We start from the raw sequence: 57,671 nt of genomic DNA, 5'->3' as shown, positions 1-57,671 counted from the left end.
CGCGCCCGCGCGGGGGCATCGGCATAGCCCGAAGTCGTCTGCCCAGCCTTATTTCTTGTATCATTTTTCGGCCCGGATAACCGGGCCGAAAGCTTCCGCCCCCAAACTTCCCTATGCCGAGGACCATCTCGCGTGGTGCTTCCACGCAAATTCCCCTATTCACCGGGCTTCTATCCCGGCCCATAAGAGTGTGATGGCGATCATCCTTGCCTGTCTTCTTATGCATTACTTTTATTTCGGTTCGCAAAACCCGCCCTAAGGGTCCTGGCGGATGGGGCAGCGTCCCATGACCAGGCCATTCGTCCCGCGGAGAGAGACATAGGAAGTACGTATGCCCTGCACCTTATCGCATCGCCGTTCGGAAAATCCGGCGCAAACCGCTTCTACAACGGGATTCCGGCCCAGGCTGGGTGGTTTTCTGGTTTCCCTGGCCCTCATCGCGGCCGCCGGCGCCCAGGCCTCCGCATCGAAGGGATCATCGGGAAGCAAGCATGATGCGGCCAAGCCCAGGCAAACCGCCCGCGCCACGGCGCCCGCGCCCCAGAGCGAATCGAAGGGTCCCCGCCTGGATTCCGCCCGCGTGCATACGCTCTACGTGGAAGGCGAGTTCGACCAGGCCATCAACGTCCTGGAGGCCAATCTCAGGGATACGCGGCAATACAACCATAACGATAGCGTCTTCATCTACAAGCATCTCGGCGTAATGTACGCTGCCAGCGACGCGACGCGCGAGAAGGGCCGTTACTATATGCACCGGCTCCTTTTGGTCGAGCCGACCGCCAAGATCATGGATATGTACGCGAGCGACATGATCTACATGATCTTCAAGAACATCCAGGAGGAATACGCGGAAACGCATGAGCATTCGGCCCAGCCCGACTCGGGCGACGCCATGCTCCGCGTTTCCGGACGGCCGCACGAACCCGAAAGCCACGAGCCGGCTGCCGCCCGGGAAGAGCCGAAGAAAAGCGGCTCCGGATACGTGTGGCTGGGAGCGGCCGCCGTCGCGGTCGCGGCAAGCGCGGCCACCTTGTATTACCTCGCCGAGGAAAAGCCCAAGGTCGTCGTCCAGGATCATCAGCCCCAATGAGGAAAAATACCATGTCATCCGCATTTGCCTCCTCGCGCGGCTTATTCCTGGCCTTCTTCGCCTTGGGATTCCTGGTTTTGGCCTGCCATCTGGGCCAGGAGACCACGGAAGAGAATTCCCTGTCCTTCTCCAAACGCTTCGATACGCTGTCCACCTTCGATTCCTTGGTCATCGAAGTGAAGGATGCGAGCGGGAAATCCTTAGGGGTGATCTATAAGGGGAAGCCGGCCGCGCCGGGCGATCTCAATAAGCTCATCGTGCCGGGCTGGGACGGCGGGCCCATCGATATCTTCATCAGCGGATATATGAATGGCCAGGTCGGGCCCGTATTCGCGGAAAAGAAAAGCTACAACGGAATCACCAACAAAACGGATTCGACCGAGGTGCTTATCTTCCTCCATCCCACCCTCTCGACGGGGGCCGCGTTCAATATCCAGGTAGGCGTAGGCGAGCGGGTGCCGCTGCCGCAGGTGCAGGTGCATCCCGCCACCCTTACCGAACCCGGGATACGTTGGGCTTCCGAGAATACCGCCATCGCGGCGGTGGACGGGAGCCAGTTGGTCGGGATTTCCGACGGGAGCACCCGTCTCACCGTGAGCCTCGACAAGGACAGCACCCAAAAGATCGTCTTCACCGTGCGGGTGGGCTCGGGATCCGTTCCGCCTACCCGTTTGATCTTGGATCGGGACACCCTGCATTTGGCCGTGAATGGGGCCCCGGCACGCTTCACGGTCGCGATCGAGCCCTTCCAGGCCGATCCGGACCTCGTCTGGCGGCTCGCCGACTCGACCCTCGCGACCCAGAGGACGGACGGCGCGTTCGTCGGCACCGCGCGGGGCACGACCAAGGTGTGGGTGGCCTCCAAGGCAAAGCCGGAGATCATGGATAGCGGCTGGATCGTGGTCAGCGAACCGCAGCCCGTAACCTCCGTGCGCTTCCTCAGGGACTCCCTGACGCTCTTCCTCGGCGGCGCGCCGGAAAGCCTCCAGGTAGAGGTGCTGCCCGTCCTCGCCAATCCCGAGGTCCAATTCACCCTGAGCGATTCCGCCAAGGCGTCCCTCGCGGGCCGGTTGCTTTCGCCCAAGGCCGCCGGCAATCTCACCGTAACGGTCTTCTCCGTGGAAGACGTAACCAAATCGGCTGTGCTGAAGGTTACCGTGAAAGAACCCGTGCGTGTGGAAAAGGTGATAGCCGATGATTCGGACGTGACGCTTTACCTGGGCGGACCAGGCCGTACCTTGGCGGCCAAGGTTTTGCCGGCGGACGTTCCGCAAGGCGTGCGCTGGAAGAGCCTTTCGCCCACGGTGGTTTCGGTGGACGTCCAGACCGGAGCGATCGCGCCTCTGCTGGCGGGCTTCGCACGTATCGTGGCGATGAGCGCGGCGGACAGCACGCAACGCGATACCGTGTCCGTCTCGGTCAAAGTCGACGCTCCCCGTTTGACCATCACCGGGGATAGCGTCGTCTCGGCGGGCGCCAACGCGGTATTCCATGTCAAGGCCGCCCAGGAGTTCGGCCAGATCGTCCTGTTCCAATGGGATGCGGACGGGAACAGCGTCTGGGAGGATTCGCTTTCGGGCCCGTGGCCGGGCGTCAGCGTGGATCTGCCTCCGGTAACGGCCAAATACGATAAGTCCGGTCCGGTGACCGCGCGCTTCCGCGTGCGGGACAGCGAAGGGAACGTGACCACGGGCAGCTTCTCCGTGCGGGTGGTGGGCGGCTCGACCGTTTCCATCGACTCCCCCAAGGACAATTCCTATAGCAACCAAAAGCACATCCCGGTCGTTTGGAGCGTGAATGGCATCACCCAGGATTCGCTCAAGAGCCAGGATCTGGTCGTGGGGCCCAACGTCATCAGCCGCTCCGCCCGCGATTCGGCGGGTAAAGTATTCACCGCGACCATTACCGTGACCTTGGATACCGTCCCTCCGGCAAAGCCGGCGCTATCGGGAACCTCGCCCACCAACGTGAAGCCCAAGTGGAGCTGGACCAGCGGGGGCGGCGGCGGCTCCGGCGAATACCGCTTCCGCCTCGCGGACGCCATCTTCCCCGCGGACGCGGCCACGACCCGGGACTCCAACTATACCCTGGCCACCGATCCGGTATCGGGCACCACCTATACCCTCTACGTGGAAGAACGCGACTTGGCCGGGAACTGGTCCGTTCCCAACAGCCTTCCCATCCGCTACGACGTTACGGCTCCGGTCGTCACCATTACGTCCCCGCAAGCGTCGGGCATCTACTACGCCAGCACCGCTTCGGTCATCTTGTCGGGATCCGCTTCCGGTCCCGTGGCCATCTCCCAGGTCAACTACAAGGTAGGCACGGGGACCGCGGCCAAAGCGACCTTTACCGCGGGCAACTGGTCCACCGCGGCCATTCCCTTGGCCGAAGGCAGTAGCGTACAGGTTACGGTAACCGCCGTCGACCAGGCCGGCAATACCGGCGAGGCCGTATTGAACGTGCTGATGGATGCAACGCCTCCCGCGGCCCCTGTCCTTACTACGGGCCCGACCGAGATAAACGTCGTCAAGGCCGATTTCGCCTGGACCGCGGGATCGGATGGACTCGCGGGCAGCGGTCTGAACGGCCACTACCGCTATTCCCTCAACGGCGGCGCCTGGAAGGATACTACGGCTGCCTTGTTGACCAATCTGCCCCTCATCGAAGGCGCCAACGTCTTCGCCGTGCAGGAGCAAGATCGCGCTTCGCTGTGGTCTGTTTCGGCGACGCGCAGCGTGCGTGTCGATACCATCGGGCCGATCATCACCTTGACCAGCCATACCAGTCCCGTCAACACCTCGTCCACGACCATCACCTTGTCCGGCCAGGTCAAGGACACCGGCACGGCCGTAGCCGCCATGACGGTTTCCGGGCAACAGGCCGGGAGCGGGACGATTACGATCACCGCCGGAACCTGGACCACCGCCGCCTTGACCTTGAAGTCCGGAGCGAATCCCCTCCTGATTACGGCTACGGACCGGGTGGGCAATGTCCACACACTCTCGGTGGCGGTGAACGTGAACGTGCCGGCCCCTAGCGTGGTCATCACCAATCCCGGCGATAACCTGACGATCACCACCGCCGGTACCTTTACCGTAACCTATACCGTAGCCGGAGGAGCGGCGCAGACCAAGACCTTCACTCTCGTCGAAGGGGCGAACCGTCTGATCGTCTCTTCGCTTCCCAGCGACAACCCTTCCGGAAATATCGGAAGCGATACGGTAACAGTGACCAAGGATGCCACCCAGCCCAATCCCCCGAACTTGACGGCGACGGCTTCGCCGACCAATGGCACCGCGACCTGGTCATGGACCTCGGGCGGCGACAACACGGGTGGGGCCGGGATGCGCACTCCTGCCCAGTTCCGGTATTCCTTGGACAACGCCACCACCTGGGTATCGACCACCGCGCTGTCATACTCAACGACCACGCAAGGCAGTTATACCCTGATCGTGCAAGAGCAGGACAAGGCCGGCAATTGGTCGCCTTCCTCGACTGCCAAGACCATCGTCGTCGACAAGACCGCGCCTTCCGTAACCATCAGCGGGTTGCGGAACAATTACGTCACCAACAAGGCGTCCGTCCCCTTCTCTTACAGCGTCGACAACGGCGCGGCCAAGGACACCACTTGCAATCTGACCAACGCGAACGGGGCCAATACCTGCTCGGCCAAGTCCACCGATGCCGCGGGGAACGTGGGCACGGCGAGCGTGACGGTTTACCGCTGGTCTAAGGCGGTTTTCGTAACCGTCGGCGGCGCCCTGAACGGCACCGGGGTCGATTGGGAAAACGCCATGAGCTCGGACGGTTTTGCGGCGGCGGCGGTGAATGCTGCTTACGCCGGCAGTGAATTCTGGATGGGCAAGGGCTCCTACAACGTCAATTTGCAGATCCATAACAACGTGAGCCTATACGGCGGTTTCGATGCCACCAAAACACCGTTCGACAAAACCAACCGGGATAATATCAGCACGCGTATCACCGACTATTTCTTCGCCGGCCCGTCCGATGCCACGGCGCTCAATATCACCTTGGATGGGATGGTAATGGAGGTTCTTGGATCCGAAAACATCAACCTTACCCTGAACAACGTGACGGTGGATTCTAAGGAAACGTCGTGGAGTTACGGGATGGAAATGCTCGAAAGCAACATCACGGCGAATAACCTCGTGATCACCGGCAGGACGTACGGATCCAGCGTGATCGATTTCACCGGTACCTTCAAGATGGTAGGCGGATCAATTACGAACAATTCCAGCGCGTACGCCGATCTCAGCATCGGCGGGGCCATGACCTTGTCCAGCGGCGCGGTCATCTCGGGGAATTTCAGCAATAGCGATTACCCGCGACAGGCCAATATCAGCCAGACCGGATCCTTGACCATCGGTTCGGGCGTGAATTTCTCATGCGCGACCGATGTCATAAACATCAACGGGGGGACTTGCCATTAGAGGGAAGAGCCGAAGAACCTGTATTTGGCATAAAAAACCGAAATCGGAACCGGGCCCTTCCCGAAAATCCGCTAGCGGGGACCTCGTCGGCTAATTACCTTTGCCTTCGTAATCCGGGTGGATTTTCGCTAATGGAGTTTGAATGATCCGCATTTTCCGAGCCGCCGCCTTGGTCGGCGCATTATCCGCATATCCTATTTTCAGCGCGCCTTCCGATTCCTGCCAGGCCTCCAGCATCAAGATGTCGGATGGCAAAAGCATGTTCTTCCGGCTATACGTTCCGAAAGGCATCTCCACCGAGAAGCGGTATCCCCTGGTCATGATGATGCACGGGATCGGTGAATGCGGGTCGGACAATCGCGTTCAGGTCGATCGCGAAGATCTCTCCAAGCAATGGATGCTGGACAGCGTGAAGACCAAGTACCAGGCCTTCGTCCTGTATCCCCAATGTCCCAGTTCCTCCTACGAATGGGGGTACTTCAACACCGGTACGGCGGACCAAAAGGGCTACGCCGGCCTTCCCGCGCAAGCGGCCATCAAGGTCATCGACTCCCTGATCAAGGTGTATCCCATCGACACCACCCGCCTCTATGTCGGCGGCCTTTCTTGGGGCGGCATCGGCACCGAAGCCATCATGATGTCCTATCCGGACAAGTTCGCCGCGGCCATCCCCTGCGCCGGGGAGAACCATCTCAATACCGTCAGCGTTATGACCAAGACCCCGTTCTGGATTTTCCATGGCGGCTCGGACGGGACCGTTCCGGTCGGGGACGATCGGGCGCTTATATCTGCGGTGGAAGCGGCCAAGATCGACGTATCGCAATTCGTTTCCGGAGCCAATATGGCGAATCCGACGGCCATCTCGGTGGATTCGTTGCGGAAGGCGGTGGCCGCCGGCCAGAAATACCTGTACTCGGAAATCACCGGTGGCGACCATGGGAGCGGCTGGCATGCAGCCTGGGACAGCCCCATCCTCGTCCCCTGGATCATGTCCAAGTCGAAGGCCCTCGGGGTTTCCACCTTCACCTGGCCGGCCCCGGGCCCGCGCTCCGCGACCACCGGCCTGGCCCCGCACCGGACCCAGTCGGCGTCCCGGGCGAAACCCGTTTTCGGATTGCGCGGCGGGATTCCCGTTCTGGAAGTTTCCGATCGGGCCTATTCCACGACCGGAAAGCGCATGAATCTGATCCTGCCCCAGGAGCGTTGAGCTTCGTTTCGAAGAGCCAAGCGCAAGGAAAAGGCCGGCTACCCTAGGGCAGCCGGCCTTTTTTTTCCTCGGCTTTTGCGTCCGCGAAGATTCAGCCCTGGACCGACTCCACCGCGTTCCGGAAAATCCGCACCCCTTCGCCTTCGCCTTTAAGGCCCAGCTTCTGCCATTGCGGATGGTTGGTCGCCAGCATATGGGCCTCGGGATGCGGCATCAGCCCGAAGATGCGCCCGTCCGCGCTGCAAATGCCGGCGATATGATCGATGGAGCCGTTCGGATTCTCGGGATAGCCGGAAGGAGCCGATCCGTCCGCGGCGCAATACCGCAAGCTGATTTGGCCATTGCGGCCCAAGGCCGCCAATTGCTCCGCATCCCTCGGGATGAACTTCCCTTCGCCGTGCCGGATGGGCAGATAGATGCGTTCGATGCCCTTGGTCCACAGGCATTTGGAAGCCCGGTCGCGCGCCAGATGGCACCAGCGATCCTCGAAGCGGCCCGAGTCGTTGTAGGTGAGGGTGGCGGTCTGGACGAAGCGGCTTTCCGGTCCGGCTCCGTCCCCGGGGAGAAGTCCCAATTTGACCATCACCTGGAAGCCGTTGCAGATGCCGATCATGGGCACCTTCCGGTCGGCCGCCCGGGCCAGATCCTCGGCCAAATGGGCTTTCAGCTTGTTCGCGAAGACGCGGCCGCTGGCGATATGATCCCCGAAGGAGAACCCTCCGGGTATCGCGATCAGGTCGAACTCAGAGAGGGACGGCTTGCTCGCGATGAGATCGTTGATATGCACCCGGCGGGGATCGCCCCCGGCCAGGGCGAAGCAATGGGCCAACTCGTTGTCCGAGTTGATCCCGTAGCCGGTGATGACGGCGACGCGGGGTTTCATATTACCAATCCAAAGGACGGCGCCAGCGCTCGAACATCGCGTCCAGCGTGGCGGAAAAGAGTGGGGCGGAACCGTCGGCGATTTCCAGCGACGGCGCTTCGGCGATGGCGCCTAGCTTGGCGAAGGCGGAACCCGCCAGGGCGGCCTCGAAGGCGGCCTGATCGGACGGGCGGACGGTAACGACGAAGCGGCTTTGGCTTTCGGAGAAGAGCTTGGCGATGGGGGAGACCATGCCATCGACGGGAAGGACCGAAAGGTCGACGCGCGCGCCCAGGCGGCCGGCCATGCAGACCTCGGCCAGGGCCACGAACAGGCCCCCGTCCGAACAGTCATGGGCCGAACGGACCAGGCCCTTCTGGATGGCCGCATGCAGGCGTTCATAGAGGGCGAGGGCCGCCGCCGCGTCCACTTTGGGGACGTTGGCCCCCGTAACCCCGACGATACGGTAGTACTCCGAGGCCCCGAGTTCGTCCCGGGTCGTTCCCAGCGCATAGACGAGGTCGCCGGCGGCCTTGGCATCCATGGTCAACGCCTTCTCGCAGTCTTCGAGCTTGCCGATCACGGTGAAGAGCAGGGTGGGGGGGACGGAGATCTTGTCCTTCCCCCGGCCGTAATCGTTCTTCATCGAGTCTTTGCCCGAGATGAGCGGCAGGCCGTACGCGACGCAATAGTCGTATAGGGCTTGGTTGGAGCGGACAAGTTGGGCCAATTTGTATTGGCCGTCCGGCGTGTTCTCCGACTCCACCGGATCGGGCCAGCAGAAATTGTCGAGGCCGGCCAGGGTGCCGGGCTTGGCGCCCACGGCCACGGCGTTGCGGACCGCCTCGTCCAGGGCGCAGGCGGTCATATGGTAGGTATCGATGTCGCTATAGCGCGGTACGATCCCGTGCGCGACCGCCAGGCCTTCCTTGCGATCGTAGAGCGGGCGGATGACGGCGGCATCGCTGGGGCCGTCGCCTTTTTCGCCCACGAAGGGCTTGACCACGCTCATGCCTTGCACTTCGTGATCGTACTGGCGCACCCAGCTTTCCTTGGAACAGATGTTCAAGGCGGAGAGCAGGGCCAGGGCATCGGCCTCGAGATCGCGGCCTGCGAGGGAAGCGGCAGTCGGTTCCAGATGGCGCGGCGGCGCCCATTTGGCCTTGAGCGTCAAGCGCGGATTGCCTTCGTGGAGGAAATGCATGTCCAGGGAGCAAACGAGCTTGCCTTGGTAATAGGCCTCGAACAATCCGTCCGCGGTGAATTCGCCCAGGTCGGAGGCCTCCACGCCGCGGCGCAGGGCTAGCTCCAGGAAGGCCGCCAGCTTGTCCGGCGGGACCGCGAAGGACATCCGCTCTTGAGCCTCGGAAACTAGGATTTCCCATGGGTCGAGGCCGGCGTATTTGAGGGGGGCCTTTTCGAGATGCATCTTGCACCCGCCGCTTTCGCGCGCCATTTCCCCCAACGAGGAAGACAAGCCGCCGGCGCCGTTGTCGGTCACGAAGCGGTATAGCCCCAGATCGCGCGCCTCCAGGAGGAAGTCGGACAACTTCTTCTGGGTGATGGGATCGCCGATTTGCACGGCCGAAGTGGGTGAGGCCTCCGTGAGGGCCGCCGAGGAAAAGGTCGCCCCGTGGATCCCGTCCTTCCCGATGCGGCCGCCCGCCATCAGGATCCGATCACCCGGATTAATGGTCTTTTTCCAGGAAGCCTCGCCGCCGACCCGGGCCGGATGCAGGCCCCCGGTCCCGCAGAACACGAGAGGCTTACCCAGGTAGCGATCGTCGAAAACGATGCTGCCATTCACGGTGGGGATGCCGCTCTCGTTGCCGCCGTCCTTCACGCCCCGATGCACTTCCTTGAAGATCCGGCGCGGATGGTGGAGCTTGGGCGGGACGGGCCGGTCGTAGAAGGGCGAGGCGAAGCAGAAGACGTCGGTATTGAAGATGGGACGGCTGCCCTTGCCGCTGCCGAGGATGTCGCGGTTCACTCCCACGATGCCCGTCATGGCCCCGCCATAGGGGTCCAGCGCGCTGGGCGAATTGTGGGTCTCCGCCTTCATGCTCACGTCGTAATCCTCGGTGAAGGCGATGATGCCGGCGTTGTCGGTGAAAACGGATTTGAGCCAAGGGGCCTGGGGCCGCACCTTTTCGGTCGCCGCCTTGATATAGGTCTTGTACAGCGAGCGGATGGCGGTCTTTTCCCCGCGGTCATCGGTGTACTCGATGTCGGCGGCGAAGATCTTATGCTTGCAATGCTCGCTCCAGGTCTGGGCGATCACCTCCAGCTCCACGTCGGTGGGGGAAGGGGGGAGGCCGGCCTTTTCGCGACGGGAGCGCGCGGCCGCATCCGCGTAATGGCCCTTGATGGCGCGCATCTCTTCGATAGTCAGGGCCAACACCTTTTCGTCCGACAGCTTTTGCAGCGCCGCATCCGAATCGGGCAAATCGATGGTGCGGGTTTCAGGCTTATGCGCGAAAGCGACCTTGCCGGAAACCTTGGGCAGCGCCGGCTCCTTGCGCCAGTCTTCCGCCGAGCGGATCAGATAAGTTTCGATCAGCGGATTGGCCAAAAGCTTGGTGGCGATGGTCTCGGCATCGGCCCGGCTTAGCTTGCCTCGGAACAGGAACTGCCTTCCGGTATAGACCTGGTCGGCGTCGGTAAGGGGGCGCCCTAAAAGATCGGCGATGCCCTCGCGGCTGGAGCGGCCCACGTTGTCGGTCACGCCCGGCTTATAGCCTGCCTCGATCAGGAAATCGAACCCGGTGCCGTCGTTCCCGGCTGTGCCTTTCCCGGCCAGATGCGAGTCGATGGCGAAACGCTCCGTGATGGGATCGGTGAAAAGCTCGCGGGCGACGCGTTCCTTTTCCGCGTCCGTAAGATCCATCTCCAAGGTGTAGATGGAAACGGCGGACGCCGAGTCCACCGGGAGATGGAAGGTCTCCCGGATGGTGGCGAGTATTTTCCGGGCTGTGGAGTCGGTGGCGGGGCTCTTTTGCCCGACTTCGATGCGAGTAAGCAAACGGTCCTCAGGCGGCGTCCGTGGCGAAGGCCCGGGCGCCGGAAACGGCCGGGCGGAACGCGCCGGCCGATGCTGTCCAATTTAGTACCTGGGGGCCCCGGGTCCAATGCCGACGGGGAGGGTCCCGACCCATGCATAGGGGATGATCTCGCGGGGCCCGGCGGCTTCCCAGTCTATCTCCAGGAAATCGGGGCTCTCCCGCAACCGGGCCCAAGTGCTCCGGTAATGCCGCATGACCTCGTCGACGATGGCGAGTTCGCTGGCTTCGAAGAGTTCGAGCCGGGCCTCCCGCATAGCCACCGGGCGCCGTTGCACGTGCAAACCGTCCCCCAGCGGTATCTCCAGGATCGCGAATTCGCGCGCCAGCCCGCGCAGTACGCGGGGAAGGCCCCTAGGCGTCGGGCCGGAAGGCCCGCGCCGGTAGGTTTGCCCGCTGATGGGGACTCCGGACTCGCGGTAGTTGAGGAAGTCGGCCTGGAACAGGATGCGATCCAGGACGACGGGATCGAATTCATCCCAATCGGCGCAACGGCCGGAGATGTATAAAATCAATTCAGCCAAGCGGTCATCATCGGGCGCGAATCCATGCATAAGTTTTCTCCGGTCCAATCGGCCCTCTTTAGAGCCCCTAACGGAAAGGTGAGGTTGTAAAACTACCCGACGAGCTTATCCGGATTCTTTCCGGACCGTAACGGAGTGTAACGCGGGTCGGAGGCCGGTCTTCACCGCGGGGGCGAAAGTGGGATTCAGCCCCCGACCGCCTTCAAGAAAGCCTCCGTGCCGTCGATGCGGAGGTCCGCCAGGTCCAATCCGCGGAATTGCCGATCGCGTAGGGTTACGTTCTTGATCACGCAATTGTCCAGGCGGCAATCGGAGAAGGCGACCTTTTCCCAGTCGCAGCCGTCGATACGGACGTCCTTCAGGCCGTGCTTTTTCCAGGCCCAACGGGTCTCGGCCGAAAAGGCTACGTCGGTCAGGGTGCAATCGGAGAAAACGGCTTTCTTGGCGGACAGGGAACGAATCAGGAATCGGGCCGCCCGGCAACTTTCCAGCGCGAGGTCGGATACGGAAGAGTTCAGGATCTCGGAATCGCCCCACTCCGATCGGAGCAGGCGGATATCGGCCAGGGATGAGCCGTTGAGGAGCAGGTTTTCGGCCTTGCTGCCTTCGGCCAGGCGGAAGCCTTTCAGGGAAACGCCTTGGATGCGCGCCTTGCGCAGTTCCGATCGGTCCGTGCATTGGAGATCGGCCACCCGGGATCCCTGCACCATGATCGCGTCCAGGGTCGATCCATCCAGGTGCCAATCGTCCACCGAACTGGCCCGGATCTCGCAGTCCTGCAGCTTGGCGTCCCGTAGGCGGAGGTCATCGGCTTTGCTCATGTCGATGGTGTTTCCGGTCATCTCGGATCGATCCATGCGCAGGTCCTTCATCGAGGACATGCGGATGACGTTTCCGGTGAATACGACGTCCTTGCCTTCCGGATAATCGAAGCGGGACATGTGGATGGAATTCCGGGCTGATGGATTCGCCCAGGCTTCGTCACGATGATCACGCGACTCGTTCCAGGCGAAGGCCGAATCGAGGGCGGATTTCAGGGTCTCGTTGACCTTGGACACCAGGGGTTCGAGGACGCTTCCGCGGCCCCATCCGGGCCCGCTCGCATGCGCTTCGCCGGGCCGGGCCAGCTCCGCCAAGAGCTCCGCCGTCTGCGCGTCGGTCAGCTTACCATCCTTGTTCATCCTCAATACCTGCTCGATCTGCTCCTTCATCGCCTCACTCCTTTCCTGGTTGCGCGCGGATGCGCTTGATTTCCTGCATAGCTTCAGCGAAGGGGATTTTCCCCGCGTTCAATTTCGCGAGCACCGCAGCCACGGCTTCTTCTTCGTTCCGCGGGCGCTTGGCTTCGTCTTCCGCTCCGCCGGTATCCGCGGCTTCGCCGGAGAGCTTTCGCTTGAGCGCGGACAGGCGCGCGCGGATAGTGGGATAGGAAAGGCCGAGCGCCGATTCCATGTCTCGGATACGGCCCTCGCTTCGCACGAAGATGCGGAGGAAATGCAGGTCCTCGGGGCCCAAGGTCGCGAACTCATTCAACTGGAAAGGCCCTTCGACTTTGATATCGCAGGCGGGGCAAACCAGCAGCTTGGGCTGAAGCGCTTGCTGGCAGGCCGGGCATGCCAGATTGGAATCGATTAGCTTCATATTTTAAATGATACTTTGATATTTTAAAATCAGCAAGGCATAAATTGAAAAATAGGAAATTGACTTTAAAATCCAGGGGAGGATGCGGAATGTGGCTCTCAAGGGGTTTTCGTGAAAAGGACGTGCGGAGGAAATTCCTAGATTGGACGCCCTGCCCAATCGGCGCGGATGCCCGGTTCCCATAGCTCAACAGGATAGAGCAATAGTTTCCTAAACTGTGGATCGCCGTTCGAGTCGGCGTGGGGACACCATCCGGCCGGGCAACTAAGCCGGTTTCGGCCGCCCGTTCACGACCTCTTTCAGGATGTTCGTCCCATTGATGGCGGCCGGGAAGCCGGCGTACACCGTCATCAAAAGCATAACCTCCCTGATCTCTTCAATCGTCAAGCCGACATTCAGGCCCGCGTTGACGTGGAATCTCAGTTGAGGTTCCGCATTGCCCATGGCCGTCAAGGCGGCGATGGTGGCTATTTGGCGCTCCCGTCTGCCGAGATTGTCTCTCGAATAGACATCCGCGTAACCGTACTCGAGAGTGAACCGGACGAGTTCGGGGGAGATCACGCCGAAGGCGGACCTGAGCCTTTCTGGCTGCAAGGCATCCAACCGGGATAACTCCTCCTCGCCGTACCGCAGCCGATCGCCGCGGGGACTTTCCGTCGGCAACCTCCCCGCGTTGTCCTTGATGCCGCGCTCTTCCCGTTCCGCTAAAACCTCCTTCAAAGCCGCCATGGCATTGATGCAACTCGGGAACCCCCCGTAGCCGGACATTTGCAAAATCACCTCTTTCACTTCGTTAATCGTATTGCCGGTATTCAGCGCGCCTTGGAGATGCACCTTCAACTGGGGTTGGGCCGTCCCCATCACGGTCAAAGCGGCCACCACGGCGATTTCCTTTAGCCGTAGCTCGAGCCCGTCCCTCGAGTAAATGTCGCCGAAGGAATATTCGATTATGAATTTCGCCAAATCCGGCGATATCTCCCTCAGGCTTTGGCATACCTTTTCTACGGCTTCGCCATCGACTTCTTTGAGCTTTTCCCAACCCTTCTGGTACCGTTCCGATGGCTGCATCTCGTTTTCCCCTTTTGTCAGCCGCCCCTGGCTTCCGATCCGGAATCCTGGTAAGGCTTTTTCCGGTGGGCTTAGTAATCGCTGCGTAAAATACCTTAGTGCCTGCCGGATTGCCGCAACTCCTCCAAAATCCCGAGCAAGAATGGCATGAATTCGGGAATCTAATCGCTTGGATCCGGGCGCTGCCGGTAGACAGAATAATGCGCGCCTATCGGGTTGGTTCGAAGAGCGGAGGAGCATGGTTATGGCCGATTTCAACGATGTCCAAGTGAAACATTTGCTCATCAATTGGGCCGATGTCATGTCCGTGAAGAACACCGAGATGGACGCCGATCATATGCAACTCGTCAACCTGATCAACGAGCTATACGAGGCCATGTGGATGGACCAGGCCCAAGGCGTGATCCAAAAATGCCTGGATAGCCTAAAGCACTACGTGCGATACCATTTCCAGGCTGAAGAAGAGCTTATGGCGAAGGCTTCATTCCCGGGTCTGAAGGATCATCAGGCGGTGCACTTGGAATTCATCGCGAACCTGGCGGAGATGGAAAAGCTCTGGCAGGAAGGCGATTTGGGAGTACTGGAGCAGTTGATGGACATGCTGCAGGGCTGGCTGGTGGACCATATCATGAAAATCGACATGCAGTATTCCGCCTTCTTGCGGAAGAACTGAACGCATCCATTCCGTTAGGGGCTCAGCCCGAGGTCGCCGGCGTTCCCAGTACTTCGCGGACCTTAGCGAGGATTTCGCCTTGGGTGAAGGGCTTTTGCAGGAACGAGGCCCCGTCCCCCAGATCCTTCATCGATACGGTGTCCTTGGTGTATCCGGAGATGAAGAGGAATTTCGCCTTGGGATGGATGATTTTCAACTCGGTCGCCAGCTTGCCTCCGTTCATGCTGGGCATCACCACATCGCTCAGGACGAGATCGATATGTTGCAACTTGCGCCCGATCTCGAGCGCGTCGGCGCCGTCGCGCGCTTCCACCACGCGGTAGCCATGCGATTTGAGGGCCGCCATCAGGAACTTGCGGACCGCCGACTCATCCTCGGCCAGAAGGATGATTTCGTCCATATGCGCTTCGGCCCCGGGTTTGCGCTGGTGCGGGCCTTCTTTCAGACCATGGCCTTTCCGATCTACGGCCGGGAATAGAATCCGGAATACCGTGCCTTTCCCCACGTGGCTATCGACGGCGATGCTGCCGCCGCTTTGCTTTACGATACCGTAGACGCTCGAAAGCCCTAGCCCGGTGCCTTTCCCCACTTCCTTGGTGGTGAAGAACGGTTCGAAGATGTGCGCCAGGATCTCGGGCGCCATGCCCATGCCGGTATCCGTCACCGTCAGCTGGACGTGCGGCCCCGTCGTCGCCTCCGGGTGGTTGCCGACGTAGGCCCGATCCAGGTACACGTTCTCCGTCTCGATCATGAGCAGGCCGCCGGAAGGCATGGCGTCGCGCGCGTTGAGCGCCAGATTCATGATCACCTGCTGGATTTGCCCGGGATCGGCCTTGACCTTGGCCAAATCCGGGTCGAGGCGGGTGCGGAATTCCAGATCCTCGCCGATGAGGCGGCGCAACATCTTGTTCAGATCCATCACGCTTTCGTTCAGATCGACCACCCGCGGGGCCAGGATTTGCTTGCGGCTGTACGCCAAGAGCTGGTGGGTGAGGGTGGAGGCCCGGTTCCCCGCCTTGCGCACTTCCTCCAGGTATTCGGCGACTTCGGATTCGGAGTCGGTCTCCGCCAGGGCCATATCCACGAAACCCAATATGGAGGTGAGTAGATTGTTGAAATCGTGGGCGACGCCCCCCGCCAGGCGGCCCACCGCTTCCATTTTCTGCGCTTGCCGCAATTGCTCTTCGGCCACCTTGAGGTCCGTAATGTCCCGGGCGATCTTGGAGGCGCCGACGATCTTTCCGGTGCCGTCCTTGATGGGCGAAACCGTGAGCGAGATGTTCAGGAGGGTCCCGTCCTTGCGCCGGCGGATGGTATCGTAATGGGTGATGGTTTGGCCGCTCTGGATTCGCCGCAGGATTTCGGGTTCTTCGTTCAGATGGTTTTCGGGTATCAAGCGGGTGATGGAGGTGCCGATCATCTCTTCGGCGCTATAGCCGAAGATGCGCTCGGCGGACTTGTTCCAGCTCAAGACGGTGGAATTCAAATCCTTGCTGATGATGGCGTCGTTGGACGATTCCACTATTGCGGCGAAATGTCGGGCCGAATTCTCGCGATGCCTGCCTTGTTCGATCTGCTTTTGCAATGCGGTGTACAGATTGGCGTTGTCGATGGCGACGGCGGCTTGGGACGCGAGGCTCGTAAGGTTCTTTTCATCCGCTTCCGTGAACCGGCCCGGTTCGGGATGGCCATAGAACAATCCTCCCAGCACCGTTCCAGTCCGGGAAACCACCGACACCGCCAGATAGCTGCGTACGGGTAGATGCCCTTTGGGCATGCCATGATGGGGCGCCAATTGGCCGTACAGGGGGCTCTTCAGGATGTCGTCGATGCGCACCGGCCCCTTGCCCTCGAAGGTCGGTCCGAAGACGGGGGTGTTCCGCGGCATGGGGAAGTTGGCGAAAGCTTCCCGCGGCGCTCCGGACAGGGTATAGAGCTGGTAGGACTCGCCCTTCTCGTCGATCTGGTTATGGAAAAACGCCCCGAAGGCCGCGCCGGTTATCTCGCGTCCCCCGTCGGTAACGGCCTGTACGATTTTTTCCAGGTCATGCTCGGCGGAGAGATGGGTCGCGCTCCGGTTTAGGGCTTCCATGACCAGGGACTGCTCTATCCGCTTCTTCTCGGCGGCCTGCCGTCCCGCCTGTTCTCTCGCCGCGACCAGGCGCAATTGGGCCTGCTCGATGGAATCGGCGGCCAACCGCGAATACATTTCGCCGAACTTGGTTTCCCGATCGGTCGGACGGCGGCGCGTGGGGAAATGGATGGAAAGCACCCCGATCAGCCGTCCGTCCCGCGTGGTGAGCGGCATGCTATGCACCGCGCGGAACCCGCCCTGCTGGGCCATATCGCGGAAATCGTCGAACAACGCATCCGTTTCGATGTCCTCGACGATCACCGGATTGCGCGTCAGCATGCAATAACCCGATGCGCCCCTGCCTGCCGCGATCAGCGAGAATTTTTCCAGGAATCCGGGCGAAAAACCGATGCTGGATTCTATGTGTAGGCCGGAGCCGTCTTCCAAGGGGACGAAAAGCACTCCTTGGCCCGTCCGGTATACCATGAGGGCATGGCGGAGGATCTCCTGAAGGGTCTCGTCCAGCCCGGTAAAATGGCTCAAGGTGAAGGTCAGATTGTGCAGCTGGCGCACGTCCTCTAGCAGTTCATCCATCTCGCGGGCCTGGCCTTCCAAGGTGGCGGCCCGCTGTTGCAGCTCGGCCACCATGCGGCTGCGTTCCTCATCGGTGACATGGGGCGAGGAAAAGCTTTCGGACGGGAGAACCCGGCTGTGGCGCTCGCAAACGTCGCGGAAGGGCTTTAGGCTGGCCGCCCCGGACATGCCTTGGATGGGATAAGCGCAGAGCAGGCTGGCCGGGGATTCGGCCAACGCGTCTTCCCATAGTTCTTCCAGGCGGACGGCGGCATTTTCGTTTCCCTCCATCCAGAGCAGGGCCACCATCTCGCCGAAAGCGCGCACGGCTTTTCCCGGAGCCCCGGCTTGCTTCATGATGGAATGGAAGGCCTTTTGGAATAAGGACTCGTCGGGGAGTTCGTCCCGCATGAAGCCGGACAAGGTTTCCTGGGCATCCAGCAGGAGCAGCCGGCCTTTCAGTTCCAGGCCCTCGGGTTTCAATCCGGATTCGTTGAGCCTGCGCGTCAGGGCTTGGCGATGATCCGCCGTGGCGATCACGATGCCCGTTTCCCCCCGTTCGAATCCTTCGATGAGGAAGTCCGACAACTTCGCGATGAGGAAGGAATCCTGCTCGTAAAACTGGACTACGTGTTGATGAGCCATGGATGCCGCTTCCTGGGAATAACGCTGACTCCGTTCCCTCGGAGAAACGGCCGTCCCGCGAAGATAGACGTTTTAAACAGGCTACAAAAGAGATTAGTTGGGGCCTGCCGGATCAGGGGCGCGTTTATTGGGTGTCGATTTCCTTTGCATACGAGATTTGCGAAAGCGAATTTAATTGGCTTAAGAGTCCTCCCTTGGCTTCAGGACTCTTAAAGGCCATGGAAGGAATTCGCGGTATCATTCAAGCCAGGAATCAGCAATGAAAACCATCCTAATAGCCGATGATGAGCCGGCCGTGCTCACCATGACCGCTCTGTTCCTGCAAAAGGCAGGCTACGCCTCCTTAAAGGCGGTGGACGGATCGCAGGCGATGGAAATATTGCGCGCGAATCCCGGCGTCGATGCCCTGATCTCCGATATCCGCATGCCCGGCATGACCGGGTTCGAGCTGGGACGCGCCGTCCGCGCCATGGATTCCTCCATGCCCATCCTCCTCATGAGCGGATTCGCCGGGCACACGCGGGAAGAGAGCCAGGGGCTATTCGAGCAACAGAATATCCAATTCCTTCCCAAACCGTTCACCGCGAACCAGCTGCTCGCCAGCGTGGAAATCCTGTTCGCGATGCAAGTCGCCTGAGCCTAGGCAGAGGCCGCCGTGGCCAGCCGGATGCGGTCAAGCAGGCCCGCCCGGGTTATCGGCAATTGCAGTTGAACGAGCCCATCCGTCCCATCCCCGCCCGGAAGATGGAATGCCTCGGGCGTGGCGGGAATCGCCAAGGCGCGTAAGGACGAATGCCGCGTCTTGAGGCGGGCCATTAGCGCGGAAGCACGCGCTTGGGCGCAGGGGTCTTCGGTGATCAGCAAATGCAAACCGGGCATCGAATCGGCGGAGGCTTGGGCCGAGGCCGGATCGGCGGCTTCGGCGACGGCGAATCCTTCGCCCGCCAAGGCCCGCGCGAGAAAGCGCCTTAGGGAATCGTCCGCGGAGACGACCAAGGCCATGCGGGCGCCGGGATCGGGCGAATGCCCGATGGGCTTTCCTTCCTCCGGATCGATCCAGGGGAAATGGGCCCGGAAAACCGAACCTTGGCCCGGTTCGCTTTCCACCGAAATGAACCCTCCGCTCTGCCGGACGATTCCATAGGCGGTGGAAAGACCCAACCCGTTCCCGCTGCTTTGCGGCCCCGATCCGGCATCTTCAGGCCCTGCGACGGCGCGCTCTTCCTTGGTGGTGAAGAACGGCTCGAAGATGCGGGCCCTCACGTCTTCGGTCATGCCCGTCCCGTCATCGCGCAGGGTCAGCATGACGTAAGGCCGCGGGATCTGGTCCGGACCGATCGCGATCCCGTCCAGCGTTTCCAAGGTCAGGACTCCGCCGGCGGACATGGCTTCGCGCGCGTTCAACGCCAGGTTCACGATGAGTTGTTGCACCTGCCCGGGGTCGGCCCGCACGCGTCCCAGGCCGGCCGCTTGCGTTCGCTCCAGCCGGATATCGTTGCCGAGCAGTCGGCGCAGCATGCGGTCCATGTCATCGAGGGTGGTGTTCAGATCGAAAACGGCGGCGGCCATCACCTGCCTGCGGCCGTAGGCTAAGAGCTGACGCGTCAACTCCGTAGCCCGTTCCCCGGCCCGTTTGATTTCGGAGAGGAAATCCCGCAAGGGACCTTCTTCCGGAGCAATGGATAGCCCGATTTCGCTATAACCGTTGATGGCCGTGAGCAGGTTGTTGAAGTCATGCGCCAATCCGCCCGCCAGGCGCCCGACCGACTCCAGGTTACGCATCTGGCGGGACTGTTCTTCGGCGGCTTTCCGCTCGGTGATATCGACGTTCGCTCCCACGAACCCTAGGAAAGATCCGTCCGGGCTTAAGCGCGGGGAAACCATGCCCAACAGCCAGCGCCAAGCGCCGTCCCGGCGCCGGAAGCGGAATTCCGTGCGGAAGCCCGCGCGGGCTTCCCAGGCCCTCGCGTATGCGGCCTCGACCATGCCCCGATCTTCGGGATGAACGCCTTCCATGCCGCTATTGAGTTCATGCTGTTCATCCTTGCCGGTGAATTCGAGCCAGGTCCGGTTCACGTAAGCGCGGCGGCCTTCGGAATCGGTGGCCCATAGGAGGGCCGGGGCGGCATCGGCCATTCCCGCGATCGTCCCATCCGTCGGCTGCGGGGCACGGCTTCCTTCGGGGGGTCCTTCCTGGAACTCGGCGACCTTGAGTTGTAATTCGACCAGTTCGCGTAGGGTTTCCGACTCGCTTGCGCCCGTGCGCAAGGGACCGCATGGGATCAAGGAGTCATGGGCGTCGCAGATTCCGGAAAGCCGATGGTTTCGCCCCCGAAAGCAGCCGATGGGGTAAGCGCAAAGCAAGGAGAAGGCTACCGTCCGCCCCAGCTTGTTCCAGAGCTGCTCCAACGCCAGGGCGGCTTCGGGATCCTCTTGGGCCCAGGGCAGCGTTCCCATTCCGGCGAAAGCGCGTAAGGCGGGTTTTCCCGCCGACGCCTTCGCGATCAAGCCGCCGATCACGCGCATGAAAAGATCCTCGTCAGGGCGTCCGTCGGGCGATAGAATGCGGTCCAGGACCTGGCGGGCATCGTGGATGTAGAGGCGGCCTCCCTCTACGGCGGCTTTAGGGTCGATGCCGATTCCGGTTAAGGCGGGGAACAGGGCCCGGCGATGTTCCGGGGATAGGAAGACGAGGTTGGCCTCGCCCCAACCCAGGCCCGGGGAAAGAAAAGCGGCCAACGCTTCGATGCATTCTTCATCGCGGGCGTAGAAACGGACCGCATGCCCGTGGCCCGCGGGAGAAGAGAAGGGGACGGCAGGAACGTGGGCGGGAACGGGGCCGCCGCCCGGGCCATCTTCGCGCCAGTCGCCGGAGCCCGAAGGTTTCATTCTTTTGCGCACCTCGGGATGCGGTTCCCCCTCTTGCCATGGACATCTTTTTTTGGCCGGATCATGGTGCGCTCCTAACCCTATATCGATATTTAGGGGGCAGGCGCAAAGAAAAAGTGGAGCGGCGGTAGGGGAATTTCTACGTCCAAGGGCCGTATGTTGTCCCTTCCCGGCGGGCCGCGCCTTTGTTCGGCGTTTTTCCTCATCCTCCCAGGATTTTTGGCTTTCTTGAAGCCACCCACGTATAGGCTGTGGAAGCTTTCCATCCTGGTGCGCGAAGGCGGCCATTGGATGGTGCTCCCGTGCTTGCTTTTGGCCGGAGAGGCCTTCCGGAGCGGCGATTCCGTAACCGTCGCGGGGATCCCGGCCGCGGCCATCCTGTTCCTGGCCGCGGCGGTCATGTATGGAGTCACCCTGGCCCGCGCGTATTTTACGGCGGCCTCTTTACAGAGGGAATTCCAGGCGGCATGGGGCGAAATTATGCCCGGGTCCGGCGGTTTCCGTCGCCTGCATCCCATCGTTTTCCCCGATCTTTTCCGCGGGATCCGCATTGACCGGTTCGAGCCCGAAGCGCATGTCTTTTCCCGGAATGGCGAATGGGAACTCGGGCTCGAATTCTTCCGGGCCCGCGGATCGGCGGGCAAGGCCGCATGCGTATTACTGCTCCACGGAGGCGGATGGGACGGCGGCTCGCATGCGGATTTCCGGGAGCTGAACCTTTTCCTGGCCTCGCAAGGGTATGCCGTGGCGTCCATGGAGTACCGTCTCTCGCCCCGCTTCAATTACCCGGCGCCGGTCGAAGATGCGCGGGCGGCCTTGGCCTGGCTGAAAACCCATGCCGCGGAGTTGGGTATCGATGCGGGCCGGTTCATCTTGGCCGGGCGTTCGGCGGGCGGCCAAATCGCCCTGCAAGCTGCCTACCTCGATCGCGATCCGTCCGTTCGGGGGGTGATTTCGTTTTATGCCCCGGCGAATATGGTGATGGCCTACCATTACCCGGGCAATCCCCTGATCCTGGATTCCCGCAAGTTGATCGTGAACTATCTCGGGAAGGAAGGGGAGTCGGGGCTCCCCCTCGCGGTGGCTTCATCGCCTTTGGAAACCTTGGATGCGGGCGCGCCACCCACCCTGCTTTTGCATGGCCGTCCCGACGTGCTGGTTACCTTCCATCACGTGGAGCATATGCGGGAAAAGCTGGCGCGCCTGGGGGTGAAACGCTTCGAGGTGGATCTGCCTTGGGCCCCGCATGGCTACGATTACGTTTTCCGCGGCCCGGGATCGCAGATAAGCCTGTACTTCATCGAGCGGTTCCTAGCCGCGGTCGCGGGCGGGCCATGATCATGTCAATGCGCGAAGGCGTAGGGTGATGGCCTTTTCCGGGCACGCCTCCACGCATTTCCCGCAAGCGCGGCAAGCCTCGGGATGGATCGCGAAGGCTTGCCGGTTCCCGTGGGCCCGCACCTTGAGGCGGGCCAGGAAACCCAGCCCGGCCTTGTCCGTATCGGTTAGAGGATGGATTTCCAGTACCGAGTAGGGGCAGGCCGGGACGCAGGGGCCTTTGGCCTCGCAACGCGAGCGATTGACGACGGGTTCGAATCTACCGGCTGGCTGGGGGCACGATGCGGAGGAGGGGGCGGCGTCCATCTATCGACCTTACCTCCGAGCCGTCTATTCGCAGGCTTCGGCTACGAGGCGAACGATGGAATAGTCGGAGACGGAGGCTTCCGGAAGTTCCCCTTCGCGGAGGGCCACGACGGAATCTTTCGCCGCGTCATGCCCCGAGCCGCACAAACCTTCCGAAGCCATGGCACGACGGGCCAGGACCCACTCCGGATGATCCTTGGGCAAGGTAAGGGTATCCAACTCCGATTCGACCGTTGAATCCGCATTGGGCATGATCTTGGCCTGGCCGAAGATGCCGAACGCCACCAGAAGCATTTTAACTACGAAAAGCATGTCCTAAAACTAAGCTGGGGAGATTGCCGTCTTTTCTCCCCCTTGTAACGGAATGTAACTCAGGGGAACCGGCCGCCACAGGCCCCGGAATTCGATCCGCCTCGCTGGAGGCCCCGTATTTGCGGGCTTCCGAAGGATCCCGGCGTTCGGGATGAAGTTAGAAAAGAGGGTTGGCGTTTTTCCACGAGAATTTGGCGTCCTTGGCCTTATATTAGGTCTTGCCCGGGAAATAGGAATAGGGGAGGGGTCATGAATCGGTCGGGTTTCTTTGCGGTTACCCTATGGTTCCTTTCCTCGCTGAGCGCCTTCGCCCAAAGCCAAAACCTGACCATGCGCATCGGCGGTACGGCCCGGAAATATATCCTGTACGCCCCCACCGGCCTCGCCGCCCAACCTCCCCTCGTTTACGTCATCCACGGTTTCAACATGTCCGGGCAGCAGGAAGTGCAACTGACGCAGATGAACAAGGTCGCCGACAGGGAGAAATTCCTCGTCGTCTATCCCGATGCGCTCCCCGATAGCAATAACCAGCAGTCCTGGAACATGTCGGGCCCCAACGATTTCAACTTCATCCTGGCCATCATCGATTCGGTGGACGCTAAATACCACATCGATAAGAACAAGGTCTACGCCTCGGGTTTCTCCCAGGGCGGATTCATGTCCTTCCAACTGGGCTGCCGGTACGCGGATAAGTTCGCCGCCATCGCGCCGGTATCCGGCCTTTTGACGGGTGCCTGTAACGTGACCCGTCCGGTTCCCATGTTCCTCACCTTCGGGACCGCCGACGTGGCCACGCCGGACAATTTCATGAAGAGCGTCGACGCGTGGGTGAAGATGATCGGCTGCCCTGCCGCCCCGAAAGTGACGAGCCCTTATCCCGCCAGCAACGCGAAATCGGTGGTGACCCGGCTGGACTATGCTCCGTGCAAGGACGGTTCCGAAGTCATCGCCGATTCCGTCCAAGGCGGGCCGCATGAATGGCCCATGAATACGACGACCAAGGTGAACAACAGCGAAGAGGTATGGGCCTTCTTCAAGAAGTTCACGTTAAGCGGCTCTGCGGCGATTTCCCCGCCCGCGACCGGGGCCGGGAAAGCATATCCTTCCGCATTCTATTCGAATGGCATCGTCCGCCTGCAAGGGGCGGGAAAAACGGCCGCGGTGCGGATCGTCGATAGTCGGGGCGCCTTGATGGCGGCCGCTCCCGCCGGGCGAACCGAACTGGAATTCCAAGCTGAACCGAGCGGCGTATATCAGGTCCTGGTGAAGGACGACGTTAGGTCGTACGCGCTCAAGATTGTGGTCCCCTAAGGAGGTATGATGAAGCATTTCGGCCTATGGGCGGCGCTTTCCGCCGCTGCGCTCCCGATCACCGGTTTCGCCCAATCCCTGAAGATGCAGTTCGGAGGGGTGGCCCGGACCTACATCCTCCACGTTCCGACCGGCGCGCCCGCCAATCCTCCCTTGATGTTCGTACTTTGCGGCCACGGCATGACCGGCGCGCAGCAGGAGAGCGATACCAAAATGGACGGGATCGCCGATCGGGAAAAGTTCATCGTCGTCTATCCCGATGCCATCGCCATGAACTGGGATCAGGCCGGGGATTCCGATTTCAAGTACTTCGTGGCCCTTATCGATACCATCGATGCCAAATACCACATCGACCGGAACCGGGTCTATGCCGCGGGCTTTTCCCAAGGCGCCGGCATGACGCACGGCGTGGGCTGCGGATACGCGGACAAGTTCGCCGCCATCGCGCCCACCTCCGGTAACATTCCGGCTACCTGCAAGCCGGCCCGGGCCATCCCCATGTTCCTGACCTTCGGCACCAAGGATATCGCCACTCCCGCCGTTTTCATGAACAGCGCGTCGACTTGGGCGAGCTTGGACGGATGCCCGGCCACCCCCACGGTCATGCGCCCATATCCGGCCACCAATTCCAACTCCCTGGTGACGCGAATCACTTGGAGCCCATGCAAGAACGGCACGGAGGTGATCGCGGATTCGATCAAGGACGGGCCGCATGAATGGCCCATGAACACCACGACCAAGGTGAACAATAGCGAAGAGGTCTGGTCCTTCTTCAAGAAGTTCACCTTGAGCGGGACCACGGCCTTGCCGCGAGCGGCCGCCGCGCGTCCGACCTTCCGGGCGACCTACGCGAACGGCATGGTGCGATTGCAGGGGACGGCGGAGAGGGCTTCCGTCCGGGTTTTGGATCATCAAGGCAGGCTGGTGGCCGAAGGCGCCGCCGGGCAAGGCGAAATCGATTTCCGCGGGAAACCGGCCGGGGTTTATCGCGTTGTCGTAAGCGGGGAAGGCCGTACGGGCGCCTTGGAATTGGTGGTTCCATAATCTTCCGGGCGGATCGCATGCAGCACCTGAGGATTTCCGTGGCCGTCCTAGCCTCTTTGCTCGCCGGGGCCTTCGCCCAGGATCAGACCATCCAGTTCGGCGGAGTCGCGCGCCATTTCATCCTGCACGCCCCCACGGGCCTGTCCAAACCGCCCGTCGTCTTCGTCCTGCATGGCTCGGGCATGACCGGCGCGCAGATGGTGACCAATACCAAGATGGATGCCGTCGCGGATAAGGAGAAATTCCTCGCCGTCTACCCGAACGGGATCAACAACTCCTGGCAAACCGCGCCTGCCACCGATTTCGAGTTTCTCCTGGCCATAGTCGACACCCTCGACGTCCGATACCATATCGATCGCGAACGTGTTTATGTCTCAGGTTTCTCCCAAGGCGGTGTCATGGCCTACCATGCCGCCTGCCGGTACGCGGATAAGTTCGCCGCCGTAGCCCCCGTCTCGGGGCGGATCCAGGAGACTTGCGTCCCGAAGCGGACCATCCCGCTGCTCGCCATTTTCGGCACCAGCGATGTGCTCACGCCCGACGCTTTCATGAAGGACCTCGGGATCATAGCCGATTTCGATGGCTGCCCGAAAACGCCGGCCATCACCCGCCCCTATCCCGCGGGCAATGCCAGCTCCGTCGTTACGCATATGGAATTCGGCCCTTGCAAGGACGGTATCGCGGTCTGGGCCGACTCCATCAAAGGAGGGCCGCACGAATGGCCCATGGACACGAAGACCAAGATGAACGGCAGCGAAGAGGTTTGGGGCTTCTTCAAGCAGTGGACATTGCATGGGGCGGCGACTTCCGCCCGGCCCTTGCCCGGAGATAAACGCGCCCGGATATCCGCCGCATATGCGGCGGGCGCTTTTAGGCTGGATGGGGTCGAACCGGGCGTGCGAATACGCATCCTGGATCTTCAGGGCCGGGTCGTGTTCGAGGCGAAAGCCCGGGCGGGTGAAATCCCCTTCCGGTCCAAGACATCCGGGGTTTACCGGCTGGTGGCGGACGGGAACGGGTGGACAGTGTCCGCCCTCATGCCGGTGGTTCCTTAGTCCCGGGACCACGATGCGATCCCCAAATACGATGTTTTTTCCAATTTGATTGAAAACCCGACTTACTGCTCAAGTCGCTTCCAAGGGGGAAAAGAGCCTTTGGCGCTCGGTACCCAATGGGATTCGGGCTTCTCCCGCAACCCCAGAATATGTCCCGGGATGGCGAAAGGGTTTATAATAAAAGGAGGATGGGAAACAGCGGGTTCCGCACCCAAGCCGGAAGTTCCTTGCGACGAAGGGATCCGGCACGTCCCGGCGGTCCGGGCGGCATAGCCTCCCAAGGCGGCCCGTTTCCCCGCATAACCTCGAATCGCCATCCATCGGGTAGTCGCGACCGCCAGATCGTCATCCGCGGCCGGGCCCGTCGAACCGGCGCCCGCGCGCCGTGGCGCTCCGGAGCCCGCACTCCCGGACAGGGTAACTTGTATGTTACTACGGATAAGCTTGGAGGACGTCCATGATCGCGAACGCCGGCACGGGAGCGCAAGGGCGCGGGGAAGCCGCGACCCTCAAGGCTTCCGACTTCATCCACCTTTCCTCCATCAACGAGGCGCCCAACCAGGTGCTGGGCGATCGCCTCATCCGCCTGGAAACCTTCCAGGATTTTTCCGACAAGGGTACGGTGGTGGCGGGCGGGAACGCGGCCGCGCGCAACTGGACCGATAAGAATTTCATCCCGATAACCCTTTCGACCCAATGCATCGATTGCCTGCATTGCGTAGTGGCCTGCCCTCATCATTCCATCGGCTATGAAGTGGGCGACCGCGCGGTGGAGCCCATCTTCCATCTCTTCACCAAGACCTTCAACCTGCTGCCGGGCGTCAATCTGGATCCGCGCACCGAAACCCATCAGGTCAAGAAGGGCGCGACCAATTACAGCCATTGCAAGGGATGTTTCGTATGCGCTTCGGCATGCCCGACGGGCGCCATCCATTTCGTGCCCGCCGAATTGGTGGACGTGAAGAAGTACGACGGGCAGCCCATTACGCCCGGCCGGGTGGCGGAAATCTTCAAGTCGCCGTCCGCCGAAGGCGAGCAGAAGGTCCAAGGTTGGATCAAGGATGCCGCCGCCATCGTGGCGGCCCATCCGGCGCGGGAACTATCCGGCGCCGCCCCGCAGGTCTTCAACGGATCGTCGATGTTTTCCGACTTCACCTTCCAAGCGAAGTTCGACAACGTATCCATCTTCCCCATCACCCCGAACACCTCCCTCTTGAAGCATATCGAGGAGCGCGCCTCCAGGCAATCCCCCGATGCCCAGCACCACTTGCAGTTCCGCCCTTGCCTCTCGGAAGAATCGGGATATGCCTGGCTGACGGGATCGGCCGTGCGCGGGAAGCGCTCCCTGATGGCACAGGGCTCGCAAAGCCTGGCGCAGATCTACGAGTTCATGAACATCAATCCCGGCTTGCACTTGCCCATCTTCATGCTGGAGCTGACCCGCGCCTTGTCGCCGGGCACGACCACCAAGCCGGACCATACCACCACCTTCCGGACCTCGGATACCGGCGAGATCATGCTTTTCGGCCGGGGCATCCAGGACGATTACGACAAGGCCATGCTGTTGCTCAAGCTGATGGAGTCGGAAGGCGTGTGGATCCCGGGCCGCTTGGTGGTGAAGGGATTCGTGGAGACGCATACCTTGACTTCGGAGAAGCAAGGGCATTTGCAAAAGTTGAGCGACGCGGATGCCGACGCATTCCTGGGGCGGCCGCAGAATCCCTTCGTATTCGACGATAAGGAAAACCGTTCGGTGGGCGTGCTGGACATGGACAGCCGTTACGCGGAGCAGCGCCAGGCCATCGATGAGGTTCTGAGCCGGGCCGGCCGCGCCTTCGACGGGGCGGCCGCCGAGCTGGCGCGCTTCACGGGACGTCCCGCCCTGCGCAAGGTGGAACGCTATCCCGCGGAAGGGCCCCTGGATTTCTGCATCATCGGCCTGAACGATCCGGACATGTCGGCGGCGGAGTACGTGGCCGGGCGCTTGCGCGACCAGGGCGTCCGTTGCGGAGTGGTTTCCATCAACCTGTACCGCCCCTTCCCGGCGGAAGCCCTGCAGGCGGCGATGGCCGGATGCAAAGCCGTCGCCGTGGTGGAATACAATAATTGGTCGGGGCGATCGGGGGGCGGCGTCCTGGCTCAGGAAATCCGTTCGGCCCTGTACGATTTGGATCATCCGCCCTTCCTGGTCTCCGCCACCATCGGCCTGGGCGGCCGCGCGGTGACCATCCCGCATTGGGTGGCCCTTTTCCGCATGCTCTCCGACTTGTCGTCGGGCCTTCCCGAGACGCGCGCCCACAAATGGCTGAAGGAACATGCCCCCGGCCATTCCTTCGTGCTGGGAACCCGCGGCAACGCGTATCCCCAGACCGATGCGTCCTTCGACGTTCCCCTGATGGAAGAGGGAGTGCGCCAGATAGCCGTGATCGGCAAGGGCGGCCAAGGCCTGTTGCAATTGAACTCCATCTTCACCGGCTTGGCCAGCGTGAAAGGCCAGTATGCGCTTTCCATGGCCGGATTCGGCGCGCTCCAGCGCGGCGGCGGCATCACCTTATCCATCAAGCAATCCAATGAGCCCATCCGCGATTGGTCGGACATCATCATGGCCGATACCATCATGGCCTTCGATGGCGACGTGTCCCTGGAACCGATGCTCAAGCAACTTAGCCCGGGCGGTATCCTGATCCTGGACAGTGATGAGGAAACGGCGCGTCGTTACCGCGGACTGATGCCGCCGGGCGGACGCATAGTGCTGATTCCCGCCAAGGGGATCGCGCGCCGGTTGTTCGGAAGCGCCGCGCGGACCAACATGATCCTATGCGGGGCCATGCTCGCGAATATGGGCGCGGACGATGCGGAGGAACTGCTGGCCCTGTTGGACGCGGTCGGGCAAGTGAAAGGCGTCGAGAAGGAGGCGCGCCTGCTGTTGACGCCCAAGAACCGGGAAGCGGTGGTGGCGGGCTTCCTGGCGTACCGGAAAGCGGATCAGGAGTCCAAGCTGGCCTTGCTGCGTCCGCCGGGGACGGCGCCCGATGGGAAGGTGCCGGCGGCGTTCGCGGGCGAGGATTGGAGCGCGGGAAGCGGCCCCGGAGAGGAAAGCGGGCCGGCCTCGCCGATGGAAAGCTTGGAACAGTTCCAAGCCCGCATCCTGCCCGAACCCATACTCAAGGCGTTGGATAATCCGCGCAAGCTACGCATGCTGGAGAAACTGTACGGCCTCAAGAAATGGGCCTATCAGACTATGTTCCGCTTCCACCCGACCATCAACAAGGTACAAAGCATGTACATCGCCCTGAACGGCACGGGGCCGCTCACCGCGGGCGATATGGCATGCGCGGGTTGCGGGCAGATGAACATCTTCCGCACCGTGTTCAACTACCTGGGATATCTGCAACAAGACAAGGGCAAAATCTACGTCAGCGAGCAGGATGGCTGCGGTACGGTGATCTCCGGCCTGAACCGGACCTCGATTTGGAACCTTCCCTATATCCGCATCGCCTTCGAGACGGCCCATGGCGTGGCCTCCGGGTTGTCGCATAACGTGGCTTCCGGCGATATCGTGGTTTCCATTTCCGGCGACGGCGGTTTCATCCAAGGATTGCGCTCGGTCGAGGATGCCTTGCATCAGCAGGATCCCATCTTCCACATCGTGGTCATCAACCAGACCTTGGGCAATACCGGCGGGCAGGCCACGGCCACGACCATGACCGGCGCGAAGACCCGCGACGGGCACGTCTCGCGACGGGAGCCGCTCAACTTCCTGAAATACGCGGAGAAATTCCGGGTGCAGGGGGCGGTGGCCTCGACCGTGCACCTGGCGGATCTATACCGTAAGCTGCAGTGGGGTCACCACGTGGTGCGGGAAGAGCGGAAGCCGTTCCTCCTGTTGATGCACTTCAGTTGCCTGGAGCAGGGAATGAACCTGGCCAGGGCCTTAGGGGCCCAGAAGATGGCGCTCGACTCCCACTTCTATAATCTCTACTCGCTCAGGTACAAGGAAGTAAAGGACCGCGAAGGCCGTACCCTATACATGCGGAAGCGGACGACCATCGATTGGTTCCCGTGGACCTTCGGCAAGCGAAGCTGGAAGAAAAAGCTGCAAAAGTATTACTCCATCCAGAAGATGATGTCGCATTCCGCGCATGACGACGCGGCCTTGGAGCGCGATTATTGGCTGCTGCGCGGGGAGTGGAAGCTGCTTGCGGAAGAGATGGGCTTCTGGCGCTACCGCTTGGCTTACCTCCGCAACATGTTCTCCATCCACCGGGCCACGGTGGCGCGGCTCATCCATTGGGAAATCCCCGCAGCGGCGGAACAATGAACATGGACTGGCGCGAACGCCTGAAGTCCGTCGCCGTTATAGGCGCGGGCGGCAAGATGGGGAGCGGCATCGCCTGGGTGGCCCTGAAGGCGATGGCCGACCTGGATGCGCTTTCCCATGGGTCCCCGGGTTCGGGAGAATACGAACTCGTCCTCATCGATGCCGATCGGAAAGCGTTCGGGCGGTTGCGGGAATACCTGCGCGGGCAGTTGCTCAAGAACGCGGAAAAGAATATTTCCGAGTTGCGGGCCTGGGCGAAGGACCGCGCCGAATTGATCGAGAACGGGGAGATTATCGAGGCATACGTGGACGGCGCCCTGGCGATGGCCCGCTGGGGGACGGAAGTCGCCGAGGCCGCCTCCGCGCGGATCGTATTCGAAGCCGTCTTCGAGGATGCGGCCCTGAAGCGCGAGCTTTACGCGGGGCTGAAATCCCGCTGCTCCCCCGAAACGATTTTCCTGACCAATACGTCTTCCATCCCCATTTCCCAGCTGGACGAAAGCGCCGGCTTGGACGGGCGTCTGCTGGGATTCCACTTCTACAATCCGCCCGCGATCCAGAAGCTGGTCGAATTGATCCCCGGGAAGCGCACGCGGCCCGAAGCGATCGCCTTGGGAAAGGATTTGGGCAAGGCCTTCGGTAAGACCATTGTCGCGTCCAAGGATGTAGCGGGCTTCATCGGCAACGGGCATTTCATCCGGGAGTTGCTCTTCGCCTTGGAAAAATACCGCGAATTGCGGAAGGAGTGGAGCGAGCCGGAGGCCTGGTACTTATTGAACAGGACCACCCAGGATTTCCTGGTCCGGCCGATGGGCATCGTGCAATTGATGGACTACGTGGGCTTGGACGTGTTCCAGATGATCGCCAAGGTGATGCGGGAGCATCTGCCCGCGAAGGGAAACGGGGGGAGCATCTTCGCGGATGCGACCCTTGACGCGCTTCTGGCTGCCGGCATCAAGGGCGGCCAACGGGGCAGCGGCGAACAGAAAGACGGACTTCTCCGTTACGAGCGCAACAAGCCGGCCGGCGTCCTGGCCGACGCCCTGGCTTCGGAAGGAAACCGCTACGTTTCCCTGACCCAACCCGGCCGCTTCGCAAAGGCCGATGCCTGGTTGGGTGAGCCGCCTTCCCCGGCTAGTCCGCCCGCGGCCCGGATTTCCTGGTCCCATCTATCCAAGGATCCCGGTAAAGCCGCCAAGCTTTCCGCCTATTTCGGCGTCCTGAAGAAGGCTCCCGGGAACGGCGCCCGTCTGGCGCGGGAATTCCTCGATCATTCCCGGATCGTGGCCGAAGATTTGGTCCGCGACGGCGTGGCGGCGTCCCTCGACGACGTGGGCCAGGTGCTTAAGTTGGGCTTCTTCCACCTGTACGGGCCGGCCGACTGGGGCCAGGGGTAACCGCCATGAGACCCATGGGAAAACGCGTTTTCCTCGCCGCGGGCCATAATACCGTCTGCTTCGGATCGGGACGGAAGGAATTCCATCCCAAGCAACCCATGCCCACCTTCGAGTCGTACCTCAAGGACGCGGCCCAAGGCGTGCTGGCCCAAGTGCCCCATCCGGATTTCGACGAAGGCGTGATCGCCAATTTCATGGCCGGGCGCTTCCTGAAGCAGGGCAACCTGCCCGGCTTTCTGCCCATGGCCGTGCCCGGCCTGAAGGGCAAGCCCTGCGTCCGGGTTGAAGGGGCGTGCGGATCGGGCGGGTTGGCCTTGGCGGCCGCCGCGCGATCCATCCTGGCCGGCACCGCCGATACGGTCTTCGTAATGGGTTTCGAAGTGCAGAACCTGGTGAAGGCCGTGTACGTGGCGGATATCCTGGCGGGAGCGGGGTATTTCAACGGCGAGCGAAAGCGCGGGCACGCCTTTTTCTTCCCCGGCACCTTTTCGGACCGGGCGGGGGCGTATTACCAACGTTACGGGGAGGCGGAGGCCCGCAAAGGCATGGCCAAATGGTTCGAGCGCGCCATCCTGAACGCCCGGAAGAATCCCAAGGCCCAGGAGCATCATAACGCGGCATCCGATCTCGTGGCCCTGGGGATGACCCCGCCGGACGGGCGGAAATTCGTGCCGCACCTGAACCTCTACGATTGCTCGAAAGTTTCGGACGGGGCTTCGGCCCTGGTGATGGCCAGCGAAGAGGGCCTGAAGCGTTTGGGACTGGCGAAGGCGGAGGCCATCGAATTGGCGGGCTTCCATGGCAGCGAAGGCGATATCACCGGGCGTCCCGCCGATCCCACCGTGTTGGAGAATACCGCCAGGGCGGCGCAGGGAGCCTTGGGAATGGCCGGGATCGGGAAGGAAAACATCGGCGTGCTGGAGCTGCATGATTGCTTTTCCATCACGGGATTATTGGCCCTGGAAAGCCTCGGCTTCGCCGCACCGGGAAAGGCGCCCGGATTCGTCGCGGAAGGCGGGGTAGCGCCGGAGGGACCCCTCCCCGTGAATCTATCCGGCGGTTTATGCGGATTCGGACATCCGGTGGGGGCGACGGGGGTGCGCCAGATGGTGGACCTCCTTGAGCAGTTCACGGGCAAGGCCCCCAATCCCGCCAAGGTGGGCCGCGCTGGCAAGGAACATGGTATGATGGTAAGCATGGGCGGGAACGATATGACCGTCACGGCATTGGTGGTGCGGAAAGCGGAGTGACAGATGATACAGAAAACGGGCGACCTGAAGGACATCAAAGGCATATCCGAACGCGATCGCAAGATGATCGAGGAAGCCGAGGCCATGCTCGGCCCCGAGCCCGGGGAGATGGGATTCATCAAGAACCTGTTCTGGGGGAACATCCGCCAAGAGTTGGCTTTCCCGTATCCGGAAGTCTCCGCGGAAGAGAGGGATCGCTGCGATGCCATCCTGGCCAAGCTGAAGGATTACCTCGAGAACGAACATCCCCGCATCCAGATCGATCAGGAAGAGGCCATCCCCGATTGGTGCATCAAGAAGCTTTTCTCCCTGGGCGTGATGGGGATGAACATCCCCAAGGAATACGGCGGGCAAGGCTTGGGGGTGACCAGCTACAATCGGGCCTTGGAAATGATCGGATCGTATTGCGCTTCGACGGCGGTGGTGGTTTCCGCGCACCAGTCCATCGGCTGCAAGGCCCTGGTGGTGTTCGGGAACGAAGATCAGAAGAAGAAGTGGCTACCGCGCCTGGCCAACGATATGCTCTCCGCCTTCTCCCTGTCCGAGCCCAACGTGGGCTGCGATGCGGGCGGACAGGAGACGCGTTGTAAGTTAAGCGAGGATGGCCAATACTATATCCTCAATGGCGAGAAGAAATGGTCCACCTCGGGAGCGCTATCGGGCATGTTCACGGTAATGGCCAAGCAGTCGTTCACCGATGCCAAGACCGGCAAGGCGCATGACGCCGTTACCGCCCTCATCTGCACGCCGGACATGCCGGGCGTGGAGGTGATCGAGAAGAACCGCAGTAAATGCGGCATCCGCGGGACCTGGCAGGCGCGCATCCGCTTCACCAACGCCCGCATCCCCAAGGCCAACATGCTCCATAAGGAAGGCAAGGGACTGCAAGTGGCCCTCACCTGCCTCAACTACGGGCGCTGTACCTTGTCGGCGGGCATGTTGGGTTCCGCGCGCACCTGCATGGATCAGGCCGTGAAATGGTCGCAGACCCGATACCAGTTCAAGCGTCCCTTGGCCGATTTCGAATTGGTGCAGCAGAAAATCGCGCGCATGGCGGCCTATTGCTACGCAATCGACTCGGTGCTTTATTTCACCACCGGCATCCTCGATCGGCACGATTCGGACATCATGGTCGAGACGGCGGCTTGCAAGATCTTCGCCTCGGAGATGGGTTGGCGCGCCATCAACGACGCGGTGCAAATCATGGGCGGCGAAGGCTACATGACGGAGAACGAGGTGGAGCGCGCCTTCCGGGACGCGCGCATCTACCTGATCGTGGAAGGCGCCAACGAGGTGATGCAGTCCTTCGTTTTCAGCTACGGCGGCAAGCAATTGGCCGAATCCATGCTGGGCATCCAGGCGGCGCTGACGTGGAATAGCCAGGAAAGCCTGCCCGGCAACGTGGTCCGCATCGTCCGCCACGCCATGAACCTCCCGATACTGAAGCGGGCCTTGGGCATCGCGGGCGAGGTTTTCCTCGGCATCCGCAAGGACGCGCCGCGCCTGGTCGGCATGCATTCCGATCTCGCGCCGTGGGCCAGCCGCTTCGAAAAGCTGGTCCAGGATCATGCCTACCAGTTCAAGAAAATCAGTTACCAGGTGCAGGAGAAGATCGTGACGCGCGGCGCCATCCACGCGCGCTTGGCGGACATGGCCATGTGGCTGCACGCTTCGGCCTGCGTGCTTTCCAAGCTGGACAAGCAACTGAAGGCGGGCGCGACGGGCGCGGCCTGGGAACGCGATCGCGCGGCGGGCCTGCATTTCCTGGATATGGCCGCGCATGAATACCACCATTGCGTGGAATCGCTTTTCCGCAATCCGGACGAAACCATGGAATTGGCCGCCAAGGCCGCCTTGGCTTATTCGGATACCCTGCCGCACGCGCGCTTCGTACTGCCCGAGCGTTCGCCCAACGCCATGGGCCAAGGGCGCGCGGTCAAGAAGGAATTCATCAAGCAGTTTCCCGGGACGCGGGCGGCATGAACGGAGGGCGGTCCCATGGCGCGGGGGCCTGATAGCGTACGCATCGGTAATGGCGCGGGCTTCTGGGGAGACAACCTGGACGCGCCTATCCGCCTGGCCGAGACGGGGGAGTTGGATTTCCTGACCCTCGAATACCTGGCCGAACTCACCCTCTCCATGCTGGCGCATCAACGCCGTCGAGACCCGGATGCGGGTTACATTCCCGATTTCCCCGAGACCTTGAAACGGCTGATCCCGAGCCTTAAGGCCCAGCCGGCTTTAAGGATCGTGACCAATGCCGGCGGACTCAATCCGGAAGCCTGCGCGCGGGTCGCCGCGCGTCATCTCGCCGAAGCGGGGATGGGGGAGACGCGCATCGCTTGGATCACCGGAGATGATCTTTTGCCGCGCCTGAGCGAACTGAAAGCCGCCGGAGAGCGCTTCCACCATTTCGACGCGCCGGGACGCGAGCCGCCTACCGCTTTCGTCAGCGCCAATGCCTATTTGGGAGCCCGTCCCATTTGCGAAGCGCTCGATGGAGGGGCCCGCATCGTCATCACCGGGCGCGTGGCGGACGCCTCCTTGACCGTGGGCCCGGCCATGCACGTTTTCGGCTGGGACTGGGAGGATTGGGACATGTTGGCCGCCGCCAGCTTGGCGGGCCATCTGATCGAATGCGGGGCCCAAGTCACCGGCGGCCTGCGCACCCGGTGGCGCGACGTCCCCGATTATGCGCGCATCGGCTATCCCATCGCGGTCCTGTCGCGTACGGGCGACTGCATCATCACCAAGCCGCAGGGATCCGGAGGCCTGGTCGACAGGGAGACCGTAACCGAGCAGTTACTCTACGAGATCGGCGATCCTTCGGCCTACCTCACTCCCGACGTGACCCTCGACCTGACCGGAGTCGAGGTGGACGACTTGGGACGCGACCGGGTGAAGGTTAAGGGAGCCAAAGGCCTTCCGCCCCCCTCCACCCTGAAAGTCTCCTGCGCCCATGCCAATGGCTTCGCCGCCAAGGGAGATTTGGTGGTCTGCGGCGCCGATGCCCCGGAGAAAGCGCGGTCGTGCGGTGAGATGATCATCGATCGGGTGGGATTGGCGGGATTCACGCTCGCGCGTACGGAAATCGAATTGCTCGGTACCGAGGCGGCTTTACCGGGTGGTTTTTCGCCTGAGGGGCCTTTCGGTAAGCTGGCCGCGCCGGCCCGCGCCACCGGCAGCGCCGGAGGGATCCCGCCAAGGGAAGTGGTCCTGCGGGTGTCGGCCTGGGATTCCCGTAAGGAAGCCATCGAGAGGTTTTGCCGCGAGTTCTCGCCCATCATCACCTCGGGCCCGCCCGGAGTCACCGGATACGCCGGGTCCCGGCCCAAGCCTCGCCCCGTGCTTTCCTATTGGCCTTCGACCGTATCCCGGACGCGCGTCCCGGCCCGCGTCCAAACGCGCTCGGCGACCGAACTCGCCGCGAAGCAGGAGGCCGCATGATCCACCTGAAGGATATCGCCCATGGCCGCAGCGGCGATAAGGGCGATCATGCCAATATCGGTATCATCGCCTTTACGCCGGCGGGCCATGCGTATTTGGCGCGCGAGCTCACCGCCGAAAGGGTGCGGGACTGGTTCCATGCCTTAAGGCCCGCGCGAGTGGATCGATTCGAACTGCCGCGGCTACCCGGCTTCAATTTCGTATTGCGGAACGTGCTGGGCGGAGGCGCGTCGGATTCCCTTCGCACGGATACGCAAGGGAAGGTGTTGGCGACCGCATTGCTGGAAATGCCGCTTTCGGATCCGCCCGATCTCATGGACATGCGTCCGACCGCGGAAGGAAGCGAAGCATGATCCGGCGCGGGGAGCAGGATGCGGCCATGGACGAGAAATGGCGCGAGAACGTCGTCCATAACGCGGCGCTGCTCGACGAATTGCGCGAGCGCCTGCGCTTCGCCAAGGGCGGCGGTGGTCAAGAGGCGGTGGAAAAGCACGTTGGCCGCGGCAAGCTGCTGGCCCGCGATCGCGTTTCGCTATTGCTCGATCCGGAATCGGATTTCCTCGAGCTCTCCCCGTTGGCCGCTTTCGGCATGTACGATGACGCATGCCCGTCGGCCGGGATCGTAACTGGCATCGGGAAGGTGGCGGGCATCCCTTGCATGATCGTCGCCAACGATGCGACGGTGAAAGGGGGAAGCTATTTCCCCATGACGGTGAAGAAGCACGTGCGCGCCCAGGAAATCGCCGAGCAAAACCGTTTGCCTTGCATCTATCTGGTGGATAGCGGCGGCGCCTACTTGCCGCTGCAATCCGAGGTTTATCCCGACCGTTTCCATTTCGGCCGCATCTTCTACAATCAAGCCCGCATGAGCGCGCAGGGCATCCCCCAGATCGCGGTGGTGATGGGCAGTTGCACGGCCGGCGGGGCGTACATCCCCGCCATGAGCGACGAGACCGTCATCGTCCGTAACCAAGGAACCATCTTCCTGGCCGGACCGCCTTTGGTGAAGGCATCGACGGGAGAAGAGGTGAGCGCAGAGGATCTCGGGGGAGGGGAGATGCATACGCGCAAATCCGGCGTGGCCGATTATCTCGCTGAAGATGATCGGGACGCGTTACGCATTACCCGGGACATCTTGGCGGGCATCGCGCGGACTTGGCGGCCAGAACCGCTCTTTCCCCGCGCAGCCGATTGGAAGGAACCCCCGGCGAGCGCGGAAGATTTCCTTGGGCTTGTCCCGAAAGATCTGCGCACTGCATTCGACGTGCATCAGGTAATCAATCGAATTGCCGACGACGGATCGTTCCAAGAGTTCAAGCCGTTGTACGGCAAGACGATAATCGCCGGCTTCGCCTCCATTTCAGGCTATCCGGTGGGCATCATCGGCAATAACGGCATCCTTTTCAGCGAAGGCGCGTTGAAGGCGGTCCATTTCATCCAGTTGTGCGAGAAAAGGTCCACTCCCCTGGTATTCCTGCAAAATATACCAGGATTCATGGTTGGACGGCATTTCGAAGAAGGCGGCATCGCCAAGCATGGCGCCAAGATGGTCACGGCGGTGGCCACCACCAAGGTCCCCATCATCAGCCTGATCCTGGGGGGATCTTACGGGGCGGGAAATTACGCGATGGCCGGAAGGGCCTACGACCCTCGTTTCCTGTTTTCCTGGCCCAACGCGCGCATCTCCGTCATGGGCGGCCATCAGGCCTCCAAGGTGCTTTCCCAGGTTAAGATCGAGCAATTGAAGTCCCAAGGCCGCAAGCTTTCCGCCCAGGAAATCGAGGATCTGGAACGGCCTATCGTGGAAGCCTACGAGCGGGAGGGATCTCCCTATCATGCCACGGCGCGCCTGTGGGACGACGGCATCGTAAGCCCGTTGGAAACGCGCAAAGTGCTGGGCCAATGCCTGGAGGCGGTGCGGCACGGGAGTTGGAGCAATGGGCATGGGTTCGGCTTATTCCGGATGTAGCGTATGACGCAGTTTCAGACCATCAAGGCGGATAAGCAAGGCCCGGTCCTCGACCTGCGCCTGTTCCGTCCCCAGGTCAGGAACGCCTTCAATCCCGACCTTATCCGGGAACTGAGCCAGGCCGTACAAGCCGCGGCGATGGACCCTTCCTTGCGGCTGATAACCTTGCGCGGCGAAGGGGGGACTTTCTGCAGCGGGGGCGATCTCAATTGGATGAAAGCCAGCCTGGCATTCAGCCCGGAAGAGAATCTGGCCGATGCCGAAAATCTCTACGCCCTGTTCGAAGCCCTGGATCGCTGCCCCTTGCCCGTCATCGCCGTGGTGGAGGGACATGCCTTGGGCGGGGGCGTGGGCCTGGTCAGCGTATGCGATTACGCGCTCGCCTTACGCGGAACGCAATTCTCCCTCTCCGAAGTCCGCGTCGGCCTGGTACCGGCATGCATCGGGCCCTTCGTGTTGCGCAAGATCGGCCCCAGCCACGCGCGCGCGCTTTTCCTCTCTTCCGAACGCTTCGATGCCGATCGCGCCCTCGCCATCGGCCTTATCCACGAGGTGGCTTCGGACGCGGTCGCATTGGAAAAAGCCCTTGCCCGTATCACGGAAAGCCTGCTATCGGCCTCGCCCAACGCGATCGCCGTAGCCAAGGAATTCCTACGCGAATTGGGCCGCTTGCCTCCCGAAGCGCAAGGACCCTTGGCGGTGAAGACCTTGGCCGATCTCCGCGTGACGCCGCAGGCGCAGGAAGGGCTGAGGGCCTTCCTCGAAAAACGGAAACCCGACTGGGGCAAGGCTCAAGCATGAATCCCCCATCCGGCCATTCCGTCCCATCCGACCCTTCTGTCCCTTCGGGCCAATCCGGATCCGGCGGCCAGGCTCCCATCCGTTTCATCACCGCGGCCTCCCTGTTCGACGGACACGATGCCGCCATCCATATCATGCGCCGCGTGCTGGTCGCGGAAGGCGCCGAGGTCATCCATCTCGGCCATGACCGCTCGGTGCAAGAAGTGGTCGATGCCGCCATCCAGGAAGACGTCCAAGGCATCGCCATATCCAGCTACCAGGGCGGGCACGTCGAGTATTTCACCTTTCTGGTGGAATCGCTGCGCGCCCGCGATTGCGGGCATATCCGAGTTTACGGGGGCGGGGGAGGCGTCATCACCGCCGAGGAAGCGGCATTGCTCCATGATCGCGGCGTCGCCCGCATCTTCTCCCCGGAAGACGGCCGCGTCATGGGGCTGGAAGGCATGATCCGCCTTATGATCGAGGAATGCCGCGCGGTTCCCGTTCCGCTCCCCAAGGTCTTGCCGAGTCGGCTTGCTCCCGATGATGCCCGGGAAATCGGACGGTTGTTGACGGCTTTGGAGGGCGGGGGCGCCGAAGCGGAAAGCCTTGCCCGGGACATCGCCGCCCGCTGCGAAGGCAAGGCGGTTTGCCCTGTGGTCGGCCTCACCGGAACCGGCGGCGCGGGAAAAAGTTCCATCGTCGACGAACTGCTCACCCGCCTGCTGGAAGCCTATCCGGACAAGCGCATCGCCGTCATCTGCATCGATCCGTCCCGTCGTAAAACCGGCGGTGCCCTCTTGGGAGATCGCTTGCGCGTGAACGCCGCGGGAAGATCCGGATTGATAGCAGGGAAATCCGGGGGCGTATTTTTCCGATCCTTGGCCACGCGCCGGGCGCATGCGGCCATGAGCGCGACCGTGCGGGATGGCATCCGCCTCATGCAGTCCGCCGGCTTCGACCTGGTCCTTCTCGAGACCGCCGGCATCGGCCAAAGCGATACCGAGGTGACCGATGTCGCGGGCACTACCCTATACGTCATGACCCCGGAATACGGGGCCTCCAGCCAACTCGAGAAGATCGGCATGCTGGACTACGCCGATTTCGTGGCGGTGAACAAATTCGAAAAGGCCGGCGCGGAAGACGCCCTGCGCGACGTACGCAAGGCTTGGCAGCGCAACCGGAAGACGTGGACGGAGCCGCTAGAGAAGCTCCCCGTCTTCGGAACCTGCGCCCATCGCTTCCGCGATCCCGGCATGAACGCCCTTTGCAATGCCCTTTGCCGGAAGCTTGCGGCGGAATCGCCCGCCTGGAAAGGCTTCACGCCTTGGCCCGAAGGCGCGCCCCATCGCCGCGGCCTTCTACCCCGCGAGCGGACCGACTACCTAAGGCGCGTCGCCGCCGCCGTCGAAGACTACCACGCCGCGACGGCCCGCCAGGCCCATGCCGCCGGGGAAGCGCAACACTTCGACCATGCCGCGTCCGCCCTGGATGCGGAATCCGCTCCCCCTCACGATGAAACCGGCCGGCGGCTTCGGGAACGCCGCGACGCCCGCCTGGCCGAACTCGATCCCGAAACGCGCACCAGCCTCGAAGGTTTCGACGCTTTGCGCGCCGCTTATGCGGCGGAATCCCAGACTTATCGGGTACGCGATCAGGATATCCAGGTCCAAAACCACCATGCTTCCTTGAGCGGCCTCGCGATACCCAAGGTCGCCCTGCCGGAAACGCGGAGCTGGGCCGATCAGGTGGGGTTCCTGCGCGCGGAAAACGTGCCCGGCCGCTTCCCGTATACCTCCGGAGTGTTCCCGTTCAAGCGCGAAGGCGAAGAGCCCACCCGCATGTTCGCCGGCGAAGGCATCGCGGAAAGGACCAACGCCCGTTTCCATTACGTCAGCCGCGGGCAGCCCGCCGTCCGCTTGTCCACAGCCTTCGATTCGGTGACCCTGTACGGCTCCGATCCCGGCAACCGGCCGGACATCTTCGGCAAGGTGGGTAACTCCGGCGTTTCCGTATGCTGCCTGGACGACGCCAAACGCCTCTACTCCGGTTTCGATCTCTGCACGCCTTCCACCTCGGTCTCCATGACCATCAACGGTCCCGCGCCCATGCTGCTGGCCTACTTCTTCAACGCCGCCATCGACGCCGCTTGCGAACGCAAGCTCAAGAACGAGGGCCGCTGGGAGGTGGCCGCCGAACGCATCGCCCGCTGGTTCGCGGATCGCGACTTGCAACATCCCATCTACCGGGGCCCGCTCCCCGCCGGCCATGACGGATCCGGCCTGGGCTTCTTGGGCTTGCCAGCGAGCCTGATCTTGGAGCCTGACGAATACGCCACCATCCGCGCCGAAGTCCTGCGCACCGTGAGAGGCACCGTCCAGGCTGATATCCTCAAGGAAGAACAGGCGCAGAACACCTGCATCTTCTCCACGGAATTCGCCTTGCGCCTGATGGGGGACACCCAGGAATTCTTCATCGGGAACGGGGTGCGGAATTTCTATAGCGTCAGCATCAGCGGCTACCATATCGCCGAAGCCGGGGCCAATCCCATCACCCAGCTCGCGCTCACCTTGGCCAACGGATTCACCTACGTGGAATACTACAAGGCCAGGGGCATGGATGTGGGCGCCTTCGCCCCCAACCTATCCTTCTTCTTTTCCAACGGCCTCGATCCCGAATACGCGGTGATCGGCCGCGTGGCCAGGCGCATCTGGGCCATCGCCATGCGCGACCTGTACGGGGCCGATGCCCGTTCGCAAATGCTCAAGTACCATATCCAGACTTCCGGCCGGTCCCTACACGCGCGCGAGATCGGATTCAACGACATCCGCACCACCTTGCAGGCCCTCTTGGCCGTCGCGGACAATTGCAATTCCCTCCACACTAACGCCTACGACGAAGCGGTGACTACGCCTACCGAGGCTTCCGTGCGCCGGGCCATGGCCATCCAGCTCATCCTGAACCGGGAGATGGGCCTGATGAAGAACGAAAATCCCTGGCAGGGAAGCTATTTCCTGGAGGAACTCACCCGCAAGGTGGAAGCGGAGGTCTTGAAGATCTTCCGCGAGTTGGATGCCCGGGGAGGCGTGCTGGGGGCGATGGAATCCAATTACCAACGCGGCCGCATCCAGGACGAGTCCATGCTTTACGAGCGGCGCAAGCAAAGCGGTGAACTGCCCATCATCGGGGTCAACACCTTCCTCGATCCCGAGGGCGGCGGCGCGACCGCGTCCCCGGACTTGATCCGGAGCACGGATGCGGAGAAGCAGGCCCAAGTGGCCCAAGTGGCCGCCTACGCGGAACGATTTCCGGTCGAAGCGGCCCGCGCCTTGGAGAGCCTGAAGGCGGCGGCCGGGAGGGGTGATAACCTTTTCGATGAGTTGATGGAAGCGGCGAAGTACTGTACCCTGGGTTCCATCTCGGGGGCACTCTTCCAGGTCGGCGGAGCTTACCGCCGGAATACCTGAAGCCGGCATGGCTGCGCGCCGGTTAGGCGATGCGCCGCGGGATGCGCTGAATTCGGACTTAGATTTCCCAACATGCAATCTTCCTCCCGGGCCCGCGCCCTTATGGTCCTGGGCACCTCGTCCCATGCGGGCAAAAGCACCGTGGCCGCCGCCTTATGCCGCAGCATCGCCCGCCGCGGCCTGAAGGTCGCGCCCTTCAAGTCGCAAAACATGTCCAACAATTCCTGGGCCACCCCCGAAGGCGCCGAGATCGGGAGGGCCCAGGCCGAACAGGCCCGCGCCGCCGGTTGCCGGCCCCATGCCGACATGAATCCCATTTTGCTGAAGCCTTCCGGGAACGGCCGCATGCAGGTCATGGCCTTGGGAAAGCCCATGGGTTTGATGGACTCGCGCGAATACTACGCCCGTATCGGGGAGATGCGCGCCCTGGCCCGGGCGGCCTATGATCGCCTGGCCGCGGCCCATGATGTCATCGTCCTGGAAGGCGCGGGGAGCCCGGCCGAAATCAACCTGCGCGATCGGGATATCGCCAACCTGGACATGGCCGAATACGCGGAAGCGGACTGCCTCTTGGTCGCGGACATCGAACGCGGGGGCGTCTTCGCCTCCATACTGGGCACGACGGCCTTGATGCCGCCCCTATCGCGGGCGCGTCTCGCCGGAGTGCTCATCAACAAATTCCGCGGCGATGCGGGCCTGCTCGATCCGGGTCTACTGGAAATCGCTTCCCGAACCGGCGTTCCGATCCTGGGGGTGCTGCCCTGGCTGGGCCGCGTGGGGTTGGAAGAGGAGGATTCCCTCGCGCTCCCGGGCGTCGGCGGCGGCGCTTCCCCTCTGCTGGACTTCGCCGTGTTGCGATTCCCGCATATCAGCAACTTCACCGACTTCGTGCCCTTGGAACGCCTGGAGGGCGCCTCGCTGCGCTATGTGGAATCGCCCTCGGCGCTGGGGAATCCCGATGTGCTTTTCCTCCCGGGATCGAAGAATGTACGCGCCGACCTCGCCTTCTTAAGGCGTTCGGGCCTGGATCGAGCCGTAGCCGCGGCCGCCGCGCGGAACATTCCCGTTTTCGGTTTGTGCGGCGGGTACCAGATGCTCGGCGAATCCATTACTGATCCATCCGGGGTGGAAGGCGAGGCGGGGGAAAGCGAAGGTTTGCGGTTGCTCCCGGTGAACACCCGCCTGGAAAAGGAAAAGGTGACCGCCTTGGCGCGCGCGGAAAACCTGTCCCTGCCTTTCCTGCCCGCGGGCGCATCCATCGAGGGTTATGAAATCCATATGGGCCGGACTTCCGTTGCCCCCGGCGCCTCGCCGGCGATCCGCATCCGCGACGGCATCGGCTTCCGGTCGGACGGGTGCGTCGCGCCGACGTTACCGGTGTGGGGATGTTATCTCCACGGGATCTTCGCATCCGATACGACCCGCAACGGTTTCAGGGATTGGATCCGCAATCGCAAAGGCTTGACCGATTCCCCGGCTCTCGCGGCGCCCGTTCCCGAACCCTACGATGCCTTGGCGGATTGGCTCGAATCCCATGCGCCTTCAGTTGCCTACTTGGGCGATCCGCAAACAACGCAAGTCCCCGCCAGCGTGGCGAAAGTTATCCCGGGGAAGCGCGCTGAAAAAGACTAGTTAGAAAGCTGGAGAGGCGGCCGTTCTTGCGGTCGCTTTGCTTGGACGCGAGGAGGCACCCATGGCCGAAGCCGTCGTTTCCCAAGGTATCGACGCCGAAGCCGGATCGGACTCCGTATCCGCTTACCTTCGGGAGATCGAGCGTACCCGCATTCCCACGCGAGAGCGGGAAGTGGCGCTGCTGGAGCGCATATCCCGCGGCGAGAAAACCGCCCGCAACGAGCTGATCACCTCCCACCTGAAAATCGTTGTGAAGGCGTGCCATGGCCATCGCGACCGCGGACTGCCCCTCGGCGATTTGATCGCAGAAGGCAACCTGGGCTTGGTCCGGGCGGCGCAAAGCTTCGATGCCGCCCACGGCCGCTTCGCCCCTTTCGCGGAATGGTGGATCCACCAATCCATCCGCAACGCGTTGGCTAAGCAGGCCGGTTTCAGTTTCCGGATTGATGAGAGGTAAATCGATGAACGATAAGAAGACGATCCTGATCGTGGATGATAACGACGAAATAGTGGAATTGGTCAAGTGCATGTTGTCCCTGGAGGGATACGAGATCATCGACGGATGCAGCGGCGAGGACGCCTTGTACCTGAACGAACGCTATCCTTTTTCCATCCATTTGCTATTGACGGATATCCGCATGAGCCCGAACATGAACGGTTGCGATCTGGCCCATGCCATGCGCATCATCCGCCCGGGCATCAAGGTGATCTATATGTCGGCTTTCACCGAGGATGATCGGGTTTCCGAGCAGGTTTCCGGCGGCCAGGCCTATTACCTGCGCAAGCCATTCACCCGCAACGATCTCCTGCGCATGGTCGAGGGCGCCCTGGAGACCGCCCCGCAATATTGACACTTCGAAACCCCTGTTCCGCGCGGCCGAAAATTCGTTAAATAAGGGTATGCCGGATCACCCTTTGCACGCGGATCTGTCCCGCCGCCTTTCCGGCCTACGGGCCGAAGGGCTGTTCAAGGAAGAACGGGAAATCGCGTCGCCCCAAGGCGCCGAAGTGATCCTCGCCGACGGCCGGAAGGCCCTTAACCTCTGCGCCAACAACTACCTGGGCTTCGGGGCCCATCCCGCCCTGGCCGCCGCCGCGCGCGCTGGCCTTGACCGCTGGGGCTACGGCCTCGCCTCGGTCCGATTCATTTGCGGCACGCAATCGGTCCACCATGAACTCGAGCGGCGGCTGGCCGCATTCCTGGGATCCGAGGATGCCATCCTTTTCCCGTCCTGCTTCGACGCCAACGGGGGCGTGTTCGAGGCCTTGCTGGGCGAGGAGGACGCGGTGATCAGCGATGAGCTGAACCATGCCAGCATCATCGACGGGATCCGCCTGTGCAAGGCGAAACGCCTGCGTTACCGTAACGGCGACATGACCGACCTGGAGGCGCGCCTGCGCGAGGCCTCCGGGGCCCGGTACAAGCTCATCGCCACCGATGGGGTCTTTTCCATGGACGGGCATATCGCGGATTTGCCCGCCATCCGCGCGCTGGCCGATCGGCATGGCGCCTTGATCCTGGTCGACGACTCCCACGCGGTGGGGGTACTGGGCGAAAAAGGCGGCGGGACTCCGGAGCATTGGGGCCTCGAGGGGAAGATCGATATCCTGACCGGAACCTTGGGGAAGGCCCTGGGCGGGGCATCGGGTGGCTACGTGGCCGCCTCCGCCGAGATCGTCGCCTGGCTGCGTCAACGCGCCCGGCCCTACCTGTTCTCCAATACCTTGGCTCCTTCCCTGGCGGCCGCCGCCCTCAAGGCCGTCGAAATGGCCGAGGCCGGATCCGACCTACGTCGCCGCTTACGGGAGAACGCAGCCCGCTTCCGCGCCGGCCTGGCCGCAGCGGGATTCGATCTCGTCCCGGGGGAACATCCCATCATCCCCGTCCTGATCGGCGATGCGTCCAAAGCCAAGCGCATGTCCGATCTGATCCTGGAAGATGGCGTTTTCGCGGTGGCCTTCTCCTTTCCCGTAGTTCCGCAAGGCAAGGCGCGCATCCGGGCCCAGATGTCCGCCGCCCACGACTCCATGCAATTGGACCGCGCCGTGGAAGCCTTCAGCCGGGCCGGGCGGGCGGCGGGGGCCATTCCATGAAAGCGGGCCTTCTATGAAAGCCTTAGGTAAGGCCAAGGCGGAGCCGGGCATCACCTTGCTGGATTGGCCCGAACCCGAATGCGGACCCAACGACGTCATCATCCGCGTACGCCAGACAGCCATCTGCGGCACCGATCTCCATATCCGCCAGTGGGACGAATGGGCGCGCAAGACCATTCCCGTGCCGATGCCCGTGGGCCATGAGTTTTTCGGGATCGTGGAAAAGGTCGGCTGGGAAGTGCGCGGCCTCAAGCCCGGCGATCGCGTTTCCGGCGAAGGCCATATCACCTGCGGCCATTGCCGCAATTGCCGCGCGGGCCGGCGCCACCTGTGCCGTAACACCGAAGGCGTGGGCGTGAACCGCCCGGGAGCTTTCGCCGAGCGCCTCTCGCTGCCTTCCGTCAACGTATTCCCGGTCCCCGATGGCATCCCCGATGAGGTGGCTTGCATCCTCGATCCCTTGGGGAACGCCGTCCACACCGCGCTTTCCTTCGATCTGGTGGGCGAGGACGTGCTGATCACCGGGGCGGGCCCCATCGGGCTGATGGCCGCCGCCGTGGCCCGCCATGTCGGCGCCCGTAACGTGGCGGTTACTGACGTGAACCCTTACCGGCTGGCTTTGGCGGAACGCATGGGGGCCAAGGCGGTGGCGGCCGGCCCCGGGGCGCTGGACCGGGCCATGGGCGAGCTGCGCATGCAAGAAGGTTTCGACGTGGGCCTGGAAATGTCCGGCAACGCCGGGGCGTTCCGGGACATGGTCGGGCACATGAACCATGGCGGCAAGCTGGCCTTGCTCGGCATCCTTCCCGCCGACGCCTCCATCGATTGGGGCCAGGTCATCTTCAAGGGGTTGATATTAAAGGGCATCTACGGGCGCGAGATGTTCGAAACTTGGTACAAGATGACCGCCATGCTCCAATCCGGCCTCTCCGTCGCCCCCGTCATCACCCATCGCTTCCCGATGGAGGAATTCGAAAAAGCTTTCGAAACCGCGGGCTCGGGACAGGCCGGCAAGGTCATCCTTTCCTGGCCGCCCTAGCCGGGCTCCCGCCCGGTCCCTCCCATTTGCCTCCGAAACCTCCCGCGCAGAGCGTCGGAACAGGCTAAATTTGTTTCGACCTCCCGTACGGGGGGTCGCCGGCCTTCCCGCGGAGGGGTTTGCATGGGGGCCGGTTCTCCGAGGGGAGAAAGGAGTCGGGGTGCATAGCCCATCGACCCAAGAGAGGTACGCAAACCCGCCCGCCCAAGTTCCCGAGACCCATACCGCTCACGCTTCCGGCCGGAACCGTTTTCCCGCGCCGGACGTTGCCGCATTATTCGACGGCGTCAAAGCCGACGTGGAAGCCGGCGCTGATGCGGGCCGGGGCAAGCTCGGACCCTATCTCGCGAAATTGACGCGGATGGTCGAGGGCCGGCCGCGTTCCATGATCAAGGACTTCCATAACTGCTTGCGCGAGGATGGGTATTCGGGAAGTTACGACCTCGTCAAGAAGAAGGTACAGTCCCTCCGCCGCGGCCTGGGCCGCCAGGCGGGCGCGCTCTTCGCGTCCGGCGACGCGCCATTCGCCCAGGTGGAGATCCACCGGATCCCGCTGCGGGGCCCGGCCGGGATTTCCAAAGCCCATCTGTTCACGATGCAGTTGGGCCTCTCGGGGCGTACCTACGCGGAGCTGGTTCCCGGCTGCGAGCTGGCGGCGTTCCTGCTCTGCCATCGGAACGCGTTCACCTTCTTCGCAGGCGTCCCGGCGGGCGTCTTCTACAATACGCGGGAGAACCCGGAGTTAAGGCGATTGGCCGGCGGCACGCCTTTCCATCTTCCCCTCGTCGACTGTAGCCGCCATTACGGCTATGCGGCTTATCCCACGCCCGTATTCGCTCCTTGGATGAAGGGCCGTCTCAAGCGTCCCGGCAAAATCCTTCAGAAGCTGTTCATGCCCTCCTATGCCTTCGTTTCCCTGGAGAAGGCCAATGCGGACATGCGGGAATGGATGGTTCGCAATGATCAGCGCAGCGAACCGGGCCCGGATTCCCGGCCGGAAAAATTGCGTCCCCTGCCCGAAATGGGATTCGATTTGAACGAACGTCGTCAATTTTTGCGTTTACGCGCATGAATCGGCCAATTCCGACCCTTCCCGCCAAGCGGCGCCGCTTGGATCGGGAGGGTAGGGAAGTTAATTTCCGCGAAGGATAGTGGAGGAGAGCCCGCGATGACATCGGACAACTTGGCCGGCCTGGAATCTTCGCTGATGGATCTGCACCTCTCCGTGAACCGTCTCATCGAGGTGATGCAGGAACATGCCGGCACGCTCGATCGCGGCGACGAAGTACTGGATAAGCTACCCTTGCTGGATTATTACAACGGCGAATTGCTCCGCAATATCCACGATATGCGGGAACGCGGGGACGCTTAGGAATTCACGAGGGTCGGAAGCGTCAAGCGCACCTTCTGCATCTTCTGGCCGTCCATCTCCATCACCTCGAAGGTGCAATCCTTGAAGCGGATGATGTCCCCCTTTTCAGGCACCTTGCCGTGGATGAAAAGGATGAACCCGCCCAGCGTATCGATCTGGATATCCGGGTCCTCGGGCTTCAGATGGAGGGGGATCTCGTCGTTCAGGTCCGAAAGCGAGACGATGGGGTCGATGATATAGGTCCCTTCCTCCACCTTACGGATCCGGAAGGTCTCGGTCTCGTCCTCGTCGTGGATCTCTCCGACGATCTCCTCCAGGATATCTTCTAGGGTGATGAGGCCGGCGGTGCCCCCGTACTCGTCCACCACGATGGCCATATGGATATGCTTCAGGCGGAATTCCCGCAGCAGTTCACCGATCTTTTTGGTGCGGGGCACGAAATAGGCCTCGCGGATCAGGTTCTGCAAGCGGAAACCCGGCCCGCGTAGCTCGTCCTTAAGGCTCATCAGGTCCATGGTATACAGGAATCCCTGGATATTATCGATGGAATCCTTGTAGACGGGGATGCGGGAGCACTTCTCCGCCGCGATCAGATCCCGCACCTCGCGGAAGCCGGAACCGATTTCCAGGGCCGCGATGTCCACCCGCGGCGTCATGACCTCTTTGACCTGGGTCTCGCGCAGATCGAAGATACTGCGGATCATCTCCTTCTCATCGTCCTGCAGTCCGCTGCGATCGGGGTTCTCATTGTCCACCGTCTGGGAGAGCTTGGTGACATTGGATTCACCGAGGAAGGCCAGTTTCGGGTCGATACCCATTTTCTTCAGGGCCACTTCATGGGCCTGGAACATCCACTCCCCGAGTTTCCCCATGAAGAAGAAGCTATAGACCCGGTAGGCCCGGGGAGCCCACCGTCCCAAGGAGGGGGAGAAGGCCTGAGCCAAGATGGGGAACAGCCAATGGGAAATGATAAAGCAGAGGGCGATGCTGATGGCCCCCAAGGTGAGCATGCTGGTATCCGGGAACAATCCGTACAAGTAACGGACCGCTCCGATAACGGCGGCCCCGTCGAGGAAAAAGCGGCCTAGGCTGATGGATTCGAAAAAGCCGGGTTTTTCCCACAAGGCGCGCGATCGATCGATGATGGCCTGGAATTGGGGCGACTCCCCGTTCAGGGCATGTTCGATGTTTTGCCCTTGGTAGAAGCCGATGACGGTTTTAATGCCGGCCAGGACTCCGCTGAGCCCGGCGGCTATAAAGAAAACCGACAGTGTGTGTGCTGGAAAGGAATCCACGGGGTTCCGAACAGGGGGACCTGAACGGCCCCAACCGGGTTAAATATAGTTCATTTCAGGTAGGCATCTTCCCGCGCTCTCATGACCTTCCGTTCGGCTACGACCATGTGGTCAAATCCCGCCAAATGCAAGGATCCGTGAACGACCAGTCGGCGTAACTCCTGATAAAAAGAGTTCTTCCATCGCGGAGCCTGCGTTTTGGCCTTAAGAGTGGCAATGTAAATCTCTCCAAAAACGTCAGGTTCGGAATAATTGAAGGACAGGACATCGGTGACCTTATCGAGCTTCCGAAAGCGCTTATTCAGGTCCCGGATATGGCTGTCCTCGCAGAAGACCAGATTGATCGCTCCGCGTTGGGATGGCTTGGGAACCTCGCTCCGGAGGACCCGAGCGCACAGCCGGGCCAGGCTTTCGGCCCTGGGAACGGCTATGGGTCCGGCATCCACCCACTGCACCTTGAAAGCCAGGGGCCTAGTCCTCCGCTCCGCCGTCCCCGGCATCGTTCTCGCCTTCGGTCCATTTATTCAGGACCTCGATGACCTTCTTGGCTTGGGCGATGGAGGAGATGTTGAACTTGCTCATGGTCTTATATTCGCCATTCCTTTTCTGGTAGCGGCGGATGGAAATCTTGGGCGCCTTGAAGCTGTTGGTGGCCCGGTCGAGGTCCTGGTATTTGAACATCAAGGTGGCCCAGGTGCCTTTGGTGAGGACTTCCTTGTGGAGTTCCTTACAGAGGAGAACGCCCTCTTCCTCGAAATTGATGGTGATTTCGTCTACTGTGCTGGCCATGCGGTCCTTTCCGTGTGGGGGTGAAAAGTAACCCTACCTGGGTCTGGGCGCAACCTTGGAGCGGCTTGCGCCGGTCGGAGCCTCCGTCCCGGCGCTACGCGGTGGCGGTTCGTCTGCTGGCGTCTGGGCCGAGGCGGCGGTCCCGGCGCGACAAGGCTGGCCGTAGGGGTGGGCCGATTGGCCTTCCGCGCTTGCGGACGTCCGCATATCGTCCTTTCGCGGTCGCGCCCCGGGCATGCGGACTGCCGAAGCGGTGGGTTTTGCGCAAGCGCGGTAGGCCGTCCGCCTTGAATGCGCCGGGCCCGCCGCCTCGGCCCCGCCGCCGCGGTCGACCGGCTTTCGCGGAGGTGCGGGAATCGGACCCGTTCAACGCGGCAACACCAGGATGCGCCACGACGGAAAAGGGGAGATCGGACCCTGACAGGGAAGAGCATGGCGGGCCCGATAGACTTGGGCGGGGAAGATAGAGGACGGGGCCTGCGGCCCCGCGCGGGCCTGGGCGCAAGGCCCGCGGGAGAACGGGTGTGGGCGCGGGGTCGGGTGAGGGCGTTTGGTCGCCGAGAAATCGCCAGGGCGACGGGCCCGGATGGCGGGGAGGGGGATTTCCTAAGTTTGGGTTATGGGCTTGGATGAAATCGATGCGAAGCTGGGGCGGGGGGAGCGTTTGGGGCCGGAGGAAGGGCTTTTCCTCTATGAGAAGGCGCCTTCGGATTGGCTGAGGGCGCGGGCGGATGCTGTGCGGCGGGAGCGGCATGGCGATGAGGCTTACTTCAACCGGAACATCCATTTCGAGCCGACCAATAAATGCGTTTATGCCTGCAAGTTCTGCGCCTTTTACCGGCCGCCCAAGGCGACGGAGGCGGAAGGGGCTTGGGATTATTCTTTCGAGGACTTGAGTAAGAAGCTGGATGCCTATCCGGTAGGGAGCTTGACCGAGATCCATATCACGGGCGGCGTGCATCCCGATCGGGGGGTGGAGTATGGGGAAGCGCTTTGCGCTTTCGTGAAATCGGTGCGGCCGGAAGTGCATGTGAAGGCCTTTACGGCGGTGGAGATTACTTACTTCGCGAAGAAGAGCGGGGTTAGCTTGGAAGCCGCCTTGGAGCGGCTGAAGCGAGCCGGGTTGAATTCCTTGCCGGGGGGAGGCGCGGAGATTTTCGATCCGGAGGTGCGTCGGAAGATTGCGGGGGGCAAGGCGCCGGCGCATACCTGGCTTGAAGTCCACGAGGCCGCGCATCGCTTGGGGCTGCTTTCCAATGCGACCATGTTATATGGCCATGTCGAAGGGCATCGGCACCGGATCGATCATATGCTGCGCCTGAGGGATCTGCAGGATCGCACGGGCGGTTTCAAGGCGTTCATCCCGTTGCGGTACCGGAACGAGTCCAACGCGCTCTCGCATTTGCCCGAGGTGCCGGCGGAGGAGGATCTGCGCAATTACGCCGTGGCCCGGTTGTTCCTCGACAATATCCCGCATTTGAAGGCGTATTGGGTGATGCTGGGCCTGGACCTGGCGGCCGAGGCTCTCGATTACGGGGTGGACGATTTGGATGGGACCGTGGATGATACGACGCGCATCTATTCGATGGCGGGCGGGATGAAGACTCCGGCGGTGACCAGCGCCGAGCTGGGCCGGCTTATCCGTTCGCGCGGTCGGGTTCCCGTGGAACGAGATTCCACCTACGCGAAGCTCGGCGTTACGAGTACCGGTCATTGAACCACGGTTCGGCCGTGTTGCTATAGCCCCGTAATTCCCAAAACCCCAGGATGTCTTGCGGAAGGAAAAGGATCTCCTTGATCCATTTCGCGCCTTTCCAGGCATACTTCCTGGGGGTGATCATGCGGACCGGGCCCCCATGCTCCCTCGGAAGATCGATGCCTTCCCAGGTGTGGACCAAAAGGACGTCATCGTCCATGCATTCGGAAAGCGGGAGATTGGTGGAATAGCCGTCGTAGGCCTTGATATGGACGTGGGTGACCTCGGCCTTGGGAGCGGCGAGTTCGGCGAGGGTGCGGAAACGGACTCCCCGCCAATGGTTGTCCATCCGGCTCCAGGAGGTGACGCAGTGGAAATCCGATACGTCGTCGGCTTGGGGCAAATCGAGGAAGGCCTTCCATTCCAGCACCTGGGGCTTTTCCACGTAACCTTTCAAGGTAAGGGACCAAAGATCGCGCGGGATATCCGGCTTCACCCCCAAATCGAGAACGGGCCAGTTCTTGACTTCGTGCTGGCCCGGCGGCAGCTTCGGCATACCATGGCTATTGGGCTCTCCGGCGCCTTGCACTTCGCGGTCCGCCGGCCGGCCCCCGGCCAATAGGCGTTCATGGCCCCGCGCCGCGATGCGCTGTTTCCCTCGGATCAAGGCCTGATTGAAGGCGGCCTCGGGATTATCCGCTTCCCTTTTCGCTTCATCTTCGGACATGGCGGCCTCCATGCTGCCTCCGCGCAGGCGGGGTCTGGTTTCATCCCACGTGGGTCAAGCGCCGGCGTGACGCGCGGGGCCATGGGATCCGTAAAGTAGCAATCGCGATTTCCCGCCAGTTCCTATCTTTCCCGCGCTATGCCGCATCACGATCCGATAGGGGCCCGCCTACGCGCCCGGGGCGGCGCCGGGCTGAATCCCGCCTTGGCCTGGTTGGCTGCGGTGTGGGCCGTCCATGCCTTGCTTCGCGTCATCGTTTTGTTCCGTCGCGATGCCTACGGCTTCCCCTTCGTCGGTAAACCGGACTGGTACGTAGTCCACGCCTTCTGCATCGATTGGATATGGATCCTGGAATGGTCCCTCCCCTGGCTGATACTGGCGCTACTGGGGGCGGCCTTCGGAAAGCCCCGGGTATCGCGGACCGCCTGGTGGATCCTCGTCGTATTCCATTCCCTCTTGCTTCCCTTCACCGTGCTCGATCACGAGACCATGCGCTTTCTGGGCATGCATCTGGACCTGAGCCTGCTTGCCACTTATGGCAACGTGGCCTCTACCCGGGAAGTATTCAAGTTCATCGCCTCCGACCTTTCGGTGCCCTACCTGCCTTACCTGCTTTTCTTCGGATCCATTCCCGCGGCCTTAGCCTTTTACTCCTTCTTGCGCAAACGCGCTTGGGTGCGAGCCGAAGCCCTGGGTCGCGCGCCGTGGGTCATGGCCGCATTGGCCGCCCTGGCCTTCGTCTTCATCAATTTCGTTTGGACGGGCGGCTTCCGCATGCTCAAGCTGCGGCCCTTCATCGCCACCCTCGTCGAAGGCTTGCAAAACCACCGCGGCAAACCGCCCGCGCCCGTTCCTTTGGCCCGCCTGGGAGGCGTGTTCCAGAAGGAATGGCTATCCGAGCAAGGGGACAGCGCCTACGTCTTTCCGGATACGTCCCATCCTTACTATAAACTCCCGCTGCGACAGGCATGCGCGCAAGGCCTGGCTTCCGCGGAACGTTGCTCCCGCGATGCGGACCGGGACGGCTTCCCGGCGGGAAAGGATTGCGACGACGGCGATGCCCGCGTCCATCCGGGCGCCCACGACATCCCTGGTAACGGGCTGGACGAGGATTGCGACGGAATGGATGCCGCGCCTCCCAACTTCGTGATCATACTGATGGAATCCCATCGCGGCGTGAACGCGGGCTATCTGCGCCCCTTCGGCGCGCTGGCGGGCCTACCGGATTCCGTCAATCCTACCCCCGTGCTGGATAGCTTGGCGCGCGGGGGGCATGCCTGGACGCGTTTCGCATGCTCGGGGATCCCCACCATCAATGCGCTCATGAGCGTGCATCTTTCCATACTGCAGCATCCGACGCGGTACATCGCCAACGATTTCACCACCCTCAGGCATCGCTCCTTTACGGAGGAAATGGGACGGCATGGCTATCTGACCCGCTTCTTCTCGGCGCCCGATCCGGCCTGGGACGGCCAAGTCCCGTGGTTGCGCCAATGGTACCAAGGCATCCGCTACGATCGTGCGCGCGAATCGGACGGCGCCATGCTGAAGGATATGTCCCGCTGGATGCATGACAGCCTGCCCAAAGGCAGGCCGTTCCTGCTCACGGCCATGACCAAGACCAACCATTATCCTTTCAATCCGGAACCGGGAACGCCGCATACGCGCGAGGGCGCGAGCCTGGCCGAACGCATGCGGGCCACCATGCGCTATACCGACGCCTCCGTGGGCGAATTCCTTTCCTCCATCCGGGGCGAACCCTGGTTCGCCAATACCATCTTCATCCTGCTGGCCGATCATGGTTTCCCGCTTTCCGAACATGGCTCCTCCACCATCGGATTCGGCCTCTACGCGGAATCGGAATGGATCCCGTTCGTGATCGCGGGAAGGCATCCGAAGCTCGGGCCCGGCGCTTTCCACGATTACCCCGCTTGCCAACTCGATATCGGGCCGACGGTGCTTGACCTGGCCGGCATCCGCGCGGCGAACCATTATATGGGGCATAGCCTGGTGCGCGCCGCCACCGGCTTGGGAACCTCGAGCTATCTGGTGCGCGGGGAGCAAGGCACCCTGGAGCAAGGGGCCTATCGCATCCATGGGCCGTGGGGCGAGCGCCCGCGGGAACAAGGCATCGAGGTCTTCAACACCCTCGGCGATCGCTTGGAAAAGCACAACCTCTATCCGCAGGACTCCGCGGCGAAGGCGGCATACGATTCCCTTTCGCCCCGGCTGCGCGATCTGGAAAAGCTCAATACCTTTCTGGTTGAAGCCAATGCGCTTTGGCCGGATTCTTCCGCGGGGAAATGAATATGCCGATGAGTAACGCGACCGCTTTGCGATACCCCCTCATTTTGGGATTGGCCTTCGCCGCTTCGCGGGCTCCGGCCCAAACGACGGCGCCCATCCGGTGGTCGACCGTCGGGAACAGCATCACTTACGGGTACGGCCTCTCCAATCCTGCCACCCAGTCCTATCCTGCCAAGCTTGGCACCCTGCTGGGCCCGGCCTACCTGATCGAAAACGAAGGGGTTTCGGCCACCACCATGCTCAAGAAGGGCGATTACACCTATTGGAAAAACGGGCGCTTGCCGCAGACCTTCGCGTTCCATCCCGACATCGTTACCGTCAAGCTGGGCACCAACGATAGCAAGCCCGTCAATTGGCCCAACCATAAGGGCGAATTCCTGGGGGACGCATTGGCGATGATGGATACCTTGGCGGGCATGCCATCTAAGCCGCGGGTCATGCCCTGCTATCCCGTCCCGGTCTTCCAACATAACGGAACCTGGTCCGTGGACGGCATCAACGAGCCGGTGGTCAAGAACGAGATCATGCCTTTGATCAAGCAGGCGGCGGATCAACGCAAACTCACCCTGATCGATGTGCATACGTTCCTGGAAAACCGCTCCGATCTTTTCACGACCGATGGCGTGCATCCCGATGCCGGAAAGGCCGGTCAGGATTCCATCGCCCTCCAGATTTTCCGCACTTACACGGGAGCGGTCACCCGCGTGGCGTGCATCGGCGATTCCATCACCGGGCCCGACCAGGGCGGATCGTCCTATCCCATCAAGTTCAACGAGTTGCTCGGTCGCGAGTATTACGTCCTGAACGCCGGCGTACCCGGCGCCGGCATCCTTCGCAACGGCCCCAAGCCTTTTTCCAAAAGCGCCCAACTCGCCGCCGTCATCCGCTTCCAACCCAACGTGGTCACCATCAACCTGGGGGCCTTCGACAGCCCGTCGAGCGTTTGGGACGCGCATAAGGATGAACTCGCGGCCGATCTGGAAGCATTGATAGATACCTTGTCGGCCGTCGCCTCGAAGCCCCGCGTCTTCATATGCACGCCCATCCCGGCCTGGAAGAAGGCGGACAGCAGCGAGGCTTACGGGGTTCGCGGGTCGGTGATCCAGAACGAAGTCATCCCGAAGCTCAAGCAAGCGGCCCAGGCCAAGGGCGCGACGGTCCTGGATCTCTGGACCGGTTACCAAGCTTACCAGCGGCTGACCCCGGACGGCGTTGTTCCCAATGCGGCCGGGCTCGACACCTTGGCGCATATCCTGCTCCGCGCGTACAAGGCCGCGCCTACGACCTTAGTGAAGACCCCGCCCGGGATTACGGCCTCCCGGCCGGCCCTCCAGTTGACCCCCTTCGAAGCTCGCGGCCGCGACGCCTTGGGCCGGCGTGCGCCGATTCCTCAAGATTCGCGTCCGCCGCAGCCGGAGTAGCCCTCGCAGGTCTTGAAAGTTATCGGGATTGTGCTAAATTAACCGGCCTCGGGGTCATAGCTCAGTTGGTAGAGCGCTTGCATGGCATGCAAGAGGTCTGGAGTTCGACTCTCCATGGCTCCACCAGAAAGCCCTCGGTCTTAAGGCCGAGGGCTTTCTGTTTTTCTCCAAAAAACTTCGCTCCTTTGGTCCGAGAATCCCTTCTCGCTTCATCAACGGCCTAGGTCGTTTGCATCCTTGATTACCTTGTCCAGCTTCTTGCCCGCTTTCTCCGCGGGACCGTCCGGCGTTACGGCATCCTGGACCTTGTCTACGGTCTTGTCCAATTTCGCACCCACTTTTTCGACCGGACCTTTTTTGGAGCATGCCAACAGAATGCCCATTACGCATACGACGGCCAATAACACAAGTAGAACGCTTTGCTTCTTGATAGAATCCTCCCGATTAGTGCAATGGGTCTTAGGACCCACCCGGAATCAATATTTCGCAGGGGAAAAACCAACCTTTGTTTTCGAGGTCGCCAGGATCCCTTGGCTTGCGATT

Annotated in this window: 44 protein-coding genes and 2 tRNA genes (1 of these 46 running past the window's edge); 31 read left to right on the top strand and 15 right to left on the bottom strand. The window is 62.0% G+C overall.

All coding sequences use genetic code 11. The features are described from left to right. The 4 genes from gmk to JF616_07705 all read left to right on the top strand — a co-directional run. A protein-coding gene (gene gmk, locus JF616_07720; protein MBW8887630.1) for a guanylate kinase crosses the window boundary here: on the top strand, positions 1-27 show its 3' end. 579 nt of this gene lie to the left of the window's left edge; 27 of the gene's 606 nt are visible here — the last part of the coding sequence; the start codon falls outside the window, past its left edge; the stop codon is at positions 25-27. Between the two features lie 304 nt (positions 28-331). Further along, positions 332-1,090 (top strand): hypothetical protein, encoded by a 759-nt coding sequence (locus tag JF616_07715; GenBank protein ID MBW8887629.1) that lies wholly within the window; start codon positions 332-334, stop codon positions 1,088-1,090. 11 nt (positions 1,091-1,101) lie between these two features. Continuing rightward, positions 1,102-5,544, top strand: coding sequence for a hypothetical protein (locus JF616_07710; GenBank protein ID MBW8887628.1), 4,443 nt, complete (start codon positions 1,102-1,104; stop codon positions 5,542-5,544). A gap of 142 nt (positions 5,545-5,686) precedes the next feature. Then, on the top strand, positions 5,687-6,751 hold the full coding sequence (locus JF616_07705; protein ID MBW8887627.1) for a prolyl oligopeptidase family serine peptidase: 1,065 nt from the start codon (positions 5,687-5,689) through the stop codon (positions 6,749-6,751). Between the two features lie 91 nt (positions 6,752-6,842). Here the strand turns inward: JF616_07705 and JF616_07700 are convergent, their stop codons facing one another. The 5 genes from JF616_07700 to JF616_07680 form a co-directional block, all read right to left on the bottom strand. Continuing rightward, positions 6,843-7,634 (bottom strand): phosphoribosylformylglycinamidine synthase subunit PurQ, encoded by a 792-nt coding sequence (locus JF616_07700; protein MBW8887626.1) that lies wholly within the window; start codon positions 7,632-7,634, stop codon positions 6,843-6,845. Between the two features lies 1 nt (position 7,635). After that, positions 7,636-10,635 carry a phosphoribosylformylglycinamidine synthase gene (locus tag JF616_07695; protein ID MBW8887625.1) on the bottom strand — a complete coding sequence of 1,000 codons (3,000 nt, stop codon included), beginning with the start codon at positions 10,633-10,635 and terminating at the stop codon, positions 7,636-7,638. Between the two features lie 81 nt (positions 10,636-10,716). After that, positions 10,717-11,226 carry a hypothetical protein gene (locus JF616_07690; protein MBW8887624.1) on the bottom strand — a complete coding sequence of 170 codons (510 nt, stop codon included), beginning with the start codon at positions 11,224-11,226 and terminating at the stop codon, positions 10,717-10,719. A 155-nt stretch (positions 11,227-11,381) separates the two neighbouring features. After that, the gene (locus JF616_07685; protein ID MBW8887623.1) at positions 11,382-12,407 is read right to left on the bottom strand and encodes a pentapeptide repeat-containing protein; all 1,026 of its coding nucleotides are present in this window, start codon (positions 12,405-12,407) and stop codon (positions 11,382-11,384) included. 4 nt (positions 12,408-12,411) lie between these two features. Further along, positions 12,412-12,837 carry a DUF2089 domain-containing protein gene (locus JF616_07680; GenBank protein MBW8887622.1) on the bottom strand — a complete coding sequence of 142 codons (426 nt, stop codon included), beginning with the start codon at positions 12,835-12,837 and terminating at the stop codon, positions 12,412-12,414. Between the two features lie 175 nt (positions 12,838-13,012). Between JF616_07680 and JF616_07675 the strand changes: the two genes are divergently transcribed. Continuing rightward, positions 13,013-13,088, top strand: a tRNA-Arg gene (locus JF616_07675). Between the two features lie 13 nt (positions 13,089-13,101). On the opposite strand, the gene JF616_07670 is transcribed toward JF616_07675, so the two are convergent. After that, positions 13,102-13,905, bottom strand: coding sequence for a carboxymuconolactone decarboxylase family protein (locus tag JF616_07670; GenBank protein MBW8887621.1), 804 nt, complete (start codon positions 13,903-13,905; stop codon positions 13,102-13,104). A 244-nt stretch (positions 13,906-14,149) separates the two neighbouring features. Here JF616_07670 and JF616_07665 point away from each other — a divergent pair, with 244 nt between their 5' ends. Then, positions 14,150-14,578 carry a hemerythrin family protein gene (locus JF616_07665; protein ID MBW8887620.1) on the top strand — a complete coding sequence of 143 codons (429 nt, stop codon included), beginning with the start codon at positions 14,150-14,152 and terminating at the stop codon, positions 14,576-14,578. A 22-nt stretch (positions 14,579-14,600) separates the two neighbouring features. On the opposite strand, the gene JF616_07660 is transcribed toward JF616_07665, so the two are convergent. Then, a complete protein-coding gene (locus JF616_07660) occupies positions 14,601-17,870 on the bottom strand; it encodes a PAS domain S-box protein (protein MBW8887619.1) in 3,270 nt (1,089 codons plus the stop codon). A 259-nt stretch (positions 17,871-18,129) separates the two neighbouring features. On the opposite strand from JF616_07660, the gene JF616_07655 reads away from it, so the two are divergent. After that, positions 18,130-18,507, top strand: a complete 378-nt coding sequence (locus JF616_07655) for a response regulator (GenBank protein ID MBW8887618.1) — start codon at positions 18,130-18,132, stop codon at positions 18,505-18,507. Positions 18,508-18,509: 2 nt separating this feature from the next. On the opposite strand, the gene JF616_07650 is transcribed toward JF616_07655, so the two are convergent. Continuing rightward, positions 18,510-20,759 carry an MEDS domain-containing protein gene (locus tag JF616_07650; GenBank protein ID MBW8887617.1) on the bottom strand — a complete coding sequence of 750 codons (2,250 nt, stop codon included), beginning with the start codon at positions 20,757-20,759 and terminating at the stop codon, positions 18,510-18,512. A 228-nt stretch (positions 20,760-20,987) separates the two neighbouring features. On the opposite strand from JF616_07650, the gene JF616_07645 reads away from it, so the two are divergent. Next, positions 20,988-22,097: an alpha/beta hydrolase gene (locus JF616_07645; GenBank protein ID MBW8887616.1), complete on the top strand. Its 1,110-nt coding sequence runs from the start codon at positions 20,988-20,990 to the stop codon at positions 22,095-22,097. Here the strand turns inward: JF616_07645 and JF616_07640 are convergent, their stop codons facing one another. Together JF616_07640 and JF616_07635 are read right to left on the bottom strand one after the other, a co-directional pair. Beyond that, the gene (locus tag JF616_07640; protein MBW8887615.1) at positions 22,098-22,403 is read right to left on the bottom strand and encodes a 4Fe-4S dicluster domain-containing protein; all 306 of its coding nucleotides are present in this window, start codon (positions 22,401-22,403) and stop codon (positions 22,098-22,100) included. A 24-nt stretch (positions 22,404-22,427) separates the two neighbouring features. Continuing rightward, the gene (locus JF616_07635) at positions 22,428-22,697 is read right to left on the bottom strand and encodes a hypothetical protein (protein ID MBW8887614.1); all 270 of its coding nucleotides are present in this window, start codon (positions 22,695-22,697) and stop codon (positions 22,428-22,430) included. Positions 22,698-22,964: 267 nt separating this feature from the next. On the opposite strand from JF616_07635, the gene JF616_07630 reads away from it, so the two are divergent. The 19 genes from JF616_07630 (at position 22,965) to JF616_07540 (ending at position 48,893) form a co-directional block, all read left to right on the top strand. After that, a complete protein-coding gene (locus JF616_07630) occupies positions 22,965-24,026 on the top strand; it encodes a hypothetical protein (protein MBW8887613.1) in 1,062 nt (353 codons plus the stop codon). A 6-nt stretch (positions 24,027-24,032) separates the two neighbouring features. Beyond that, positions 24,033-25,070, top strand: a complete 1,038-nt coding sequence (locus tag JF616_07625; protein ID MBW8887612.1) for a hypothetical protein — start codon at positions 24,033-24,035, stop codon at positions 25,068-25,070. A gap of 38 nt (positions 25,071-25,108) precedes the next feature. Beyond that, positions 25,109-26,125 carry a prolyl oligopeptidase family serine peptidase gene (locus tag JF616_07620; protein MBW8887611.1) on the top strand — a complete coding sequence of 339 codons (1,017 nt, stop codon included), beginning with the start codon at positions 25,109-25,111 and terminating at the stop codon, positions 26,123-26,125. 457 nt (positions 26,126-26,582) lie between these two features. Next, positions 26,583-30,446 (top strand): 2-oxoacid:acceptor oxidoreductase family protein, encoded by a 3,864-nt coding sequence (locus JF616_07615; GenBank protein MBW8887610.1) that lies wholly within the window; start codon positions 26,583-26,585, stop codon positions 30,444-30,446. 2 nt (positions 30,447-30,448) lie between these two features. After that, entirely contained in the window at positions 30,449-31,843 is a 1,395-nt protein-coding gene (locus JF616_07610; GenBank protein MBW8887609.1) for a 3-hydroxyacyl-CoA dehydrogenase family protein, read from the top strand. Positions 31,844-31,857: 14 nt separating this feature from the next. After that, positions 31,858-33,093 (top strand): 3-ketoacyl-CoA thiolase, encoded by a 1,236-nt coding sequence (locus JF616_07605; protein MBW8887608.1) that lies wholly within the window; start codon positions 31,858-31,860, stop codon positions 33,091-33,093. Positions 33,094-33,096: 3 nt separating this feature from the next. Continuing rightward, complete coding sequence (locus JF616_07600) at positions 33,097-35,076, top strand: acyl-CoA dehydrogenase family protein (GenBank protein MBW8887607.1); 1,980 nt, start codon at positions 33,097-33,099, stop codon at positions 35,074-35,076. Between the two features lie 15 nt (positions 35,077-35,091). Beyond that, the gene (locus JF616_07595; protein ID MBW8887606.1) at positions 35,092-36,540 is read left to right on the top strand and encodes a DUF1446 domain-containing protein; all 1,449 of its coding nucleotides are present in this window, start codon (positions 35,092-35,094) and stop codon (positions 36,538-36,540) included. Then, entirely contained in the window at positions 36,537-36,893 is a 357-nt protein-coding gene (locus tag JF616_07590; protein MBW8887605.1) for a hypothetical protein, read from the top strand. The genes JF616_07595 and JF616_07590 overlap by 4 nt, the downstream gene beginning before the upstream one ends. Next, on the top strand, positions 36,890-38,509 hold the full coding sequence (locus tag JF616_07585) for a methylcrotonoyl-CoA carboxylase (protein MBW8887604.1): 1,620 nt from the start codon (positions 36,890-36,892) through the stop codon (positions 38,507-38,509). The genes JF616_07590 and JF616_07585 overlap by 4 nt, the downstream gene beginning before the upstream one ends. A 3-nt stretch (positions 38,510-38,512) precedes the next feature. After that, positions 38,513-39,310: an enoyl-CoA hydratase/isomerase family protein gene (locus JF616_07580; protein MBW8887603.1), complete on the top strand. Its 798-nt coding sequence runs from the start codon at positions 38,513-38,515 to the stop codon at positions 39,308-39,310. Continuing rightward, on the top strand, positions 39,307-42,756 hold the full coding sequence (locus tag JF616_07575) for a cobalamin-dependent protein (protein ID MBW8887602.1): 3,450 nt from the start codon (positions 39,307-39,309) through the stop codon (positions 42,754-42,756). The genes JF616_07580 and JF616_07575 overlap by 4 nt, the downstream gene beginning before the upstream one ends. 72 nt (positions 42,757-42,828) lie before the next feature. Then, positions 42,829-44,388, top strand: a complete 1,560-nt coding sequence (locus JF616_07570) for a cobyric acid synthase (protein MBW8887601.1) — start codon at positions 42,829-42,831, stop codon at positions 44,386-44,388. A gap of 61 nt (positions 44,389-44,449) precedes the next feature. After that, on the top strand, positions 44,450-44,845 hold the full coding sequence (locus JF616_07565) for a sigma-70 family RNA polymerase sigma factor (GenBank protein MBW8887600.1): 396 nt from the start codon (positions 44,450-44,452) through the stop codon (positions 44,843-44,845). Between the two features lie 4 nt (positions 44,846-44,849). After that, positions 44,850-45,239 carry a response regulator gene (locus JF616_07560; protein MBW8887599.1) on the top strand — a complete coding sequence of 130 codons (390 nt, stop codon included), beginning with the start codon at positions 44,850-44,852 and terminating at the stop codon, positions 45,237-45,239. 49 nt (positions 45,240-45,288) lie between these two features. After that, positions 45,289-46,482 (top strand): glycine C-acetyltransferase, encoded by a 1,194-nt coding sequence (locus tag JF616_07555; GenBank protein MBW8887598.1) that lies wholly within the window; start codon positions 45,289-45,291, stop codon positions 46,480-46,482. A 13-nt stretch (positions 46,483-46,495) separates the two neighbouring features. Then, positions 46,496-47,521: an L-threonine 3-dehydrogenase gene (gene tdh, locus JF616_07550; protein ID MBW8887597.1), complete on the top strand. Its 1,026-nt coding sequence runs from the start codon at positions 46,496-46,498 to the stop codon at positions 47,519-47,521. Between the two features lie 160 nt (positions 47,522-47,681). Then, entirely contained in the window at positions 47,682-48,593 is a 912-nt protein-coding gene (locus JF616_07545) for a transposase (protein MBW8887596.1), read from the top strand. Positions 48,594-48,689: 96 nt separating this feature from the next. Beyond that, entirely contained in the window at positions 48,690-48,893 is a 204-nt protein-coding gene (locus JF616_07540; GenBank protein MBW8887595.1) for a hypothetical protein, read from the top strand. On the opposite strand, the gene JF616_07535 is transcribed toward JF616_07540, so the two are convergent. Genes JF616_07535 through JF616_07525 form a run of 3 tightly spaced genes read right to left on the bottom strand, consistent with a single transcriptional unit; the run spans position 48,890 to position 50,977 of the window. Further along, entirely contained in the window at positions 48,890-50,188 is a 1,299-nt protein-coding gene (locus tag JF616_07535) for an HlyC/CorC family transporter (protein MBW8887594.1), read from the bottom strand. The two genes, JF616_07540 and JF616_07535, sit on opposite strands and share 4 nt — an antisense overlap. Positions 50,189-50,238: 50 nt before the next feature. Next, on the bottom strand, positions 50,239-50,688 hold the full coding sequence (gene ybeY, locus JF616_07530) for an rRNA maturation RNase YbeY (GenBank protein MBW8887593.1): 450 nt from the start codon (positions 50,686-50,688) through the stop codon (positions 50,239-50,241). Next, positions 50,660-50,977: a hypothetical protein gene (locus tag JF616_07525; protein ID MBW8887592.1), complete on the bottom strand. Its 318-nt coding sequence runs from the start codon at positions 50,975-50,977 to the stop codon at positions 50,660-50,662. Before JF616_07525 ends, ybeY begins: the two co-directional genes overlap by 29 nt. A gap of 619 nt (positions 50,978-51,596) precedes the next feature. On the opposite strand from JF616_07525, the gene JF616_07520 reads away from it, so the two are divergent. Next, positions 51,597-52,694 (top strand): CofH family radical SAM protein, encoded by a 1,098-nt coding sequence (locus JF616_07520; GenBank protein ID MBW8887591.1) that lies wholly within the window; start codon positions 51,597-51,599, stop codon positions 52,692-52,694. Here JF616_07520 and JF616_07515 read toward each other — a convergent pair. Next, on the bottom strand, positions 52,675-53,400 hold the full coding sequence (locus JF616_07515; GenBank protein MBW8887590.1) for a molybdopterin-dependent oxidoreductase: 726 nt from the start codon (positions 53,398-53,400) through the stop codon (positions 52,675-52,677). The genes JF616_07520 and JF616_07515 overlap by 20 nt on opposite strands. A gap of 138 nt (positions 53,401-53,538) precedes the next feature. Between JF616_07515 and JF616_07510 the strand changes: the two genes are divergently transcribed. The 3 genes from JF616_07510 (at position 53,539) to JF616_07500 (ending at position 57,254) form a co-directional block, all read left to right on the top strand. Then, on the top strand, positions 53,539-55,707 hold the full coding sequence (locus tag JF616_07510; GenBank protein MBW8887589.1) for a sulfatase-like hydrolase/transferase: 2,169 nt from the start codon (positions 53,539-53,541) through the stop codon (positions 55,705-55,707). A gap of 2 nt (positions 55,708-55,709) precedes the next feature. Further along, positions 55,710-57,128, top strand: coding sequence for a hypothetical protein (locus JF616_07505; protein ID MBW8887588.1), 1,419 nt, complete (start codon positions 55,710-55,712; stop codon positions 57,126-57,128). A gap of 50 nt (positions 57,129-57,178) precedes the next feature. After that, positions 57,179-57,254: transfer RNA gene (locus JF616_07500), tRNA-Ala, on the top strand. Between the two features lie 86 nt (positions 57,255-57,340). Here JF616_07500 and JF616_07495 read toward each other — a convergent pair. After that, entirely contained in the window at positions 57,341-57,511 is a 171-nt protein-coding gene (locus JF616_07495) for a hypothetical protein (protein MBW8887587.1), read from the bottom strand. Positions 57,512-57,671 lie beyond the last annotated feature (160 nt).

The sequence above is a fragment of the Fibrobacterota bacterium genome (assembly GCA_019509785.1).
GTDB lineage: Bacteria > Fibrobacterota > Fibrobacteria > UBA11236 > UBA11236 > Chersky-265.
Note: the sequence above shows the minus strand (reverse complement) of the source record. Positions and strands in the feature narration are given on the sequence as shown.

Excerpts from the sequence above, each read along its gene's own strand:
- JF616_07715 (MBW8887629.1), top strand. The coding sequence starts at position 332 with ATGCCCTGCACCTTATCGCATCGCCGTTCGGAAAATCCGGCGCAAACC.
- JF616_07710 (MBW8887628.1), top strand. The coding sequence starts at position 1,102 with ATGTCATCCGCATTTGCCTCCTCGCGCGGCTTATTCCTGGCCTTCTTC.
- JF616_07705 (MBW8887627.1), top strand. The coding sequence starts at position 5,687 with ATGATCCGCATTTTCCGAGCCGCCGCCTTGGTCGGCGCATTATCCGCA.
- JF616_07700 (MBW8887626.1), bottom strand. The coding sequence starts at position 7,634 with ATGAAACCCCGCGTCGCCGTCATCACCGGCTACGGGATCAACTCGGAC.
- JF616_07690 (MBW8887624.1), bottom strand. The coding sequence starts at position 11,226 with ATGCATGGATTCGCGCCCGATGATGACCGCTTGGCTGAATTGATTTTA.
- JF616_07685 (MBW8887623.1), bottom strand. The coding sequence starts at position 12,407 with ATGAAGGAGCAGATCGAGCAGGTATTGAGGATGAACAAGGATGGTAAG.
- JF616_07680 (MBW8887622.1), bottom strand. The coding sequence starts at position 12,837 with ATGAAGCTAATCGATTCCAATCTGGCATGCCCGGCCTGCCAGCAAGCG.
- JF616_07670 (MBW8887621.1), bottom strand. The coding sequence starts at position 13,905 with ATGCAGCCATCGGAACGGTACCAGAAGGGTTGGGAAAAGCTCAAAGAA.
- JF616_07665 (MBW8887620.1), top strand. The coding sequence starts at position 14,150 with ATGGCCGATTTCAACGATGTCCAAGTGAAACATTTGCTCATCAATTGG.
- JF616_07660 (MBW8887619.1), bottom strand. The coding sequence starts at position 17,870 with ATGGCTCATCAACACGTAGTCCAGTTTTACGAGCAGGATTCCTTCCTC.
- JF616_07655 (MBW8887618.1), top strand. The coding sequence starts at position 18,130 with ATGAAAACCATCCTAATAGCCGATGATGAGCCGGCCGTGCTCACCATG.
- JF616_07650 (MBW8887617.1), bottom strand. The coding sequence starts at position 20,759 with ATGAAACCTTCGGGCTCCGGCGACTGGCGCGAAGATGGCCCGGGCGGC.
- JF616_07640 (MBW8887615.1), bottom strand. The coding sequence starts at position 22,403 with ATGGACGCCGCCCCCTCCTCCGCATCGTGCCCCCAGCCAGCCGGTAGA.
- JF616_07635 (MBW8887614.1), bottom strand. The coding sequence starts at position 22,697 with ATGCTTCTGGTGGCGTTCGGCATCTTCGGCCAGGCCAAGATCATGCCC.
- JF616_07630 (MBW8887613.1), top strand. The coding sequence starts at position 22,965 with ATGAATCGGTCGGGTTTCTTTGCGGTTACCCTATGGTTCCTTTCCTCG.
- JF616_07625 (MBW8887612.1), top strand. The coding sequence starts at position 24,033 with ATGATGAAGCATTTCGGCCTATGGGCGGCGCTTTCCGCCGCTGCGCTC.
- JF616_07615 (MBW8887610.1), top strand. The coding sequence starts at position 26,583 with ATGATCGCGAACGCCGGCACGGGAGCGCAAGGGCGCGGGGAAGCCGCG.
- JF616_07610 (MBW8887609.1), top strand. The coding sequence starts at position 30,449 with ATGGACTGGCGCGAACGCCTGAAGTCCGTCGCCGTTATAGGCGCGGGC.
- JF616_07605 (MBW8887608.1), top strand. The coding sequence starts at position 31,858 with ATGGGAAAACGCGTTTTCCTCGCCGCGGGCCATAATACCGTCTGCTTC.
- JF616_07600 (MBW8887607.1), top strand. The coding sequence starts at position 33,097 with ATGATACAGAAAACGGGCGACCTGAAGGACATCAAAGGCATATCCGAA.
- JF616_07595 (MBW8887606.1), top strand. The coding sequence starts at position 35,092 with ATGGCGCGGGGGCCTGATAGCGTACGCATCGGTAATGGCGCGGGCTTC.
- JF616_07590 (MBW8887605.1), top strand. The coding sequence starts at position 36,537 with ATGATCCACCTGAAGGATATCGCCCATGGCCGCAGCGGCGATAAGGGC.
- JF616_07585 (MBW8887604.1), top strand. The coding sequence starts at position 36,890 with ATGATCCGGCGCGGGGAGCAGGATGCGGCCATGGACGAGAAATGGCGC.
- JF616_07580 (MBW8887603.1), top strand. The coding sequence starts at position 38,513 with ATGACGCAGTTTCAGACCATCAAGGCGGATAAGCAAGGCCCGGTCCTC.
- JF616_07575 (MBW8887602.1), top strand. The coding sequence starts at position 39,307 with ATGAATCCCCCATCCGGCCATTCCGTCCCATCCGACCCTTCTGTCCCT.
- JF616_07570 (MBW8887601.1), top strand. The coding sequence starts at position 42,829 with ATGCAATCTTCCTCCCGGGCCCGCGCCCTTATGGTCCTGGGCACCTCG.
- JF616_07565 (MBW8887600.1), top strand. The coding sequence starts at position 44,450 with ATGGCCGAAGCCGTCGTTTCCCAAGGTATCGACGCCGAAGCCGGATCG.
- JF616_07560 (MBW8887599.1), top strand. The coding sequence starts at position 44,850 with ATGAACGATAAGAAGACGATCCTGATCGTGGATGATAACGACGAAATA.
- JF616_07555 (MBW8887598.1), top strand. The coding sequence starts at position 45,289 with ATGCCGGATCACCCTTTGCACGCGGATCTGTCCCGCCGCCTTTCCGGC.
- tdh (MBW8887597.1), top strand. The coding sequence starts at position 46,496 with ATGAAAGCCTTAGGTAAGGCCAAGGCGGAGCCGGGCATCACCTTGCTG.
- JF616_07540 (MBW8887595.1), top strand. The coding sequence starts at position 48,690 with ATGACATCGGACAACTTGGCCGGCCTGGAATCTTCGCTGATGGATCTG.
- ybeY (MBW8887593.1), bottom strand. The coding sequence starts at position 50,688 with ATGCCGGGGACGGCGGAGCGGAGGACTAGGCCCCTGGCTTTCAAGGTG.
- JF616_07525 (MBW8887592.1), bottom strand. The coding sequence starts at position 50,977 with ATGGCCAGCACAGTAGACGAAATCACCATCAATTTCGAGGAAGAGGGC.
- JF616_07520 (MBW8887591.1), top strand. The coding sequence starts at position 51,597 with ATGGGCTTGGATGAAATCGATGCGAAGCTGGGGCGGGGGGAGCGTTTG.
- JF616_07515 (MBW8887590.1), bottom strand. The coding sequence starts at position 53,400 with ATGTCCGAAGATGAAGCGAAAAGGGAAGCGGATAATCCCGAGGCCGCC.
- JF616_07510 (MBW8887589.1), top strand. The coding sequence starts at position 53,539 with ATGCCGCATCACGATCCGATAGGGGCCCGCCTACGCGCCCGGGGCGGC.
- JF616_07505 (MBW8887588.1), top strand. The coding sequence starts at position 55,710 with ATGCCGATGAGTAACGCGACCGCTTTGCGATACCCCCTCATTTTGGGA.
- JF616_07495 (MBW8887587.1), bottom strand. The coding sequence starts at position 57,511 with ATGGGCATTCTGTTGGCATGCTCCAAAAAAGGTCCGGTCGAAAAAGTG.